Origin of the sequence: Rhodococcus sp. Chr-9 (assembly GCF_000801125.1) — a bacterium.
Taxonomy (GTDB): domain Bacteria; phylum Actinomycetota; class Actinomycetes; order Mycobacteriales; family Mycobacteriaceae; genus Rhodococcus; species Rhodococcus pyridinivorans.
On the sequence record NZ_JTIZ01000043.1, the window covers coordinates 224781 to 282311 of the forward strand.

Below are 57531 nucleotides of genomic sequence, written 5' to 3' on the forward strand. Positions count from 1 at the left end.
TGACCCGCGCACGGCAGAGCCCCGCAGCCGTGATCTGCGTCGCGACCCTCCGATGCCCCGGGATGTCGCCGGCGCGCGGGACGGGGCTGTGGCCAGGGACGGCGTCGGGCCGATGGACGGGGGATTCACCCGGGACGGCATGCTTCCCGGTGAGGGTGCGGCCTATCGGCGACGCCTGATCTCCGCGCGCGAGCACGACATGCTCGAGGCCGACCACGGCGAACTCGAGGAGGTCGACGACGACCGGGAGGCGATGACCGCCGTCCGCGAGTCGTGGCCGTCCTATTTCACCCAGCCCCCGCCGCCCGAGACGCCGCCCATCGGCAGCAGCAGCCTCAACGCGAAGTACACCTTCGACACCTTCGTGATCGGTGCGTCGAACCGGTTCGCGCACGCCGCGGCGGTGGCCATCGCCGAGGCACCGGCGCGCGCCTACAACCCCCTGTTCATCTGGGGCGCCTCGGGCCTGGGGAAGACCCATCTGCTGCACGCCGCCGGCCACTATGCACAGCGCCTCTTCCCGGGCATGCGGGTGAAGTACGTCTCCACCGAGGAGTTCACCAACGACTTCATCAACAGCCTCCGCGACGACCGCAAGGTCGCGTTCAAGCGGCGCTACCGCGAGACCGACATCCTCCTCGTCGACGACATCCAGTTCATCGAGGGCAAGGAAGGCATCCAGGAGGAGTTCTTCCACACTTTCAACACCCTCCACAACGCCAACAAGCAGATCGTCGTCTCGTCCGACCGGCCGCCCAAGCAGCTCGCGACGCTCGAGGAACGACTGCGGACCCGGTTCGAGTGGGGACTGATCACCGACGTCCAGCCTCCCGAACTCGAGACGCGCATCGCGATCCTGTCGAAGAAAGCACGCATGGACGGTCTGAACGTGCCGCACGACGTGCTCGAGCTGATCGCGAGCCGGATCGAACGCAATATCCGCGAACTCGAGGGTGCCCTGATCCGTGTGACGGCCTTCGCGTCGCTCAACAGGCAGCCGCTCGATCTCACCCTCGCCGAGGTCGTGCTGCGTGATCTGATGCCGGATTCCTCGGCTCTCGAGATCAATGCCGCCACGATCATGGCTGTGACCGCGGAGTACTTCGGGACGTCGATAGACGACCTGTGCGGGCCCGGAAAGGCACGGCCGCTGGCGCAGGCCCGCCAGATCGCGATGTATCTGTGCCGCGAGCTCACCGACCTGTCGCTGCCGAAGATCGGGCAGACCTTCGGTCGCGACCACACCACAGTCATGTACGCGGACAAGAAGATTCGCAAGGAGATGACCGAGCGTCGCAAGGTCTACGACCAGGTTCAGGAGCTCACCGCGCGTATCAAACAGCGGTCCAAGCGCTGATTCCTCGAGCCTCGAGTTTCCATCCACAGGGAGCGTCCACAGGGCGCTCCCTGTCCCGTATCTCGAGAAATTTCCGGTCCCCACACCTGTGGACAAGGGTGTGCAGAACGTGGGATCTTTGTGGACGAACGGTGGACAAAGAATGAACAGTCTCGAGGAATCCACATTCATCCTCGAGAACTCCTCGAGTTCATCCTCGAGTTCGACGCCCTCGAGAACGTTGCCCCACCAGCCTAGACGGTCGTTCGTCCACAGATTCCACAGGCCCTATTACTACTTCTGTGAGTTCTCTTCAGAAATCTTCTTTCAAAACAGGTGTGTGGAGAGCGTCGGTCCACAGGCCCTCGAATGAGGCTCACGCCTCGAGCCTCCCGGCTTTCCAAGCAGCGAGGGAAGGCATAACGTGGACCCGCATCCCCCGGCTCCGCTCTCATCGGTGTCGGGGTTCTGTGACAGACTTCGTAGACTTGTCGAGACCACGATCGAAGGGATCCACCGGGCGATGGAGCTGGGAAGTATGAAGTTTCGTGTGCCTCGCGAGGACTTCGCTGATTCCGTTGCATGGGTTGCCCGAAGCCTTCCGTCGCGACCCCCCGTTCCCGTCCTGGGCGGTGTCCTACTCGGAGCGGACGAACGCGGGCTGACGGTCTCGGGCTTCGATTACGAGGTATCCGCGCAGGTCCACGTCTCGGCCGAGGTCATCACCCCCGGTCAGGTGCTGGTGTCCGGCAAGCTGCTCGCCGACATCACCCGCGCGTTGCCCCACAAGCCTGTGGATGTCGTGCTCGACGGCACCCGTGTGCTCATCACGTGCGGTAGCGCCAAGTTCTCGCTCCCCACCATGCCTGTGGAGGACTACCCGCAGCTGCCCGCGCTCCCGCAGCAGACCGGTGCACTCTCCGGCGATCTGTTCGCCGAGGCCATCAGCCAGGTCGCCGTCGCCGCCGGCAAGGACGACACGCTTCCCATGCTCACGGGCATCCGAGTCGAGATCGAGGGCACCGACATGGTGCTCGCTGCCACCGACCGTTTCCGTCTCGCAGTGCGCAAGCTCGAGTGGATGCCCACCGCGGAGTCCACCAGCTCGGCCGTGCTCGTGCCCGCAAAGACCCTCTCCGAGGCCGCGAAAACTGTTGGCGGGTCGTCCAACTCCCCGGTCCAGCTCGCGCTCGGCAGCGGGTCGTCGGTGGGCGCCGAGGGCCTGCTCGGCATCGTCGCCGAAGGTCGCCGCACCACCACGCGCCTGCTCGACGCCGAATTCCCCAAGTTCCGCCAGTTGCTCCCCAACGAGCACACCGCGATGGCGACCGTCGAAATCGCACCGTTGGTCGACGCGATCAAGCGTGTCGCGCTGGTCGCCGAGCGCGGTGCGCAGGTCCGACTCGAGTTCACCGAGGGCAGCGTGATGCTGTCCGCCGGTGGCGACGACGCCGGCCGCGCCGAGGAATCGCATCCCGCGGAGTTCTTCGGTGAGCCGCTGATCATCGCGTTCAACCCCGGCTACCTGCTCGACGGTCTGACGTCGCTGCACACCGACAAGGTCTCGTTCGGGTTCACCACTTCGAGTCGTCCGGCCGTGCTGCGGCCGGCGCTCGACGAGGAGCCCGTGCCGGATTCCTCGGGTACGTTCGCCGCTCCGGACAGCGATTACACCTATCTTCTGATGCCGGTGCGCCTGCCGGGCTGACCGGCCCCGAGACTGGACCCCCGTGTACGTTCGCACCTTCTCGCTGCGCGACTTCCGTTCGTGGAGAACGGTTTCCGTCGACCTCACTCCGGGGGCGACGGTCTTCGTCGGGCGCAACGGACACGGGAAGACCAATCTGCTCGAGGCCCTCGGATATCTGTCGACGCTGTCGTCGCACCGGGTGTCCTCCGACGGCCCGCTGCTGCGGGCCGGCACGTCGCGGGCGTTCGCCGGGGCGCTGGTCGTCAACAACGGTCGTGAGCTCGGTATCGACATCGAGATCAACGAGGCCAAGCAGAACCGGGCGCGGATCAATCAGTCGCCCGCCCGGCGTCCTCGAGAGATCCTCGGCATCCTCCGCACGGTGCTCTTCGCCCCGGAGGATCTGTCGCTCGTGCGCGGCGACCCGGGTGATCGCCGGCGGTTCCTCGATGAACTGCTCAGCACGCGTTTCCCGCGGATGAGCGGGGTTCGGGCCGACTACGACAAGGTGCTGCGCCAGCGATCCGCCCTGCTCAAGACCGCGGGGGGAGCACTGCGGCGAGGGAGTCGCTCGAGCGACGGGGCGGGCGCTCTGGCGACCCTCGACGTGTGGGACGGTCATCTCGCGGCCCACGGAGCCGAGCTGCTCGCCGCGCGCATCGCGTTGCTGCACGAACTGGCCCCGCACGTGTCCGAGGCGTACCGGTCGATCGCACCCGAGTCGCGTCCGGCGAGCCTGCGTTATCGCAGCAGCCTGGCCGACGCGCTGCCGCCGGAGTTCTCCGACCCGGCCCGCACGCCCGCGCCCGACGACCGGGAGTTTCTCGAGACCGTCTTCCTCCACCGCCTCGCGGAGGTGCGGTCGAAGGAGATCGAACGCGGCGTCTGCCTCGTCGGACCCCACCGCGACGATCTCGACCTGACGCTCGGTGCCGAACCCGCGAAAGGCTATGCGAGCCACGGCGAATCGTGGTCGTTCGCGCTCGCACTGCGGCTCGGGGCATTCGCCCTGCTCCGCACCGACGGCACCGATCCCGTTCTCATGCTCGACGACGTCTTCGCCGAACTCGACCGACGGCGCCGCTCCGCCCTCGCCGAGGTCGCCGCGACGGCCGAACAGGTGCTGATCACGGCGGCCGTGCCGGAGGACGTGCCGGCCGAACTGAACGGCGCCCGATACCCCGTGCATGCCGAGGACACCGAAGAAGGTCGTATCTCTGTGCTGGGATCGGTGCAACGGGAGACGGACCCGCTCACCGGGGAGGTCGGATGAACGACGAACAAGCAGGTCCCGAACGCGGTGCCGGGCCGGAGCGCAGCGCGGACGAGCCGGAGCCGAAGGGCATCGATCTGGCCCGCCGCGCGCTCGAGGAGGCTCGAGCTGCCGCCAAGGCGAGCGGTAAGGCCGTCGGCCAGGGACGCGCGTCGCGCGGGCCGCTGCGCCCGAAACGCCGACGTCGTGGCTGGTCGGGACCCGGGCCGGACGACCGCGATCCCCAGACCCTCGGTTCGCTCGCGCAGTCGCTGTCCAAACAGCGGGGCTGGTCGGCGCACGTGTCCGAGGGCACCGTCATGGGAAGCTGGGCGCGGGTCGTCGGCGACGACATCGCGAGCCATGCCCAGCCGACCACACTGCGCGACGGGATCCTGCACGTCTCGGCCGAGTCGACCGCCTGGGCGACCCAGCTGCGGATGATGCAATCGCAGATTCTCGCCAAGATCGCCGCGGCCGTGGGGCACGGGGTGGTCAAGGAACTGCGGATCACCGGCCCGACGGCTCCGAGCTGGCGGAAAGGCGAACGCCACATCCGCGGCCGCGGACCGCGCGACACCTACGGGTGATCCCGGGCTCGCTCCCGGCCCGTACGAGGGGCGAAAATCGGAGCGCGTAGGAAATCACGTTGTCCGGGTCGCGAAGAGGCCGCTACGGGGACGTCAGCGGTACGGAACGCCCGCTTTCGTGTCCGCCCCGGCGCAAGGCTCACGGGCACGTAGGATGGACAGGAATGCGTCGCGCGCGTGCGCGGGGCCGATCGGAGAAGGAGAGCTACCCACCCGTGGCTGCCCAGAAGTCGAACAACAACAAGAGTGAGTACGGTGCGTCGTCCATCACCGTCCTCGAGGGTCTCGAGGCGGTGCGCAAGCGCCCCGGTATGTACATCGGTTCCACCGGAGAGCGTGGCCTGCACCACCTGATCTGGGAGGTCGTCGACAACTCCGTCGACGAGGCCATGGCCGGTTACGCGTCGAAGGTGGAGGTCACCCTCCTCGCCGACGGCGGTGTCCAGGTCGTCGACGACGGTCGCGGTATCCCCGTCGGTATGCACGCCTCCGGTGTGCCCACCGTCGAGGTCGTCCTCACCCAGCTCCACGCGGGTGGCAAGTTCGACTCCGATGCCTACGCCGTCTCCGGCGGTCTGCACGGTGTCGGTATCTCCGTGGTGAACGCCCTGTCCACAACCCTCGAGGTCGAGATCGACAACGACGGCTACCACTGGGAGCAGACGTACACCGCCTCGAAGCCGGGCGAGCTCGTCCGCGGTGAGGCCACCAAGCAGACCGGTACCACCGTCCGCTTCTGGCCGGACCCGGAGATCTTCGAGACCACGACGTTCAACTTCGAGACCGTCGCGCGTCGCCTGCAGGAGATGGCGTTCCTCAACAAGGGACTGACCATCACTCTCACCGACGAGCGGGTCGCTCCCGAAGAGGTCACCGACGAGGACGTCCCGGAGACCGCCGAGGCGCCGAAGACCGCCGAGGACCAGGCCGTCGAGGCAACCGAGCTCGAGGTGCACAAGGTCAAGGTCCGCACCTACCACTACCCGGGTGGTCTCGAGGACTACGTGCGCCACATCAACCGCACGAAGTCGCCGATCCATAACTCCGTCGTCGGGTTCACCGCCAAGGGCACCGGCCACGAACTCGAGGTCGCGATGCAGTGGAACTCGGGTTACTCCGAGTCCGTCCACACCTTCGCCAACACCATCAACACCCACGAGGGCGGTACGCACGAGGAAGGCTTCCGTGCGGCGCTGACCACGGTCGTCAACCGCTACGCGAAGGACAAGAAACTCCTCAAGGACAAGGACCCGAACCTCACGGGTGACGACATCCGTGAGGGTCTCGCGGCGATCATCTCCGTCAAGGTCGCTGAGCCGCAGTTCGAGGGCCAGACGAAGACCAAGCTCGGCAACACCGAGGTGAAGTCCTTCGTGCAGAAGGCGTGCAACGAGCACATCTCGCACTGGTTCGAGGCCAACCCGGCCGACGCGAAGACGATCGTCACCAAGGCCGTGTCGTCGGCGCACGCGCGTGTCGCCGCTCGTAAGGCGCGCGAGCTCGTCCGCCGCAAGAGCGCGACCGACATCGGTGGTCTGCCCGGCAAGCTCGCCGACTGCCGGTCGAAGGACCCGAGCAAGTGTGAGATCTACATCGTGGAGGGCGACTCCGCGGGTGGCTCCGCCAAGTCGGGTCGCGACTCGATGTACCAGGCGATCCTTCCGCTGCGCGGCAAGATCATCAACGTCGAGAAGGCCCGGATCGACAAGGTCCTCAAGAACGCCGAGGTCCAGTCGATCATCACGGCGTTCGGTACCGGCATCCACGAGGAATTCGACATCTCGAAGCTGCGGTACCACAAGATCGTCCTGATGGCCGACGCCGACGTCGACGGTCAGCACATCGCGACGCTGCTGCTCACGCTGCTCTTCCGCTTCATGCGGCCGCTGGTCGAGGAAGGCCACGTCTTCCTGGCACAGCCGCCGCTGTACAAGCTCAAGTGGCAGCGCAGCGAGCCGGAGTTCGCGTACTCCGACCGCGAGCGCGACGCCCTGCTCGAGGCGGGTCTGAAGGCCGGCAAGAGGATCAACAAGGACGACGGCATCCAGCGCTACAAGGGCCTCGGTGAAATGAACGCCAAAGAGCTGTGGGAGACCACCATGGATCCGAGCGTCCGCGTCCTGCGTCAGGTGACCCTTGACGACGCCGCTGCCGCCGACGAGCTGTTCAGCGTTCTGATGGGTGAGGACGTCGCGGCACGACGGAGCTTCATCACCCGTAACGCGAAGGATGTCCGCTTCCTCGACGTCTGATCACGGCCGGCAGCGCCGGAGAACTGCATGCGAATCCCCGCTGTGTCGTACATCACGGCGGGGATTCGTATGTCGTGCGCCCGGAAGTGGGCAGGGCCGTTAGCCTTCTTCGTTACTCGTGAGTACACTTCTATCGGCCATCTGTACGTGTGGCTGCCGACGAGGGGGCTGGGGCAGCGCGGGGTACGGGAAGAACTCACTCTTCCGTATCCGCTGTATGTCCCGATATGGTGCCCTCACCCGAAACGTCTCGTTCGACTGCACTCGATCGAAAACGCGCTCAACGGAGTGCAGTGCCGACTGGTGTTCGTCGCCCGGCGCGGACGGGGTGGAAGGAGAGCTGTGATCCATGAGTGACAAGTCGCCGCCCCAGCAGCGGTGGTGGAACATCGAGGGGTGGGGTCTTCGCAGGAAGGTCACCGCCGTTCTCGCTGTCCCCGTGACTGTGGCAATGGTCCTCGGTGGTCTTCGGGTCGAGAACGAGCTCAGCAACGCCGTCCACTTCTCGTCCGCGGCCGATCAGGTCGCAGCCGTGCCGGACATCGTGGATTTCTCGACGGCGTTCGCCACCGCCACCGCGGATGCCGCGGTCGGAACGGCGACCCCCGAGGAAATGGCGGCTCTCGGTGACGCTTTCGGCACGATCGCCGCGATCACGGAGAACCCCGAGCTCGATCCCGCCGTGGCCGCCGACCTCAGCCGCACCGCCGCCACGGCCCAGTCGCTCTACACGAAGATTCAGGCGGGTCCGGTGCCGATCGAGGAGATCGGTGCCGTCACCAACGAGGTGCGCGACAGCCTCAACCGTGTCGTCGAGGCCATCCTCGGCGAGGTCGACGATCGCGAGATCATCGGCTACGGCGACCAGCTGATCAACGCGTGGTACTCGCAGCGCTACCTCTTCGGTCAGGTTCTCGGTCTGCTCCAGCTGGTCGACGACCCGACCCAGCCGGGCACCGCGCTGGTGTCCGCCTCCGGCGCCGAGCTCGCGATGCTCGACCTGCTCGCCCGCTCCTACCTGATGGCCGATCAGCAAATCGCCGAACTGCGGGCCGGCGTCCAGGAACGTGCCGACATGGTCGACGCGGCCGGTTCCGGTCCGCTCCCGATCCTCGACATCCGCGCGTCGCTGCTCAACAGTGTCGACATCTACGGCACCATCATCGACGAAGCGTCGTCGCAGGTCAGCACCACGATTCGGGACCGCGCCGCGGAAACCCGCTCGGCCGCTCTCCGCGACACCGCGATCGTGCTCGCAGCCCTGCTCGCAGCCCTCGTGCTCGCATTGCTCGTGTCCCGCTCACTGGTCGGCCCGATCCGCCGCCTGCGTTACGGCACGCTGAAGGTCGCGCGGCAGGAGCTGCCCGAGGCCATCGACCGCATCAAGGTCGGCGACAACATCGAGGATATCGAGTTCACCCGAGTCCCGGTGCACACCACCGAGGAGATCGGTCAGCTCGCCCGCGCCGTCGACGACATGCACGGGCAGGCACTGCGTCTCGCCGGCGAGCAGGCACACCTCCGCCTGCAGATCAGCGACATGTTCGAGACACTCGCACGTCGCTCCAAGTCGCTCGTCGAGCAGCAGCTCGGCCTCATCGAACGACTCGAGTACGAGGAGAAGGATCCGGCCCGACTCGAGAGCCTGTTCCGCCTCGACCACCTCGCCGCGCGTATGCGCCGGAACGGCGACAACCTGCTGATTCTCTCCGGTACCCGCACGCGCCGCGGTCACTCCGCGCCCGTGCAGCTCGGCGACATCCTGCGCGCCGCGATGTCGGAGGTCGAAGACTACCAGCGCGTGCAGATCGGTTCGACTCCCGACGGTGCCCTCAGCGGCGCGGTCGCGACCGACATCGTGCATCTGCTCGCCGAGCTGGTCGACAACTCGCTGCGCGCGTCGCCGCCCGACAGCAACGTCACCTTCAGCTTCGCGCGAGCCGTCGACGGTGGCCTGCTCGTCGAGATCGCCGACCGCGGTATCGGTATCCCGGCCGACGAACTCGAGTCCATCAACCAGCGTCTCGCCAAGGGCGGCGAGGTCGGTCCCGACACCGCACGCCACATGGGTCTGTTCGTGGTCTCGCGACTGGCCGAGCGGCACGGTCTCACCGTGCGCCTGCGCCCGACCTTCGACACCGCGCGCAACCCGGGTATCACCGCGAGCGTCCACATCCCGGACGTCCTGCTGGTCTCCCCGTTGGCGTTGTCGCACACCGGTCCCCAGCCGCGCATCGAGATCGAAGCGGAGGAGTACTCGGCACCGCAGGCGCTCTCGGCGCCCGTCGCCCCGCAGGGTCTGCCCGCGGCCGACGACCGGCACGAGTACGCGTCCTCGCAGCCGCTCGACTCCGCCGACGATGTCCGTGCGGACGAGTCCGACGATGCCTACGACAACGGCTACGCGAACAACGGTTACGCCGTCGATGTCGACGAGAGCGCTTCCGCCGCATGGGATGCGGAGCCGTCCTACGACGACGAGCGACGCGACGAGCCGCAGCGCGACAATCAGGCACCGCCGGCATCCCGCGAGTTCGGCCCGTCGGGTCTTCCGCAGCGTCGCCCGGGTGGAACTCCGGGTCTGCCCACGCGTCAGCCGGGCGAGACGCCTGGTCTCCCGACTCCACCCCGGTCGCCGCAGCCGCGCCGGATCGAGCCGGACGCCGCAGCAGCCTTCGCGTCGTCGCTGCCTCCGCGCGGTCCTCGTCGCGGGCCGGACGAGACCAACGGTCACCCGCTCGACGGCCGCAACGGCGACGGCCGCAACGGTGCCGGGCCACGACCCGACGCCGATCGGTCTCGCCGGGAAGGGCTTTCGGGTCTTCCGCAGCGTCGTCCCGGTGCCACACCGGGCCTGTCGCCAACGGACTCCCAGCAGTCGCAGTCCTTGCCGGTCCGTGAGCCCCAGCAGGGTTCGGCGCATCGTGCACCCGCCCCGCAGCAGCGACCCGCGTCCCCCGGTCTTCCGCAGCGTCGGCCGGGCGCGACTCCCGGCCTGCCGGGACGGGCTTCCGGATCGTCCCCGTCCGTTCCGCAGAACCGGCCGCAGCAACAGCCGTCGGCGGGACCGCTCGCAGGTGGCGACGCCGCAGGTCGCCCGGACACACCGAACCGTCCCGACCTGCCCCAGCGCGCCCCCGCGCCGGACGCACAGCGCGCCCCCGAGCAGGATGCGGACCGTCGGCAGCAGGAACCCTCGACGGGTTTCCCGCAGCGTCGTCCGGGAAGCACGCCCGGTCTGCCGCGTCGTCAGCCGGGCAGCACGCCGGGGCTTCCGCAGCAACCCGCTGCGTCGACCAACGCTTCCGAACCCGATTCGGCCGCAGCGGTCTCCGGCCCGAGCATCGCCGACGGTGGCTCCGTCTCGCCGCACAGCGACGCGCAGCAGGCGGCCCGCCATCGCTACCGGACCAACTCGGCGAAGACCGCATCGTTCTTCCAGCCGCGGTCCGACCTCGCGTTGGCCCGTCCGCAGCCGGCGAACACCCCGATCTTCACCACGATGATGTCGGACTGGCTCGTCGACCCGACGAGCCTTCCGGAGGACCGCAGGAAGCGGGAGTGGCACTCCGCGGCGGACGCGGGTTGGGAAGCCGCACAGCGTGCTACCGAGTCCCCCGTGGAGGAGCACACCACCGCGGGTCTTCCGCGGCGCGCTCCCGGCGAGCGTCTGGTGCCGGGTGCTGTTCGGGCACCGGCAACGGGTGAGCTGCCGAGGACCATTCGACGTCGAGACCCGGAAGCCATCCGGGCCAACTTGAGCCGCCATCAGCAGGGTGTCCGCAACGGACGCGCCTCGGCGAATTCCAGCAATCGCGAGAACGACGAACAGGGAGTTCGATGAATATTGATCATGGATCCGACGCAGCTCGTCCATTGGACTGGTTGGTTTCCAACTTCGCGCGCGAAGTCCCGGGTGTCTCGCATGCCGTGCTCGTGTCCGCCGACGGTCTGCTCATGGCCGCCAGCGCCCACCTCCCGGTGGATCGTGCCGAGCAGCTCGCTGCGGTGACCTCGGGTCTGGCCAGCCTGTCCAACGGTGTGTCGCAGCTGTTCGACGGTGGGGGTGTGCTGCAGTCCGTCGTGGAGATGCAGCACGGCTACTTGCTGCTGATGAGCGTCGGCGACGGCTCGCACCTGGCGGCTCTGACCGCCTCCGAGTGCGACATCGGACAGGTCGGTTACGAGATGGCGCTCTTGGTCGATCGAGTGGGTGCTTCGGTCGAAGCCACCCCGCGGGTCGGTCTAGGGTCCTGACGTCGAGGTGGCCATGGAATCGCGGAAGCCGGAGTCCGTGCCGGATCAGCCCAGTCTGGTCCGGCCCTACTCCCTGACTTCGGGACGTACGAGTCCTGCGGTCGAACTGGCGTTGGAGGCGCTCATCCAGGCCATTCCGGGAACCGACGATCGGTCCCGGGATCTGGACAACATCAATGCCACGATCCTGGAGCTGTGCAAGGAATCACCCTCCGTCGCGGAGATCGCCGCGCGCGTGGGGGTGCCGATCGGCGTGGCACGCGTGCTCGTCGCCGATCTCGTCGAAGCCGGACACGTACAGATCCTGGCCACGCTGAAAGACGATTCGAGCGACGCGGAGCGTCGTGAGCTGATTGAAAGGGTCCTCAGTGGACTTCGCGAACTCTAACGCCACGAAGCGCGTGACCTCGACCAAGATCGTGATCGCCGGAGGCTTCGGCGTCGGTAAGACGACTCTGGTCGGGACGGTGTCGGAAATCGTGCCGCTTCGTACCGAGGCGCTCGTGACGAACGCCAGCGACGGCGTCGACAACCTCTCTGCGACACCGCAGAAGGCGACCACCACGGTCGCCATGGACTTCGGTCGTATCAGTCTGGCCGACGACCTCGTCCTCTACCTGTTCGGCACGCCCGGACAGCACCGCTTCTGGTTCATGTGGGACGACCTGATCCGCGGCGCCATCGGGGCGATTGTGCTGATCGATACGCGTCGCCTGGATGAGAGCTTCGCCGCCGTCGACTTCTTCGAGGCGCGCAATCTCCCGTTCATCGTCGCCATCAACGAATTCGACGATGCTCCCCGGTACCCGCTCGAGGACATCCGTCAGGCGATGGCGATCTCGGCGGATGTGCCGATCGTGTCGATCGATGCGCGAGCACGTGAGTCGGCGAAGCAGGCCCTGGTCACCGTCACCGAATACGCTCTGCGGAAGCTGCACCAGCCGGTGACCCAGTAATGGGGGAGGGCCTCGAACTCTTCACGATGGGCTCGTGGGTCACGGTCCTTGCCTATCTGACCTCGGCGATCGGGGTGTTCATCGGGGTCACCGGTGCTCGACGGGTCCGTACCACCTCCAGCGACCGATTGCGTTCGTACTGGATGATTCTCGCTGCCCTGGTGAGCGGTGGCGTCGGTGTCTGGCTCGCTATGTTCCTTCCGATGGCGGGCTTCAACGTCGAGGACAGTGTGGTGCGGTTCGACACCGTCACCATCGTGTTCTCGATGCTCGTCGCGCTGGTGTCGGTGTACGTGGCGCTGCTCGTCGCGATCCCGGACAACGCTCCCGCCACCCTCGCCCGGACGGTCACGGGTGCTCTCGTGCTGGGCGCCGGCCTTGCGGGCGCGCCGTTCTCGGTCCTCGCAGCGGTGCGGATCCAGGGATCGCTGACCTTCGATCCGCTCTGGGTCGCCGCAGCGGTGGGGCTGGCGATCGCGACGGCCGTGGGCTTCCTGGCCCAGGTGAAGACGGCGGACACGTGGCCCAAGCGCCTGCTGAGCAGCGCGTTGGCCGGCGTCGCCGTGATCGCGGTGCACTTCCTCGCCGCCGCGTCGGTCCGTGTGGAGATCGACCCCGCCGTGGTGGTTTCCGGTGGGATCGAGGTCTTCTCCATTCTCTTCCCGCTCTTCGTCGTAGGCCTGTTGCTGCTGGCCGTTCCGATCGTCCTGGTGCTCCAGGCCCCGGATCGTCTTGCGGCGGAACTGGAAGAGGAATCCGAGCGGTGGGCGGCCGACGGCCCGGTAGATCCCGTCGACGGTCGGACCTTCTGAATATCGTCCGAACATGTTGTAAGTCAATATATCTGGTTGAAATCCCGGAAGTGGAGTAGTCTTCTGTGCAGCGTCGGGGGTCGCTGTCGGTCTACTCGGCACGACACGGATCGATGTGCCGTGCGTGCCGCTTCCTGGGGGGCAACATGTCGCACGAGGTTCACCATTTTTCCATGGGCGGTTGGCTTTTCGCACTCGCCTACATCACGTCCGCAGTGGGGTGCTATGCCGGTCTGTCCTGCGCGCGCAAGGCTGCGAACGCATGGACGTCGGTCGCCCGGACCCGATGGACACTCATGGCAGCCCTGTCCATCGGGGGCGTCGGAATCTGGTTGATGCACTTCATCGGGATGATGGGCTTCGACGTACCCGGTTCCGCGATCCGCTACGACCTCGGACTGACGCTGCTGTCGGTCGCGCTCGCCGTGACGGCCACGCTGGTCGGATTGCGGATCCTCGACACCGACGTGCAGTGGATCCGTGGGTTGCCGTCGGATGTCCGGCTTCTCGTCGGCGGCGTGATCATGGGCTTCGCGGTCGCCGGCATGCACTACAGCGGCATGGCCGCGGTGCGGATCCAGGGCGAACTCGAGCAGGGACGGTCGTACGTCGCGGCGTCCGTCGCGATCGGTGTCGTCGCGTCGATCGTCGCGTTGTGGCTGTCGCGGGTCGCGGAACGGCCGGCCGTGCGGATCCCGGCCGCCGCCGTCATGGGATGCGCCGTGGTGGCACTGCACTACACGGGCATGGCCGGGATCGCGGTGACCGTCGATCCGTCCGCTCCGAATCCGGAGGGGATGACCATCATGACCCTGCTGTTCCCTGGATTCATCATCGGTGTCGCGCTGCTCGCGGTGCCGGTCGTAGCTCTGATGGCATCGGCGAGCACACAGGACCTCGAGCAGGAGCGGGAGATGGCGATCTGGCTCGGTGGGGACGGCCCCGAGACGGTCTCCCGTCCTTACGGGCGACATGTGAAACGGTGATGTGATGTGAACACCCACAGCGCGATAAGCTCGCTTACGCTGCTGGAAAGTCGGGGTGCAGCCCGCATCGGGTAGGTCGTGGCGCGTGCCCTCCGAGCGCGGTGGTGACAGCGCGCCGCTGTGAGGACCTCACGTGTCGCACGACGTACACCACTTCTCCATGGGGATGTGGGTTTTCCTCCTCTCCTACGCCACCGCTGTGATGGGCTCCTTCGTCGGATTGTCCTGTGTCCGGCGGTCGCTCGAAGAGCCGCGGCGCAGCGGCAACTGGTGGCTCCTCATGGCATCGTTGTCCATCGGCGGCGTGGGCATCTGGCTCATGCATTTCATCGGCATGATGGGCTTCTCCGTGCCGGGTACGACCATCCGATACGAACTGGCACCGACCGTCTTCTCTGTCGTGCTCGCCGTCGTCGCGACCCTCGTGGGTCTGCGGATCGCCGACGTGCACGACGTCAGCAAGCACCGCATTCCCGAATCGGTGCGGTTGCTCATCGGCGGTCTGCTCATGGGCGCCGCCGTCAGCATGATGCACTACAGCGGCATGTACGCCATCCGCATCCGGGGCGCGATCGAACACGAGACGGGGTACGTGATCGCCTCGGTGATCATCGGTGTCGTCGCCTCCACGGCCGCGCTCGCACTGGCCCGCCGCACGCGTCGTCTCGAGATCCGCGTCGTCGCGGCCTTCGTCATGGGATGCGCGGTCGTGGCGCTGCACTACACCGGCATGGCCGGCGTGCGGGTCACCCTCGATCCGAGCATGCCCGCGCCCGAAGGCATGACCGTGATGTCGCTGCTGTTCCCTGCGTTCGTCCTCGGCATCATCGTCCTGGCCGTGCCGATCACCGCGCTGCTGCTCGCCTCCGACCCGGAGGACGCCGTGCGCGACGCCCGGCTCGGGCAGTGGGCGTCGGAGGCGGAACGGCAGGTGGACCGCGACCCGGTCACCGGATCCCACATGTGAGAACTCGGTTCCGGACAGATCTCGGGCTGTGAAGTGCCTGTCCTTCTCGGCATCGGCTGACCTGCACCTATAGACTCGTGTGGTTGCGAGACGTCCGTCGGGCCGAAGGCCGGAGCCGGGCGTGCGAGCCGAGTAGAAGAAGGAGCTCATGACCGACACCACGTTGCCTCCGGAGGGGCCGGGGCACGACCGCATCGAGCCCGTCGACATCCAGCAGGAGATGCAGAGCAGTTACATCGATTATGCGATGAGCGTGATCGTGGGCCGTGCTCTGCCCGACGTGCGTGACGGTCTCAAACCGGTGCACCGTCGCGTGCTCTATGCGATGTTCGACAACGGCTTCCGTCCCGACCGCGGGTACGTGAAGTCGGCGCGCGCGGTCGCCGAGACCATGGGCAACTACCACCCGCACGGCGACGCGTCGATCTACGACACGCTCGTGCGTCTGGCGCAGCCGTGGTCGATGCGCTATCCACTCGTCGACGGCCAGGGCAACTTCGGTTCCCGCGGCAACGACGGCGCCGCCGCCATGCGGTACACCGAGTGCCGGCTCACGCCGCTCGCGATGGAGATGCTGCGGGAGATCGACCACGAGACGGTCGATTTCCAGCCGAACTACGACGGCCGCACGCAGGAACCGACGGTTCTCCCCAGCCGTATCCCCAACCTGTTGATCAACGGTTCGGGCGGTATCGCGGTCGGTATGGCCACCAACATCCCGCCGCACAATCTCGGGGAGGTTGCGGAGGCCATCTACTGGGCGCTCGACAACTTCGAGGCCGACGAGGAGACCACCCTCGCCGCGGTCATGGAGCGGATCAAGGGACCGGACTTCCCGACCGCCGGCCTGATCACGGGCACGCAGGGCATCCACGATGCCTACACGACCGGTCGCGGATCGGTGAAGATGCGCGGCGTCGTGGAGATCGAAGAGGACTCCAAGGGCCGCACCAGCATCGTCATCACCGAGCTGCCGTACATGGTCAACCCGGACAACCTCATCACGTCGATCGCCGAACAGGTCCGCGACGGCAAGATCGCGGGCATCTCCGACATCCACGACGAGTCGTCCGACCGCGTGGGCATGCGCATCGTCGTCACTGTCCGCCGCGACGCGGTGGCCAAGGTGGTTCTCAACAACCTCTACAAGCACACGCAGCTGCAGACGAGTTTCGGCTGCAACATGCTGTCGATCGTCGACGGGGTGCCGCGCACGCTGCGCCTCGACCAGATGATCCGGTTGTACGTCGACCACCAGATCGAGGTCATCGTCCGGCGTACGCGGTACCTGCTGCGCAAGGCCGAGGAACGCGCCCACATTTTGCGCGGCCTGGTCAAGGCCCTCGACGCGCTCGACGAGGTCATCGCGCTCATCCGCGCGTCGCAGACCGTCGACATCGCGCGCGCCGGCCTGATCGATCTGCTCACGGTCGACGAGATCCAGGCCGACGCCATCCTGGCGATGCAGCTGCGTCGCCTGGCTGCTCTCGAGCGTCAGAAGATCGTCGACGACCTCGCCGAGATCGAGCGCGAGATCGAGGACTACAAGGACATCCTGGCCCGTCCGGAGCGGCAGCGCGCCATCGTCCGCGACGAGCTGAAGGAGATCGTCGACAAGTACGGCGACGAGCGCCGCACGCGGCTTGTCGCGGCCGACGGCGATGTCAACGACGAGGACCTCATCGCACGTGAGGACGTCGTCGTCACCATCACCGAGACCGGTTACGCCAAGCGCACGCGCACCGACCTGTACCGCTCGCAGAAGCGCGGCGGCAAGGGCGTCAAGGGCGCCGAGCTCAAGCAGGACGACATCGTCAAGCACTTCTTCGTGACGTCCACGCACGACTGGCTGCTGTTCTTCACGACGAAGGGCCGCGTCTACCGCGCGAAGGCGTACGAGCTGCCCGAGGCGAATCGCACGGCGCGTGGTCAGCACGTCGCGAACCTCCTGGCCTTCCAGCCCGACGAGCGCATCCAGGGCGTCATCCGCCTCAAAACCTACGAGGATGCGCCGTACCTGGTGCTCGCGACCCGCAACGGCCTGGTCAAGAAGTCGCGCCTGTCGGACTTCGACTCCAACCGTTCGGGCGGCATCGTCGCGATCAACCTGCGCGGCGACGACGAGCTCGTCGGCGCGGTGTTGTGCTCCGCCGAGGACGATCTGCTGCTCGTCTCGCAGCAGGGCCAGTCGATCCGTTTCTCGGCCACCGACGAGGCGCTGCGTCCGATGGGCCGCGCGACCTCCGGTGTGCAGGGCATGCGGTTCAACGGCGAGGACAAGCTGCTCTCGCTCAACGTCGTCAAGGAGGGCACGTACCTGCTGGTCGCGACCTCGGGTGGTTACGCCAAGCGCACCCCGATGGAGGACTACCCGGTCCAAGGTCGCGGCGGTAAGGGTGTTCTGACCATCCAGTACGACCGCAAGCGTGGCAACCTGGTCGGGGCGCGCATCGTCGAGGACGACGACGAGTTGTACGCCATCACCTCGAGCGGCGGTGTCATCCGCACTGCGGCGAAGCAGGTGCGCAAGGCAGGCCGTCAGACCAAGGGCGTGCGGCTCATGAACCTGGCCGAGGGCGATACATTGCTCGCGATCGCGCGCAACGCCGACGAGCCGGACGAAGCCGACGCAGCCGGAGCTAAGGAGTCGTAAGTGAGCACTCCCCAGGGACCGAACGGGGCCGATCGCGGGCAAACCGGTCGGAAGCCGGAGGACCGTACAGAGAACGAGGTGAAGCCCGAGAACAAGGGCACGCAGCAGGGCCCGGCCTCGGAGCAGAAACCGGCGCCGGAGAACCGGCCGTCGCAGTCGTCACCGGCCCAGCCTTCGCAGGCTCCTGGGGCACCGGCGGAGGGTTCGTCCGCTCCCGCAGCGGGAGCAGCGGACCCGGCACCCGTGCAGGGTCCGGCCGACCAGCAGCCGGCAGCAGGCCGGAAGGCCGCCGAGCCGACGGCGAAGGCGGCGCAGGACACGCCTGCTCAGGGCGGCTCCCAGAAGTCCGGTGGTGCCTCATCGGACGGTAAGAACGGATCGGCTGCGGCCGATCAGCCGGCCACAGGTCAGCAACGCACCGCCCAGATGCCCCGCTCCGGCGGCCCGACCCCTCCCTGGCAGCGGGGAGCGGCGTCGGCGCAGTCGGGCTCCCCGCAGAACGCTCCGCAGACGAACGTTCCGGGTGTGGGTCAGGGTCTGTCCAAGCAGGGTGGAGCGCCTCAGCGCCCCGCTGGGGCCTCGGCCAAGGGCTCTGCGGCCGGAGGCCCGGAGCCGTCGACGCGTCCCGTCGTGACCGGCACAGCGGCTCCCAATGCCGCCGGAGGAGCTAGCCCGGCCGGGGGCGGAGACGCCGCGCGCGGGACGCGCGACCGGGCGGCTGCAGCGAAGGCGAAGTCCGCGGTAATCGACGGCCCGACACGGCACATCGAACGCAAGGATCTCGCCAAGGACCTGCCGGATCTGTCCGCAGTGAAGCATCCGTCGACCGGTTCGCCGAGCACGGGGGAGACCCCGCAGGTGAGCGCCCCCGCCACCACCGCGGTGCCCACGGCGATCCCCGCCGCCGGACCGCTGCGGGCCACCGTGCAGATCCGCCGTATCGACCCCTGGTCGATGCTGAAGATCTCGTCGGTGATCTCGGTGTCGTTGTTCTTCGTGTGGATGATCGCGGTCGGCCTACTCTACGGCGTGCTGGCCGGCATGGGGGTATGGGAACGCCTCAACAGTGCGTTCACCGACATCGTCTCCGACGCCGGTAGCGGTGCGCTCGTCTCGGCCGGCCAGGTGTTCGGCTACGCGACGATCATCGGCATCGCCAACACGGTGTTGCTGACGGCTCTCGCGACCCTCGGTGCGTTCATCTACAACCTCTGCACCGATCTCGTAGGCGGCGTTCAGGCCACCCTCGCGGACCCGGATTGACCCGCCGGAACGCTGCCCCGCCGAGGCGATTTGTTTCCGGCGACCCCGGTGGGGNCCATCTCGGTTCGAGGGCCTATAGCTCAGGCGGTTAGAGCGCTTCGCTGATAACGAAGAGGTCGGAGGTTCAAGTCCTCCTAGGCCCACTCCCGTGCCGAAAGGATGATCGGAATGAGGGTTCTCGCGCTCGTGGGAACCGGGATTCTGATCGTTCTCGGAATCGCTCGCATGCTTCGGAGCGAAGACGAATGGCACGCGGTTCCCAGTCGCTGACGCGGCGGACGGGGCCTTAGCTCAGTTGGTAGAGCGCTGCCTTTGCAAGGCAGATGTCAGGAGTTCGAATCTCCTAGGCTCCACAATCACATGAATGCAGGTAAAGGGCGCTTCCGATCTTTCGGAAGCGCCCTTTCTCTGTTGCTGCCTCGGCCCGTCTGCCCACATTCCACACTCGAAGGGTGACGCCTCGCCTCTCTCCGCGACTCGCCGAGATCGTCGCGGCGCTGCCGCTGGAGCCGCACCTACGTGTGCTGGATCAGGGTCGGTGCACTCGACGGTCGGCACCCGAAGCCGGCAGGGTTGCTCTGGAGCGGATCGCGGCGGCGACACGGCCGGATGCGCGCCTGTTCGTCGACGGTGGTGACCCGCTCCGGGAGCTTGTCACCCCGAGGTGATCGTGAACGGTCCCGGATCGACGGTCCGTTTCACGTGAAACATCAGGAGAGCGCGGTGGTGAGAACCCTGCGGATCGAGGAGCGCACCTCGTCGAGTTTGCGGCCGGATTCGATCAATTCCGTTCCCTTGTGCACAAGCGCGGTGACGAGCTCGGCATCGAGTTCGGGATCCGCGACTCCGAGGACCCGCAGCGACTCGACGAGGGGGAGGACGAGGTCCTGATGCATGGCGTGCATGCTCTCGTCACTGAACGCCTGAGGGGTGAAAGCGGCGAGAGCACCGACGATCGCGTGCTCTCCCTCGGCGACCAGCTGCAGATTGACGTCGATGTACGTCAGCACCCGCTCCGTCGGATCGGACACCTTCTCCATCGCCTCGACCACGCGCGTGTTCCAGCGCGGGAACATGTCGACGACGACCGCGTGCAGCAGGTCGTCGCGCGAATCGAAGTAGTTGTAGACGCTCGACCGGGCCAGACCCGCACGACGCGCCACGTCGCCGAGCGAGGGTGCCTGTTCCGGTTTCTCGGCGAGGAGTTCGAGCGCCGCGTCGAGGAGGGCACGGCGCTGCGCTGCGCGGTGCTCCGCGACCGTCGCTGCGGAAATTTTCGGCACCGCCGGCCCTCCTCGTTCGGCTGTCGACCGTTCAGTCGTGTGGTCGAAGTCTTCCGTCGACCATTTCGAGCACGCGGTCGCAGTGCCGCAGGATTTCGTGGTCGTGGGTGACCATGATCGTAGCCACTCCACTGGTGTGGGTTTCCCGTGCCAGCAGTTCGACGACCTCGTGGCTGCGTTTCCGATCGAGGGCGGCGGTGGGTTCGTCGACGAGCAACAACGACGGTTCGGCCATCAGGGCCCGCGCGATGCCGACACGTTGACGCTCACCGCCCGAGAGCTGCCCGGGTCGCCGCTGGGCGCGGTGCTCCATACCCACCGAGGCGAGCAGCTCGTCAGGGTTCCGTCCGGGGCGTCCGGCGATCTTCTCGACGAGGAGCAGTTGATCGCGTGCGGTCAGGGCGGGGAGGAGATTGCCGGACTGGAATACGAACCCGACCCGCTCTCGGCGCAGCTTCGCGGTCGCCCGCGGGTCGAGTGCGGTCACCTCGATACCGTCGACACTCACGGTGCCGGAAGTGGGTCGGCCGAGGCCACCGGCGACCGCCAGCAGACTCGATTTGCCGGCACCGGACGGCCCGACGACGGCGACCAGTTCACCCGGCTCGACGCCCAGGTCGACGTGATCGAGGGCGTGGACCGTGCTGTCGCCGTCGCCGAAGGACAGGCAGACGTCGGACAGTGCGAGGCCGGTGGAGGTGGTGACGGTCATCTGTTCTCTCCCAGGGCAGCGAGCGGATCGACACGGACGATGCGGACCACGGCGAGGGCGGCGCCGAGCAGGCCGAGGACGACGAGCAGAACGGCACCTCGAGCGACGGGGCCGGATTCGAGGACGAAAGGCATGCCGCTGCCCTCGAGGCCCGACCCGAGTCCGAGACCGACGAGCACACCGAAGGCGACCGAGCCGACGAGCACGATCACGGCCTGCAGGAGGGCGTCGCGCAGGAGGAATCCGGTGGAGGCGCCCATGGCGCGGAGGACGGCGATCTCACGGCTGCGCTGCACGGTCCAGATCGTGAAGAACGCTCCTACGACGAGGGCTGAGATCGCGTAGAGGAAGGCGGTGATCATCGACATCGTCATCATCTCGGCGCTGTAGCCGGGGGAGGAATCGAACGATTCCTCCAGGGTCTTCGCTGTCGTACCGGCTGCTGCGTCACCCGCGGTGAGATCGGGCAGTGCTCCGTCCACACCCTCGATCGCGACCACACTGGCTTCGGTGTACGCGCTCGGAGGGACCTGTTCACCGAGCCGGACACCGGCGTGGATCTCCTGCCAGGTGCTCAGGGGAAGGTAGGCGACGTCGACGTGACCGAAGGTGCGCTTGTCGGAGGTGAACCCGACGACGTCCAACCGGGTACCGAGACGATCGACGACGATCGTGTCGCCGAGTTCGACGCCGGTGGCGCGGGCGCTGTCGCTGAGGACGACATCGGTGTCACCACCGAGCGGTGCCCCCTCGGAGACCGAGGGTTCGAGGAACGAGCCCGGCCGGATGCCGAAGAGTGTGAGGTCCACGGGGACCCCGCTCTCGGTTTTCGCGTTGACGATGGTGTTGCCGAACAGTTCGGCGCGAGCGACGTCCGGGCGGGCACGCCAGGTGTCGGCCTGGTCTTCCGTGACCACGGATCGGGAGAATGCGGAGTCGGCCTTGGTTCCTTCGGCGAAGGCGAATGCCTGCACCGGTGTGCGCTGCAGTGCGGAGACGCCGTCGACGACGAGACCGGACGACAGACCGGACAGGATCACCATGAGGATCGAGATGAGCGCGACGACGGCGCCCATCAACAGGAAGCGGGTGCGCGCGAACCATAGTTCGCGCATGGCAAGAAACATGTGGAGTCCTTCGTGGGCTGGACCGGGTATGTGCCCAATCTTCTCGACGGCACGTCGATATCTTACCGACGCTCTGTCGTTATATTCGGTGATAGTTACTACATGGGGTAGTAATCGCAGGTGAGGGAAGTATTCTGACTTCATGGCCGAGGTGAACACCGTGATGCGCATGCGCGCGGTCTTCGTGAGCGGAATCTCGGCCGCACTGAGCATCGCCGCGCACGCCTTCGCCGGCGGAGCGATTCCCCACCAGGACGCCCTGGTGTTCCTCCTCGGGCTTGCCTTCGCTGTCGGAGTCCTCACCGGCGAAACCAGGCTTCCGGTGCCGCTCGTCCTCGTCCTCGGGCAGGTCGCCGGCCACCTCGTGCTGGGACTCCACGACGGTCACCTGCACACACCGGGATCCGGAATGATGTCCGCCCACGCGGTTGCCGTCCTCCTCGCCGCAGTATTGGTACGGGGTGCCGAGAAGGGCTGCGAAGCAGCACTCGCAGCGCTGCGCCGGATCGTTCCCGAGACGTACCGCACGCTGCCCGTGGCCGTCGCCGAACCTGTCCCGACGATCCACCGCCCCGATATCGGTCCCGGCGTACTACTCGTCGGCGGAACCGGCAGCCGCGCACCTCCCGTTGTTCTCCGCTAGGTCAACCTTCTCGGTCGCCGCCGCCGGCGACCGCTCGTTCCGTGTGCCCGCAGAGGCACCGACACTTACGGAGAATCATGAAGAAGACCATGTTCGGCACTGCGATCGCCGCAACGGCCCTGCTCGCCGCCGCCTGCGGTTCCGACACCGGCACCACCGACTCGGCCGAGGCCGTCGTCGTGTCCGAAGCCTGGGTCAAGGCATCCGACACCGGGATGACCGGTGCCTTCGCCGAGATCGAGAACACCGGCAGCAGTGACGTGCACATCGTCGGCGCGTCCAGTCCTGCATCCGCCACCACGGAACTGCACGAGATGGTGTCGTCCGGCGGCGCCTCGATGGTGATGCAGGAGATGGGGGACGGGCTCGTCATCCCCGCGGACACCGTGCACAGCCTCGCGCCCGGCGGCGACCACCTCATGCTCATGGACCTCGTGGAGCCTCTGCGACCCGGGAGCACGGTGACCTTCACACTCGAGTTCGCGGACGGATCGACCGAGGAGTTCACGGCCCAGGTCCGCGACTTCGCCGGGGCACAGGAGGAGTACGTGCCGTCCCACGACGGGGCAGCCCACGATGGCTAGGTTCACTCGACGCACCCTGCTCGGGGGCGGTGTCGCCGCGCTGGGTGCAGCAGGACTCGGCGCGGTCGGAGGTGGGACGGCGGTCGCGTCCCGCATCTCCGAACCGATCGGCGCGCGGACCGTGGAGATCCACGGCACCCATCAGGCCGGTATCGACACCCCCGCGCAGTCCTTCGCGTCGTTCGTGGCATTGGACCTCGCCGAGGGTGTCGATCGTGACGGGCTCGTCGGGATCATGCGGGTGTGGGCCGAGGATTCGCGGCGACTCACCACCGGGACGCCGGCGCTGGGCGACACCGAACCCGAACTCGCCGTCGACCCGGCCCGGCTGACGGTCACGGTCGGCTACGGTCCCGCGGTCTTCGACGCCGCGGGCCTGACCGACCGACGACCCGCGTGGCTGAAGCCGCTGCCGGCCTTCCCGATCGACCGGCTCGAGGAACGATGGTCCGGCGGCGACCTGCTGTTGCAGGTCTGCGCCGACGACCCGGTGACCGTCTCGCACGCGGTCCGCACACTCACCAGGAGTGTGCGATCGGTGGCGACGGTCCGCTGGATCCAGCGAGGGTTCCGGCGTGCGGCCGGCACGCGACCCGACGGGACGACCATGCGCAACCTCATGGGGCAGGTAGACGGCACCGTCAATCCCGCGCCGCACAGCCCGGACTTCGACCGGCAGGTGTGGAATCCGGGTGACCCGCCGTGGATGGCCGGTGGCACCTCGCTCGTGTTACGCCGGATCCGCATGGAACTCGACACCTGGGACGAGCTGGACCGTCCCGCTCGGGAACTCGCCGTCGGCCGGCGACTGTCGAACGGTGCTCCGCTGACGGGTTCGGAGGAACACGACGACGCCGACTTCGAGGCCACCGACCGGTTCGGTATCCCGGTGATCCCGCCGGAATCGCACGTCGCGCGGGCACGTCCCCGCACCGGCGACGAGCAGTTCCTGCGACGGGGTTACAACTACGACGACCAGGACGGCGCCGGATTGCTGTTCGCCACCTACCAGGTGGACGTGGACCGTCAGTTCGTCCCGGTGCAGCAGCGCCTCGCCGAGCACGACGCGCTGAATCCGTGGATCACGCCGATCGGGTCGGCGGTCTTTCTCGTCCCTCCGGGATTCGGTCCGAAGGGGTATCCCGGCGACACCTTGCTGGGTGACTGAGACAAGACCGCGACGTATGTGGAATCGAGGTCTAGCCTCGAGGGTGTGACCGAGATTACACAGATGCGTCAGGGTTTCGCGTCGCTGCGGGAAGGCGGCCTGAACTGGGACGCCTTCCCGCTCCGGCTCTTCGCGAAGGGCAACGCAGCGCACTGGGATCCGATGGACATCGACTTCTCCCACGACGCCGAGGACTGGGCGTCGCTCAACTCGGAACAACGCCGCAGTTCGACCTATCTGGTCGCGTTGTTCGTCGCCGGCGAGGAGGCCGTCACGCAGGACATCCTTCCGTTCCTCCGCGCCATGGAAGCGGAGGGCCGGTTGGGTGACGAGATGTACCTGACCCAGTTCTGCTACGAGGAGGCCAAGCACGTGCAGGTGTTCCGTCGCTGGATGGACACCGTGGGACTGACATCCGACCTGCACCCGTTCGTTGCCGAGAATCCCTACTACCGGCGGCTGTTCTACGAGGAACTGCCGCACAGCCTGCGCGTGCTCGATCGAGATCCGTCCCCGGCCAATCAGGTCCGCGCGAGTGTCACCTACAACCACGTCATCGAGGGCAGTCTCGCGCTGACGGGCTACTACGCGTGGCAGAAGGTGTGCACCAAGTACGGGATCCTGCCGGGCATGCAGGAGATCATCCGGCGGATCGGCTCCGACGAGCGCCGGCACATGGCCTGGGGCACGTTCACCTGCCGACGGCATGTGGCAGCGGACGACTCGAACTGGAACGTCGTGTTGCAGCGGATGGAGGAGTTGCTTCCCCTCGCGACCGGAATGATCCAGTGGCAGAACGAGCAGTTCGACGAACAGCCCTACGGTCTCGACAACGACGAGTTCATCTCCTATGCGGCCGACCGGGCACAGAGACGGCTCGGCGCAATAGAATCCGCGCGCGGACGCCCGCTGGAGGAGATCGATCTCGATTTCGCTCCCGCCGTGCTCGAGGACCGTTTCGGGGACGAGGACGCCGCCGCGCTCGCTGCGGTTCCGGCTCCCGACCGCACCCCGGCGGACTGAGCAGGGTCGATCGGAGACAGGAGATCGATCAGAGCAGCATGCCGGCGAGGATCGCGATCAGCACGAGAACGGCGACCACCCCGATGACGACCGTTCTCGTGTTGCCGGTGTTCTCGTCTGCGGTGCCCGTGGTGAGCACCGGAACGGGTGTGGCCTCCTTCCTCGCGGCTCCGCGGTTCTCGGCGGTGCTCTCGGCCCCGAGACGTCTCTCCTCGAGTTCGCGCAGCCGAGCGAAACCGCCGGTGAGTACGTCGGTTTCGTCGTAGGAAGGTGGAAGTCCGATCCGGGTCTTGTTGGTCTCGCGTGCCGGCGTGAATCCGGCCGCGAGGATCGCGGCGCCGAGCGCCGCCGTCTGTTCCGGGCCCGGCCCGACGAGGCTGCGCACCGTGAGCTTCGTGGCGAGGCTGTTCGCGATCTCCTGGATGTGGGTGCGATCTCGTGCGACGAGACCGTCGCCCATGACGACGACGGCCTCGAGATTGTCCGGTATCCAGCCGAACGATCCGAGGGCCGTGGCGAGTTGGGCTGCCGGGGACGGTGCGCCCTGGGCGGGGGTGCGGTAGGCCTTGCCGGCGGGCACGCCCGAGCGTACGAGGGTGACGGTCGAGCCGCCGTCGTCGAGATGGAAGACCCCCACGAGTTGGCCAGGGGTCTCGGAGATCTCGGAGGCGTACCAGGCGGCGGCCGCCTGCGCGTCGGACACGAGATCCACGTGCCGCAGATTCGCGTAGTCCAGGGCGGCACGCAAGGTCGCGATGGTGTCCGGATCCCAGTGCGACGGGTAGGTGGCGGCGTAGCCGGGGTCGCTGTCCCGGTCCATGCCGCCGAAGGTCGGCAACGGGTGGCACTCCCGCAACAGGCAGTGGATGGCGGTGGCCATCGCGTCCTCGGCGCGGTACATGCGACCGTCGCTCGCGGTGATGCCCGAGGCGTCGCCGACCCGCGTGAGGAAGCCCGCGATCGTGCGTGCTTCGTCCCCGTGCGCCACGCTGCCGAGCGACGTGTTGCCGTCGTGGTCGACGTGCAGGACGGAGTCGCGGGCGAGGACGACAGGGTCGGGAGTGCCGGGTTCGTTGGATGCGATGACCGCCGTGGACACGACTCGCCCGATCCGGAGGCCGACACCGATTGCCATGTCTTCCCTTCCTCGAGAGGCTGCTCGTCCGTCGTGCTGCCGAGGACCCGACTCGCTCCGGGTGCGCCGGACAAATGCACCGCTTCGGGCGCGAAGAACGATTGTGGCAGACAGGGAGGGAAGTGCCGACCTTACTTTCCGGTAAGTACGTGTTACAGTCCGTACCGCCGTGACGAGGGACACACGGTTCCGGTGGATCCAGGTGGAGGAACAACATGGTGGGGCGCGCTCGGAAGTGGATGGCCGCGGCGGTGACGACGACCGTCCTTGCCGGCGGAATTCTCGGAACCGCGGCGACAGCGGGAGCCGAGACGGACTTCTATCTCCCGCCCGACCCACTGCCGACGGGTGCTCCCGGCGACGTCCTGCGCACGGCACCGTCCGATCTGGCATTGCGCGCACCGGTCGCCGACGGCATCTTCCCGGGTCAGGGCACCAAGCTGCTGTACCGCAGCAACGACGCCAAAGGCGTACCCGACGCGGTGAGCGGCACCTACATCGAGCCGTCGACGCCGTGGAACGGTCCCGGCGACCGGCCGCTCGTCGCGCTGGCCGTCGGTACCCACGGTCAGGGTGACCAGTGCGCGCCGTCCCGCAATCTCGGCGCGCTCGTCAACTATAATCCGCCCCTCGACTTCTTCACCGAGTACGAGGTGCTGTCGATCAACGCGCTGCTGCTGCGCGGCATCGCCGTGGTCGTCACCGACTACGACGGTCTCGGTACGCCGGGGCACCACACCTACGTGAACCGCGCCGCCGAAGCCCACGCGGTGCTCGACTCGGTGCGCGCGGCGCTGAAGCTCGAGAACGCGTCGGTGACCGAGAACAGCCCGGTCGGCCTCTTCGGTTACTCGCAGGGCGGCGGTGCGTCGGGCGCTGCGGCCGAGCTCGCACCCGAGTACGCCCCCGAACTGAACCTCGTCGGCGCCTACGTGGGTGCTCCGCCCGCCGACCTCGTGGCCACGTTGAAGCAGATCGACGGCACGCTGCTCACCGGTGCCATCGGGTACACGATCAACGGTCTGGCCGACGCCTACCCGGAGATCCGCGACGAGATCGACGCCGAGATCAGTGATCGCGGCCGCAAGATGCTCGCGGCCGTGGCGAACCAGTGCGTCCCGGAGACGGTGGCGAATTTCGCATTCCAGCGCACCGGCGACTACACCCGCACGGGTGAGCCCCTCGATGTCGTGCTCGACCGCCTGCCCCAGGTCCAGAAGATCCTCGCGGAGCAGCGCATCGGCAACCGCACGCCTGCCGTGCCCGTCCTCCTCCAGCACGGCACGCAGGACGACACGGTCCCCTACGGTCAGGGCCGTCAGCTGGCGCTGGACTGGTGCGATCAGGGCGCGACGGTGCAGTTCCTGCCCAACACGACGCCGCCGATCCTGCCCGGCTTCATCATCAACCATGCGGTGCCCATGATCGGCGGACTGCCCGACTCCGTCGCGTACATCGAAGCGCGACTGCGCGGTGAGCCCGCACCGTCGAACTGTGGAGCCTTCTGACGCTCCTTCGAATCCGCAATCGATCCGGCCCGCACTCCCTTCCGGGGTGCGGGCCGGATTCGTGTGCAGGGTCTACACCGAGTGACGGGTGTCGATGATCCGGCGCGCGACGTTCGTCTCGGTCGACGGGCCCGGTTCCCAGCGGGAGATCCACGGACCGGTGCCCTCGCTCGGATCGAGCACACCGCGCTCGAGCCACTCGTATCTGCCCTCGAGAACGCCGGCCGCGGTGCGACGATCCTCGGCGTCGGTGTTCGTCCACAGGGCGTCGAACAACTTCTCCACGCGCAGCCGCGACTGCTTGCAGAACGCGTCGGCCAGTTCGAAGGCCGCGTCGGCTCCCGGGTGCCCGTCGACGCGTTGCCGTTCGGCGCGCACGCACACGGCGGTCGCGGCGAACAGCTCGGCTCCGATGTCGACGATCCGTCCGAGGAAGTTCTCCCGCTTCTCGAGTCCGGCCTGCCAGCGGGCCATCCCGTAGAAGGTCGAGCGGGCGAGCTTGCGCGAGCTGCGTTCGATGTACCTCAGATGTGTTGCCAGAAAACCGAATTCGTTGTAGGTCCGCGGTAGCTGTCCCTTGCCGGTGACGAGTTTCGGGAGCCATCGGGCGTAGAACCCGCTCGCCCGTACCGCGGCCTGCGCCTTCTCCTTGCCCGTCGAATCGGGGTCGGCGAGTTCGCCGGCTGCGCGCAGGTGGGCGTCGACCGCCTCGCGGGCGACGAGGAGACGCATGATCTCGCTCGACCCCTCGAAGATGCGGTTGATCCGCAGGTCGCGGACGAGTTGCTCTGCGGGAACGGCCCGTTCGCCGCGCGCCGCCAGCGACTCGGCGGTCTCGTAGCCGCGTCCGCCGCGGATCTGCACGAGTTCGTCGGCGATGAGGCATCCCATCTCGCTCGCCCACAACTTCGCCAGTGCCGCCTCGATGCGGATGTCGTTGCGCTGTTCGTCGTTCATCTGGCCCGACAGTTCGACGACGGACTCGAGTGCGTAGGTGGTCGCGGCGATGAACGAGATCTTCGCGGCGACGGCCTCGTGCTCACCGACCGGCTTGCCCCACTGCACCCGCTCCGACGACCATTCGCGGGCGATCTTCAGCGCCCACTTGCCGGCACCCGAGCACATCGCGGGGATGGCGAGGCGACCGGCGTTGAGCGTCGTCAACGCGATCTTCAGCCCGTCGCCCTCACGTCCGATGAGGTTCTCCTTCGGAACCCGCACCTTGTGCAGCCGGGTCACGCCGTTCTCGATGCCGCGCAGGCCCATGAAGGAGTTGCGGCGTTCGACGGTGATGCCGGGTGAATCCGCTTCCACGACGAAGGCGGAGATCCCGCCGCGATGGCCCTCGCTCTTCGGTACGCGGGCCATGACGACGAGCAGTTCGGCGACCACCCCGTTGGTCGTCCACAGCTTGACGCCCTCGAGTTCGTAGGCGCTGCCGTCCTCGACCGGGATGGCGGTGGACGCGAGTCGGGCGGGGTCGGACCCGACGTCGGGCTCGGTGAGCAGGAAAGCCGAGATGGCGCCGCGCGCGCATCGCGGCAGGAAGCGCTGCTTCTGCTCAGGGGTGCCGGCGAGCTTGAGCGGTTCCGGCACACCGATCGACTGATGGGCCGACAGCAGCGCGCCGATGCTGGGATGCACGCAGGCGACGACCGTCAGGGCCCGGTTGTAGGCGACCTGCGACAGCCCGAGGCCGCCGTACTCCTGCGGGATCTTCATGCCGAAGCAGCCGAGTTCGGCCAGCTCGCGGACGTATTCGTCGGGTATCCGCGCGTCGCGTTCGATGCGGCTGCCGTCCATCGAACTGCACGCGGCGCGCAGGCGTGCGAGGAACTCCTCGGTACGGGAGTCCTCGTCGGGTGTCGGTCGCGGGAAGGGGTGGACGAGGTCGAGGGTGAGCCGTCCGAGGAACAGTTCCTTCGCGAAGGACGGCTTGTTCCACTCGGATTCGCGCGCCTGCTCCGCTACTTCACGAGCCTGCCGCTCGGTGACCTGTGGGGTTCGGGCATCGGCGCTCTCTGCCATGACTGCCTCCGGGTCGCGTGCCTACTGGTGAGTATGCACCCGGATGTGCCTCTTATCACAGGTTCGGCCGAGTCGATCATGAAGCAGTCGGATGTGAACTAGATCACTACCGCGGAAGTCGTCGGGGACGTGCGGGTACTCCCGGACGCGCCTACGCTCGAATAGTCACCGACGACGTGCCCCGCCCGTCACTCGCCGATCCCCATCGCGGATCGGAACGGAGGTGGCCATGGAATTCCTGGCCTTCGTCCCCGTCCTGCTCACTTTCCTCGGCGCGCTCTACTTCGCGGCGTGCCTCATCGTCGACCGCGAGATCCGATCGGCGGAACGAGAATTCGGCACCGCGGACGGCGATCAGGCCTCCGAGGTGTCGGTGGACTCGGGGGAGACCGGCGTCGAGGCGGCCTCGTCGGTCGTCGTCGCCGCGGACTCCGCGGGCCGCACGCGCGGCGGTTCCGGAGCGATCGGAGGGTGATCCGGCCGTCGTCGCCGGTAGAACACGACCCCGCCTGCGGCCACGACGGCAACCGCGCCGGCGACGACGAGACCGAACCGCCTGCCCGTGCGCTCCGGACGAGAGGACGACTTCGCGGCACACCGCTCGGCCGCGGCCCGCCGGGCCACCGAGAGCAGTTCGCCCGCGACGTCCAGACCCTTGCGTGCTGCGAACAGTCCGGCCGCACTCGAGCCCTGCGCGAGAGCTACCGCGCCCTCGCCGGCCACGCGGAGAGCACCCGCGAGATTGCCGGATTCGTCGTGGCGTCGCACGAATGCCGGAAGCCACACGTCGTCGGTCTCGGCATGAATCAGCTTGCTCATGCGTCCACTCTTCCATACCGCCCGGACCTGTGGTCGTGACCGGAGAGCGTGTCCCGCGCCGCCTGTCCTGCCCGGGAAGCGGGCAATGGCACCATGGTGGGGTGACTTCACCGCATCAGACAGCAACGGCCACGCTCCACACGAACCGCGGCGACATCGCGATTGCGCTTTTCGGCAACCACGCGCCGAAGACCGTCGAGAACTTCGTCGGCCTGGCTCAGGGCACCAAGGAGTACAAGACCCAGAACGCCAAGGGCGAGACCAGCGGTCCGTTCTACGACGGCGCGGTCTTCCACCGCGTCATCGACGGCTTCATGATCCAGGGTGGCGACCCCACCGGCACCGGCCGCGGCGGCCCGGGCTACCAGTTCGCCGACGAGTTCCACCCCGAGCTGCAGTTCGACCGCGGCTACCTGCTCGCGATGGCGAACGCCGGCCCGGGCACCAACGGCTCGCAGTTCTTCATCACCGTCGGCCCGACCCCGCACCTCAACCGTCGCCACACCATCTTCGGTGAGGTCGTCGACGCCGAGTCGAAGAAGGTCGTCGACGCGATCGCGACCACCGCCACCGACCGCGCCGATCGCCCGGTCGACGACGTCGTGATCAACAGCATCACCATCTCCTGAGAGAGTTCCCATGACGAACCCCGGCTGGGGCTCCGCGGCCGAGGGTGGTGGCCCGCAACCCCAGCCGCGGTGCGTTCGCCATCCCGACCGCCCGACCCTTCTCGCCTGCTCCCGATGCGGCCGGCCCGCGTGCCCCGAGTGCCTGCGTCCCGCCTCGGTCGGTCAGCACTGCGTCGACTGCGTCGCCGCGGCCGAACGGTCGACACCGCAGGCCCGCACCATCGCCGGCGCACCCGTCCGTTCCGATCGGCCCTCGCCGATCGTGACGTACGTGCTCATCGCGCTGAATGTGCTCGTCTTCGGCATCACCGCCGCGCAGTCGGGCAGCGTGATGACCAACGAGCAGGGCTCGGCGCTGTTCCTCGACTGGGCGTTGTGGCCGCCCATCATCGCCGCGCACGGCGAGTACATCCGGATCCTCGGCAGCGGATTCCTGCACTTCGGCCTGCTCCATCTGGCCGTCAACATGTTCGCCCTGTGGGTGATCGGACGCGACACCGAACTCGTGCTCGGACGCGCCCGGTACCTCTCGGTCTACCTCGTGTCGATCCTCGGCGGGTCCGCCGCAGTGATGTTCATGGAGACCGGAGCGGTCACCGCCGGAGCGTCGGGAGCGGTCTTCGGTCTGCTCGGCGCGCAGGCCGTCATCCTGCTGCGCCTGCGTCGCAGCCCGGCACCCGTGCTGACCATCGTCGGCCTCAACGTGATCATCAGCATCACCGTCCCGGGCATCTCCCTGTGGGGTCACCTGGGCGGTCTCGTCGCCGGTGCCGCCGCGACAGCGGCCCTGCTCTACGCCCCGCAGTATCTCGGTGCCGGCACCGACCGGGACCGCATCGTGCGCACCGGATGGATCGCGCTGGTCGCGGTCGTCGCGGTGACGCTGGTCGCGATCGTGCTCGCCGTCGTGCGGCTACGCGATCAACTGGGTGTCTGATCGGGCGCGAGATCGCGCATCGCCAGCGCGGCGTGCACCTTCCGCGGGTCGGTGCCCAGATCCCACCGGCCGAAGATCATCAGGTTCTCCGTGCCGGTCGCGGGGTCGATCGTGTCGATCTCGAGCATCGGCACGCGCCGCCCGAAGCGCGTGTACTCGACGATCCGCACGCGGTGCAGGGCCGCGCGCGGGAACTCGCGACGACCCGTCAACCGCATCGTCGCGATCCCCGTTCCTCCGGGAAGCACTTCGAGACGCGGACGCTGCCGCAGCGCGAGCGCGACCATCACGAGGACGAGCACCGCCGCGAAACCCACCAGTACGCGACCGGCCGCGTCGGGAACCGCAACCGCGGCGGTCACGGCCAAGGCGATACCGGCGGCCGACAACGCCGCTATCGCGGCGGGCGGCGTCGCCCACCGCAGCGGTGTCTCGTCGGGCATCTGCGTCCTCTTCCGATCCGTTCCCCGGGGACCTCTCACCGGGTTGTGCACAGTGTTATCCCCAGGTGGGGATGAATAACATCGGTGTAACCCGAGCGGGGTGGAGGTCAGCGCCAGTTCATCGTCATGATCAGACCGACCACCATGAACCCGAAACCGATCAGGAAGTTCCAGGCACCGAGATCGTTCATCCATGTGATCTGCTCGGCCGCGAGGTAGTAGACGATCAGCCACAGCAACCCGATGACCATCAGGGCGAGCATCACCGTCACGTACAACGTGCTCGACGGCGTGCCCTTGACCTTCACCGGTGTGCGGCTCACCGTCCGGGTCGCGGAGACGTCCTTCTTGCGAACCTTCGACTTGGGCATGGTGTCCTCGTTCTCACGTCTCCACCCGTCGTACACGGATGGAGTGGTCGGTCAACTACCTGTTGAGATCACGCTAACGTAAGGCCAGGATCGGAGGTACGACGTGTCGGAACGACGACTGCGCGCGCCCGTGTGGGGTGTCGCGACCCTCGCCGTCTGCCTCGTGGCCGGTCTGCTCGTGGGTACCACTCGCGGAGTGTCCGAAGGCGACGAACTGCGCGCCGGCGACTCCCCGCGACTGTCCGATCTGGTCCGGGCCGCGCAGGAGAAGGCCGACGAACTGGCCGCCACCCGAGACGATCTCACTACCCGCATCGACGAACTCCAGGACCGTGCCGCGGTGAACGACGAGGACGTCGCCGCGGTGCTCGACGACCTGTCCGCGATCGAGGACCCGGCCGGACTCGTGGCCCGCCGCGGTCCGGGTGTGACCGTCACTCTCACCGACGCACCCCGCGACGCCAACGGACGCTATCCGTCCGGTGCCTCACCCGACGATCTCGTCGTGCACCAGCAGGACGTGCAGAGCGTGCTCAACGCGATGTGGGCCGGCGGTGCCGAGGCCGTGGCCATGCAGGATCAGCGGATCGTCGCGACGTCGGCACCACGCTGCATCGGCAACACGCTGCTGCTGCACGGACGCACCTACTCACCGCCCTATGTCGTCACCGCGCTCGGCGACCCGGCACGGCTGCAGGCCGCGCTCGACGCCGAGCCCGGTATCCGCATCTACAAGCAGTACGCGGCCCGCTATCAACTCGGCTACACGCAGCAGGCGTCGGAGGATCTGTCGGTCCCCGCCTATACCGGTAGTTCGTCCGCGCGCTGAGCGGTGCCCGGGAGCACTGTCCGAATCGGGCCACCGGGCGGGTCGCCCTCTGCCGGCCACCGGGCGGGTCGCCCTCTGCCGGCCACCGGGCGGGTCGCCCTCTACCGGCCACCGGGCGGGTCGCCCTCTACCGGCCACCGGGCGGGTCGCCCTCTACCGGCCACTGAGTACCCTCGTCTCATGCGCATTCTCGTCGTCGACAACTACGACAGCTTCGTCTTCAACCTGGTCCAGTATCTGGGGCAGCTCGGAACGACGGCCGACGTGTGGCGCAACGATGACGAGCGGCTCACCGCACCGGGTGCTCTCGCGCGGGTCGCGAAGGAGTACGACGGCATCCTCCTCAGCCCAGGGCCGGGCACACCCGAACGCGCCGGGGCGAGCATCGATCTGGTCAAGGCATGTGCCGACAGCAGCACTCCGCTGCTCGGTGTGTGCCTCGGCCACCAGTCCATCGGTGTCGCGTTCGGCGCGACCGTCGATCGCGCCCCCGAGCTGCTGCACGGCAAGACCAGCCTGGTTCGTCACAATGGTGCCGGTGTGCTCGCGGGCCTGCCCGATCCGTTCACCGCGACCCGCTACCACTCGCTGACCGTGCTGCCCGAGACGATGCCCGCCGAACTCGAGCCCACCGGCCACACGGAGACCGGCATCGTCATGGCCCTGCGTCACGCCGAGCTGCCGATCCACGGTGTGCAGTTCCACCCCGAATCGGTGCTCACCCAGGGCGGTCACCGCATGCTCGCGAACTGGCTCGCGGCCTGCGGCGAGGCACCGGACGAGACGCTCGTCGCGCGCCTCGAGGCGCAGATGGCACGCGCGCTCGACGGCGGAGCCGCCTGACGCACCCCATTTCCGACGAGAAAGGCGCCGGTCCTTCGAGGATCGGCGCCTTTCGTCGAAAGCTCGTTCAGCGGATGCCGAGCACACCGACGCCCACGGTGAGGGGCTGGTTTTTCGAGATCTCCGAACCCGGCGGCTGGGCCTGCGTGATCACGGTGCCGACGAGATCGACATCGAGTGTCGCCTCACGCGTCTGCTGGAGCTGAGAGGCGTTGCCCGTCCAGCCGGCGCCGCGCAGAGCGGCGAGTGCATCCGACACCGACCGGTTGGTGACGACGGGCATCTCGATGCGGTCGCCGTTGGACACCCGCACCGTCACCGTCGACCCCTGTTCGGTGGAGGCGCCACCGGCCGGACTCGTCGAGACGACGGTGCCCTCGGTCTCGCTGGAGTCGATGTTCTCGACGACGACCTCGAAACCGGCACCCTCGATGTTGTCGCTCGCCACCTCGACGGTTTGGCCCACGACGTTGGGGACGCGCACCAGTTCGGGGCCGGATCCCAAAGTGATGGTGATGGGGCTGTCGCGGTCGACGCTGGCTCCCGCACCGGGGCTCTGGTCGACGACGAGGTCCTCGTCGTCGGCATTCGACGGAGCACGTCCGACGTTCGGGTCGAGCCGGAGACCGGCGGCGGACAGCTCCTGGGCTGCGCGTTCCTGCGTCATGCCTTCGAGCCGCGGGATCTGCACCTGTTCCGGTCCTGTCGAGACCTCGAGGGTGACGGTCGAACCCTCCTCGGCCTGGCTCCCGGGCACGGGACGGGTGTTGATGACGTTGCCGTTCGCGACGACCGGATCGCTCTTCTGCTGGATCGAGACCCGGAAGCCGGCGTTCTGCAGCTGGCTCTCGGCGAGCTCGGCGGAGACGTTGCGGACGTCGGGCACCGTGACCTGGGCGGCCGTCGAACCGGGTCCGAGCGACCACAGGAAGACGCCGACGATACCGACCACGGCGAGCGCGGCGATGCCGAGCAGCACCTTTTTGAGAACTGAGCCGCCGCCGGAATCCTCGGCGGGTGCCCCGGCGGCACCGGCGGCCGCGACGCGGCCGTGCCGCCCCGTGTTGTTGTCGACGGAGTCGATCAGCGTCGTGCGGTCCTCGTCGGTCATCACCATCGGCGCACTCGGACGCTGCCCGCTCAGCACGCGGATCAGGTCGCTGCGCATCTCCGCAGCCGACTGGTAGCGGTTCGCGGGGTTCTTCGCCATCGCCTTGAGGATCACCGAGTCGAGCTCGGGCGGCACCGACGAATTCACCGATGACGGCAGCGGCGGATCCTCCCGCACGTGCTGGTAGGCCACCGCGACGGGCGAGTCGCCTTTGAAGGGGGGCTCGCCGGTGAGGATCTCGAACAGGACGCAGCCCACCGAGTACACGTCGGACCGGGCGTCGACCTGTTCACCGCGCGCCTGCTCCGGGGAGAGGTACTGTGCGGTGCCGATCACCGCGGCGGTCTGCGTCATCGGGCTCGCGGCGTCGGAGATGGCCCGGGCGATGCCGAAGTCCATGACCTTCACCGCGCCGGCCTTGTTGATCATGACGTTGGCCGGCTTCACGTCGCGGTGCACGATCATGTTGCGGTGGCTGAAGTCCAGGGCCGCGCACACGTCGGCGATGATCTCCATCGCCCGCTTGGGGGTCATCGGCCCGTCGGCGCGCACGATGTCGCGCAGCGTGTCGCCCTCGACGTACTCCATGACGATGTACGGGAGCGGCCCGGCCTCGGTCTCGGCCTCACCGGTGTCGTAGACGGCGACGATCGCCGGATGGTTCAGCGCAGCGGCATTCTGCGCTTCGCGCCGAAAGCGCAGGTAGAACGTGGGGTCGCGTGCGAGGTCGGCGCGCAACACCTTGATGGCCACATCCCGGCCGAGCCGCAGATCCCGCGCGAGGTGCACCTCGGACATACCGCCGAAGCCGAGGATCTCACCCAGCTCGTAGCGGGAGGAGAGCTTGCGGGGTGTGGTCATGACGTTCCTTGGTTGTTCGTACCGTTGCTGGTTTCGGATGAATTGTCGTCCCCTCCACCGGCGGCCTCGGGGTCGGTCTCGTCGTCGCCGTTACCCTCCGCGCCGCCCGTGCCGCCGTCGCCGCCACCCGTGTCCTCCGCTGTGGTGGTGGTCGTCGTCGTGGTCGGGGCGGTCGTGGTGGTGGGCGGTTGCGTCGTGGTCGGCTCGGTCGTCGGCTCCACCGTGGTCGTCGGCGGCTGCGTCGTCGTCGTGGTCTGAGGAGGCGTGAAGGTCTCCGTCTCGACGGGCGGCGGCAGCGGCACGAACGTCGTCGTGGTGGTCAGCGGCGGACGGGTCGTCGTGGTGGTCGCGCGGGTCGTGGTGAGTTGCGTCGTCGGAGACGGAGCGCGCGGGGTCTCCTCGTCGTCGCCACCCAACAGCACGATTCCCAGCGTCACGAGGGCGAGCACCACTGCCGCACCTGCGGCCCAGGCCAGCGCTGTGGGACTCGGGGACCGTCGTCCGTCATCGTCGGCGGGCACTCCCGTAGTCGGCGGACCTGCCACCGGCGGACGGCCGGCGGTCGGCGGCTGAGCCGAGCGGGGAACCGACGAATAGGCCGTCTGGTCGTACTGCGTCGGGTGCAGGGCACGGGTCGAAGAAGTGTGGGCCGTCGTCCCGGGCACGCCGGGCGGAAGCACGCGGTTGGCGCTGGTCACCGGCGGCACGTTGCCGGGCGGGGGCACGGGCCGTCCGGACCGCACCGCAGCGACGGCGTTGGCGAACTCGCCACCGTTCGAATAGCGGTAGGCCGGGTCCTTCGACATCGCGATCTCGATGAGTTCGCGCACCTCGGGCGGAAGATCCGTCGGCAGCGGCGCCGGGGTCTCCTGGACATGCTTCATCGCGACCGTCACGACGCTGTCGCCGAGGAAGGGGCGGCGTCCCGACAGCACCTCGTAGCCGACGACGGCCAGCGAGTACACGTCGCTCGCGGACGTCGCCTCCTGACCCAGTGCCTGCTCGGGAGCGATGTACTGCGCGGTGCCCATCACCATGCCGGTGCGGGTGACCGGGGAGGCGTCGACCGCCTTCGCGATACCGAAGTCGGTGATCTTCACCTGGCCCGTCGGGGTGATGAGGATGTTGCCGGGCTTGACGTCGCGGTGCACCACGCCGGCGTTGTGGGCCGCCTGCAGGGCGCGTCCGGTCTGCTCGAGCATGTCGAGCGCGTGCGGCAGCGACAGGCGTCCGAGCCGCGACAGGACGGCGTTGAGCGGTTCGCCGTGTACGAGTTCCATCACGAGATAGGCGATGGACTGGCCCTCGGCGTCGGTGGTCTCGCCGTAGTCGAACACCCCGGCGATGCCGGGATGGTTGAGCTGGGCGGTGGTGCGGGCCTCGAAACGGAACCGGGCGAGGAAGTCCTCGTCGCCGGACAACTCGGCCTTGAGGACCTTCACCGCGACCCGCCGGTCGAGGCGGGNTCCGCCGGTCGCGATGAGTCGCTGGAGACGGTAACGGTCGGCGATCATGGCGCCGCTGCTCAGAGCCATGTCAGCCTCCCTGTAATCCGGCCGAGATGACGGCCCGTCCGATCGGGGCGGCCACCGAACCGCCGGTCGCGGCGAGAGCTCGGTCGCCGCCGTCCTCCACGATCACCGCGACGGCGATGCGGGGTTGTTGTGCAGGTGCGAATGCGATGTACCAGGTGTGCGGCGGGGTGTTCCGCGGATCGTTGCCGTGTTCCGCGGTGCCCGTCTTCGACGCGATCTGCACACCCTGGATGGCACCGCCACCGCCGGCGTTGTTCTCGGCACCGATCATCAGGTCGGTGAGGGTCGCCGAGACCTCCGGCGAGATCGCCTGGCCCAGCGATTCGGGCTTGGTCTCCTCGAGCACCGTCAGGTCGGGCCCCTGCCGACGGTCGACGAGATACGGCTTCATGCGCACCCCGCCGTTGGCGATGGTCGCGGCGATCGACGCGTTCTGCAACGGAGTAAGGGCCACATCCCGCTGGCCGATGCTCGACTGGCCGAGTGCCGCGCCGTCCGGGATGGGGCCGACGGTGCTCGCCGCGACGGGCAGCGGGACGTCGAGGGTCTCGCCGATGCCGAGCTTCTCCGCCTGCGAGACCAGGGCCTCGCGTCCGTCGTCGATGCCCATCTCGACGAAGGCCGTGTTGCACGACCGCGCGAACGCCTCCCGCAGCGTCACCGTCGATGCGTCGCCGCACGCGGCCCCGCCGTAGTTCTCGAGGGTCGTCGCGGTGTCGGGCAGGGTGATCTGCGGCGCTGCGGTGAACTGCGTGTCGGGGGTGACGCCGTTCTCGAGCGCGGCCGCCGTCACGACGACCTTGAAGGTCGAGCCCGGAGGGTAGGTCTGGGAGATCGCGCGGTTGAGCATCGGCTTCTCGGGATCGGCGTTGAGCTCGTCCCAGGCCTGCGAGGTCGCGGCGCCGTCGTGTCCCGACAACCGGTTGGGGTCGTAACTCGGCGTGCTCACCATCCCGAGGATCCTGCCGGTGCTCGGTTCGATCGCGACCACCGAGCCCGTGTAACCCTTCGAGGTCAGCTCGTCGTAGGCCACCTGCTGAACGACCGGATCGATCGTGGACACGACGTTTCCGCCGCGCGGGTTGCGGCCCGACACCAGGTCGAACAGTCGACGTCCGAACAGCAGGTTGTCGGAACCGTTGAGCAGCGAATCCTCGGACCGTTCGAGTCCGGTGCTGCCGTATTGCATCGAGTAGAAGCCGGTCACCGGCGCGTAGGCCAGCGGGCTCATCGGCTGGGTCGGCGGCGCCGGGTATTCGCGCAGGTACTTGTAGCGGCTGTCGGTGGGCACCGACACCGCGAGAGCCTGACCGGCCGCGACGATCTGTCCGCGCTGACGGGAGTACTCGTCGATCAGCACACGCGAGTTGCGCGGATCGGTACGGAGATCGTCGGCCTTGATGACCTGCACGTAGGTGGCGTTTGCGAGCAGCGCGACGACCATGAACATCACGGCCATCGCGACCTTGCGGAGCGGACCGTTCATTCGCGCCCCATCATTTCCGTCTTGGCCTCGGCGATCGGCGTGGGCGCTTTCTTACGGGGGATCGCGGGTTGGCGGGCAGCGTGCGAGATCTTCATCAACAGAGCCAGGAGCAGATAGTTTGCGAGCAGCGACGAACCACCGTAGGACACGAACGGTGTGGTCAGGCCGGTCAGGGGGATCAACTTCGTGACACCGCCGACCACCACGAACAGTTGGACGGCGAGGGTGAACGACAGGCCGGCGGCGAGCAGCTTGCCGAAGCTGTCGCGCACCGCCAGCGCCGTGCGCATGCCGCGGACGACGAGGATCAGGAACAACAGCAGGATGGCGGCCAGGCCGATCAGGCCGAGTTCCTCACCGATCGCGGCGACGATGAAGTCGGTCTTCGCGAACGGCACCTGCCCCGGCCGTCCGCTGCCCAGGCCGGTGCCGGCGACTCCGCCGGTCGCGAGACCGAACAGCGACTGGGAGATCTGGTAGCCGGTGTTGTTGTAGTCGGCGAGCGGATCGAGCCAGGTCTCCACGCGCACCCGCACGTGACCGAACATCTGGTACGCCGCGTAGAAGCCGACGGCGAGCAACGAGAATCCGATGATCAGCCAGCCGACACGTTCGGTCGCGATGTAGAGCATCACCAGCACGGTGGTGAACAGCAGCAGCGACGTGCCGAGGTCCTTCTCGAAGACCATCACACCGATCGAGATGATCCAGGCCGCCAGGATCGGGCCGAGATCGCGGGCGCGGGGGAAGTCCATCCCCAGGAAGTGCTTGCCTGCGGTGGTGAACAGGTCGCGCTTCGCCACCAGGACCGATGCGAAGAAGATGATCAGCAGGATCTTCGCGAACTCGCCGGGCTGGATGCTGAAACCGGGCAGCCGGATCCAGATCTTGGCGCCGTTGACCTCGGAGAACCTGCTCGGCAGCAGGGCCGGGATCGCGAGTGCGATCAGGCCGATGAGACCGAGCGTGTAGCTGAACCGCGCGAGCAAACGGTAGTCGTGCAGGAACACGAGCACGACGATGAACAGCGCGATGCCGAGCGCCGTCCACAGCACCTGCTGCGTCGCATCGGGCGACGGCGGCGGCAGGCCCATGTAACGGGCGTTCTCCTGATCGGACAGGTCGAGCCGGTGGATGAGCACGAGTCCGAGACCGTTGAGCAGCGCGACGATCGGCAACAGCAGGGGATCGGCGTACTTCGCGAAGCGCCGGACCGCGAGGTGCGCGGCGAGGAACAGCGCAGCGAAGGTCACCCCGTACTTGAGCAGGTCGAGGGTCAGCGCCTGCTCCATCGAGACCTCGACGAGCATGAGCGACACCGTCGTGACACCGATGGCCGCGACGATCAGGGCCAGTTCGGTGTTGCGCCGGGTCGACTGGACGGGCGCCGGGGCGAAACCTCCCGGAGGGCTCGGGAAGTCCCCCACACCATGGGACACCGACATCAGGCGCCCACCCTGCAGTTCTGACCGGGGATCTGGGGCGCGGGCTCGGGAGCCGGCTCCGTGTTCGGAGCGGGTTCGCCGGGAGTCGGCTCGCCGGGAAGCAGTTCGCCGGGCTGGGAGGCCGGTGCCGGTTGGCCCGGCTGCGGCTCACCGGACGCCGGCGGCTGCACCGTGGGTGTCTCGGTGGGCGGGGTGCCGTTCGGTCCGGGCGTCGGCGTCGGCTCTCCCGGGCCGGGGGCCGGTGCGGGAGCGGGCTCGGGTTCCTCCGGGGTGCACACCGGCAGCAGGTCCAGTTCGGCGAGCCGCTGCATCTGCTCGCGGGTGTCGTCCAGCGACCCCGACGGAAGCCCGGCACGGACCTGCTCGCGAGCGGCGGGCCACAGGTCGTCGACGAGCATGACCCGGCACGACGCGCTGTTCGGATCGACGAGCGTGAGGTCGCCCTCGTCGGTGACGCACCCGACGCGCGCGGCCTCCTGCAGCGAGTAACCGAAGACGTCGCCGGGGATACCGCGCAGCACGGTCACGCGACCGTCGTCGGCGCCGACGTAGTAGTTGTTGCGGATCAGCTGGCGGCCGACGAACAGGCCACCGACCAGCACCGCGATGATCACGACGGCGGCGACCGGCCACCACAGGCGGCTGCGCTTCTTCTTCGGCGCCGGTTCCGGGGCCTTGTTGATGACCCGCTTCGGGGTGGCGCGCGGTGGCCGCATTGCGGCGGCGCGACCCGCTGCGGTGTTCGGCGGGGGAGTGTCCTCGTCGTCGTCCGCGGATGCCGCTCCGGCGACGATGGGATGCGACTGGCCGTAGTCGAGATCGATCACGTCGGCGACGACCACGGTGACGTTGTCGGGGCCGCCGCTGCGCAGCGCCAGCTCGATGAGCCGGTCGGCGCACTCGTCGTGCGTGCCCTGTCGCATGGTGTCGGCGATCGTCTCGTCGCTGACGACGTCGGACAGACCGTCGGAGCACACGAGGTAGCGGTCGCCGGCGCGGGCCTCGCGCACGGTGAGGGTCGGTTCGACCTCGCTGCCCGTCAGGGCGCGCATGATCAACGACCGCTGCGGGTGCGTGTGCGCCTGCTCGGGGGTGATGCGGCCCTCGTCCACGAGCGACTGCACGAAGGTGTCGTCGCGGGTGATCTGGGTGAGCTGGTCGTCGCGCAGCAGATAGGCGCGGGAATCGCCGATGTGGGCGAGTCCGAGTTTGCTGCCTGCGAAGAGGATGGCCGTGAGCGTCGTGCCCATGCCGTCGAGTTCGGGCTCTTCCTCGACCTGGTCGGCGATGGAGGCGTTGCCTTCGCGGACGGCCGCGGCGAGCTTACCGAGGAGGTCGCCGCCCGGCTCGTCGTCGTCGAGGTGGGCGAGCGCCGCGATCATCAGCTGTGAGGCGACCTCACCGGCCGCGTGGCCGCCCATGCCGTCGGCGAGGGCGAGCAGGCGGGCACCGGCGTAGACGGAGTCCTCGTTGTTGGAGCGCACGAGGCCGCGATCGCTGCGGGCGGCATATCGGAGTACGAGGGTCACGGGCGGAGCTCGATCACGGTCTTGCCCACCCGGACCGGGGTTCCGAGCGGGACACGGACAGCGGTGGTGACCTTCGCGCGGTCGAGATACGTGCCGTTCGTCGACCCCAGGTCTTCGACGTACCAGTCGGAACCTCGTGGCGACAGGCGTGCGTGGCGCGTGGATGCGTAGTCGTCGGTCAGCACGAGTGTGGAGTCGTCGGCACGGCCGATGAGAACCGGCTGGGTGCCGAGCGTGATCCTCGTGCCGGCCAGCGCGCCCTGCGTGACCACCAGGTACTTGGCGGTCTTGTTACGGCTCAGCGTCGGCAGCACCGACTGCTTGGGCGAGTAACGCGGGAGCGGTCGCGCGGCACCGGCGTAGATGTCGGACCGGAGCGTGCGCAACACCGCCCATACGAACAACCACAGCAGGAGGAGGAATCCCGCTCGGGTCAGCTGCAGAATCAGCCCCTGCACGGTGCATCCTCCTTCGGGGTAGTCGACCGGTCGTGTTCCAGGTCGTGCGGTCACTCACAATACGGACACCGGACGACTCCATGCAGCGTCCGACGCGCTGTCACACGCGTCGGACGGTATGAACGGGTCCGGTGGGTCCTTCGATACCGGCTGATCAGAGGATGCGCACGAGGATTTCGGAGTGCCCGGCGCGAATCACGTCACCATCGGCGAGCTGCCAGTCCTGCACCGAGGCGCCGTTGACCGTCGTGCCGTTCGTCGACCCGAGATCGGAGAGCATCGCGACCTGGCCGTCCCAGCGGATGTCGATGTGGCGACGCGAGACGCCGGTGTCGGGCAAGCGGAACTGTGCGTCCTGGCCGCGGCCGATGATGTTGCTGCCCTCGCGGAGCTGGTAGTAGCGGCCGCTGCCGTCCTCGAGCTGGAGCGTTGCGGTCAGCACCCGGCCGGCGGCGGGGGACTGGTAGCCGGCCTGCTGGTAACCCTGGTCGTAGCCGGGGGCCGCGGCGGCGTAGCCCTGGTCGTAACCGCCCTGCTGCGCGCCGTACTGCTGGTCGTAACCCGGCTGTGCGTAGCTCTGCTGGCCGTAGGCCTGCTGGTCGTAGCCGCCCTGCTGGTAGCCCTGGTCCTGGTAGGCCTGGTCGTAACCGGGCTGTGCGTAACCCTGCTGGCCGTACGCCTGCTGGTCGTACCCGCCCTGCTGCGGGTAGTCCTGGCCGTACGCCTGCGGCTGGGCGCCTCGAGCGCCGTAGGCCTGCTGGTCGTAGCCACCCTGCTGGTCGTAACCGCCCTGCTGGTAGTCCTGCTCGCTGTAGGCCTGGCCGTACGCCTGCTGGTCGTAACCGCCCTGCTGGTCGTAACCGCCCTGCTGGTCGTAACCGCCGGGAGCCTGGTCGTAGCCGGCGTTGCCGTAGCCCTGGTTGTAGCGCTGCTCCTGGCCGACGTGCGCGTGACCGTTGCGTGCGTACTGCGGTTCCGCCTCGGCGGGGTCACGGCTGGGGTCGTAGCCGGGGTTCTGCGTCATTGGGCCAGCTCCTGGTTCAGAGGTCACGGGTGGGCGGTTCTGCGGGTTCCGCGGTGACGGAGCACGCGTCGCTGAGCGCCCCGCATCGGGATCTACCGAGCCGCGAGTCCGGAACTGCCCGGTGTGCAGTGCCGACGACGACTCGAAGACGACTTGGATCTCACCGTATGTCTGCCATCCCTGTTCTCGGATGAAGTCCTCAAGGTGACGGGAGAATGCCTTCACAGTCAAGTCCCGATCCGCTGCGAGGGCGTCGTGATCGGTTTCGCTGATCGTGATGACGTAGTGATTGGGGGCGAGCATGTGGCCCCGATCGAGCTGTCGGACGCCGTCCGTTGCCTCCTGCTGCAGCGCCGCCTCGACTTCCTGGGGCACGACGCCGCCGCCGAACACGCGGGCGAAAGCGTCGCCGATCGCGGCCTGGAGTTTGCGCTCGAAGCGCTGGGCGATGCCCATGGCGACCCCCTTTCCGTACTCAGCGTGTCGCAATGCAGATCTCGTCACTGCATGGTATCCACTTTTCCCCGGATTCGACCCTGCGGTATGCGGCACGTCTCGCCCGGATGTGCTCGGCGATCGAGCCGGAAGTGTTCGCGGCCCTCTGACCAGGCGAATAGTTGTTCGGCTCCGGTGTGTGTTACTGTTTTCGGCGTTGCTCGGGCGAGTGGCGGAATGGCAGACGCGCTGGCTTCAGGTGCCAGTGTCCTTCGGGACGTGGGGGTTCAAGTCCCCCTTCGCCCACAGTGTGCAGTTCCACGAACTGCGACGGACGAGGTCACGAACTCTTCGGAGATCGTGACCTCGTTTTCGTTTGTCCGGCCCCGATCCGATGCCCTTTTCGGCCGTGCTTTACTGGGGCGGTGATGGCCCGGTGACTCCCAACACGGCAGATATCGGCGCGATCCTCATCAGCTCGCGCTCCCTGGACGAGTACCGGTCGATGTTCGACCTCTCCGACGACGATCTGTCGCGGAGGATCCTGGACTGCCCGGCCGGCGCGGCGGGCTTCACCGCCGTGGTGAACCGCCTCGGTGGTGACGTGACGGCCTGCGACACGGCCTACTCCGACTCCGACGCTGAGCACCTCACCGTCGTTGCCGCTGCTGAGGCCGAGCGCGGGAACCGGTACATCCGGGACCACGCCGAGAACTACGACTGGACGTTCTTCGCCGACCCCGACGAACACGCACGGGTGCGGCGGCAGGCGGTCCGGGATTTCGCCGAGGACATCCGTCGGCATCCGCACCGATATGTCGCCGGGTGGTTGCCGTCCCTGCCGTTCCCCGATGCGGCATTCGATCTCGTGCTCAGTTCGCACCTGCTGTTCAGCTACGCCGACCGACTCGACCGCACCTTCCACCTCGACGCGATCCGGGAACTGATGCGTGTCGCCCGGGACGAACTGCGCATCTTCCCGCTCGTGGAGTCCGGAACCTCGGTCCTCTGCCCCTACCTGGACGAACTGCTCACCGATCTCCGGGAACACAGCATCGACGGTGAGGTCGTGGAGGTCGACTACAGATTCCAGAAGGGCGCCCACCACATGCTGGTGTGCCGCCGCACCGGGTTTCCCTGAGCGAAAGGAAGGGCGCAGGGTGGCCGCGCCCTTCCCGATCCGGCTACTCGCTCGACCAACTCCGCGGTACCGGCACTCCGGTGGGTACTCGTGTCCGTCGATTGCCGTGCGCGCCGGCGAGTTGCGGTCCGGTGAGATACAGCGCGAGACCGGCGCACAATGGGAGATGGGGGTAGGAGGTCGTCATGCGTGCTCTGAGTGGCCTACTGAATGTCGTGCTCGGACTTCTCACCGCCCTGCTCGGCACCGTTCTGGGGATCGTCGCCGCCGTGGTGATGCTCCTGGGTGCGGTGTTGTGCGTGACGATCCTGCTGATCCCACTGGGTATCCCTGTCATCCGGCTCTCCCGCCGGCTGTTCACCCTCGCCGGGAAGATGATGCACGTGCCGTGACGTCCCGCGACGAATCGGCTACGAGGCGCTCGATCGCCTCGTGAGGCGCTCGGGCATGTCGTCCACCGGCTACGGAACCTCTTCGGAGCGGCCCCGCATTTTCGAGGGATGCTGGGCACTCTTGCAGCCATCACGATGTCATGCGCCTCTACCTGCGCAAATAGCCTGCGCAGTCTGTTGGTTGCCGTGCATACCCTAGGGGGGTATGGTATCTGGCAGGACGACCGACGCGACAAGGACGATTCCGATGCCGAATACCCCGAGCGAGACCGTGCACACCGATGCCGTCGCACACGACGACGCGCATCAGCACAGCTATATCGCCAACAACACCAAGGCCGACTACCTCAAGCGACTGCGTCGCATCGAGGGGCAGGCCCGCGGCCTGCAGCGGATGGTCGAGGAAGAGAAGTACTGCATCGACATCCTCACGCAGATCGCGGCGATGAAGAAGGCCCTCGAGGCCGTCGCGCTCGGTCTGCTCGACGAGCACATGGCGCACTGCGTGGCCGGTGCCGTGCGCGCCGGCGGCGACGAGGCCGACCTCAAGTTGAAGGAAGCCGGCGACGCCATCGCGCGACTCGTCCGTTCCTGATCGTCCAGACCCGTATCCGAGGAGTTTCCATGAGCCGGACCAGCACCTACACCGTCACTGGCATGACCTGCGAGCACTGCGTCGCGTCGGTCACCGAAGAGGTCCAGGAGATCCCGGGCGTCGAGAACGTCGCGGTCGATCTGGCCACCGGTGCCGTCACCGTCACGAGCGCCGAGTCCCTCGACGATGCCGCCGTCGCGGCCGCCGTCGAGGAGGCCGGCTACAGCCTCGCATGAACACCCCGGCCAAGCTCACCGGCTTCGTCACCGCCGTAGCCGCTGTCTTCGGTATCGCGTTGCTCGTCGGCGCGGCCGTCGGCCCGGTGGAAGAGCAGACCGAGGATCCGACCGCGAGCGCCCACGACGCCGGTCACGGTAATGGCACCGTCACCGGCAGCGCCGCCGAAACACCTGCTGTGGAGGAGATCCCGGGAGGTCTGATGACGTACCGGAACGGTTATGCCCTCGCACTCGCCGAGACCGACCTCGAGTCGGGCGAGGACAGGAACCTGACATTCGCGATCAACGGTCCCGGCGGCGCGCCGGTGACCGACTTCGACGTCACCCACGACAAAGAGCTGCACCTGATCGCCGTGCGCCGCGACTTCACCGGATTCCAGCACGTCCATCCCGTGCTCGACGAGAACACCGGCATCTGGTCCGTCGACGTCGACCTCACGCCCGGCACGTGGCGGGTCTTCACCGACTTCACACCCACCGGGGGAGAGTCGCTCACGTTGGGCACCGACCTCGCGGTGGCAGGCGAATTCGTTCCTGCCGCACCGCAGGCCGACAACCGCACCGCAACCGTCGACGACTACGAGGTCACCCTCGACGGCGACCTGTCGTCGGGCAGCGACGCGATGCTCACCCTCACGGTGAGCAAGGACGGACGGCCGCTCACCGACCTGCAGCCCTATCTCGGTGCCTACGGACACCTGGTGGCGCTGCGCGGCGGCGACCTCGCCTATCTGCACGTCCATCCGGACGGGACACCCGGCGACGGCACCACACGACCCGGTCCCGAGGTCGTCTTCCACACCTCCGTCCCGAGTGCCGGCACCTATCACCTCTATCTCGACTTCCAGCACGACGGAGTGGTTCGCACCGCGGCCTTCACCCTCACCGCCGGAGGCACCGGCGAGGTGCAGCCGGGGTCCGGCGCACACGGTGACCACAGCCATTCCGGCCGCTGACGGCCCATTCTTCCGAGGAGACGCACATGACCACGCAGAGTCAGCCGGTCGCCGCCGAATCGATCGAGCTCGCCATCACCGGCATGACCTGCGCATCCTGCGCCAATCGCATCGAGCGCAAGCTCAACAAGCTCGACGGCGTCACCGCGACCGTCAACTACGCCACGGAGAAGGCGAAGGTCAGCTACCCCGACGACGTGACACCCGAGGATCTCGTCACGGTCGTCGAGCAGGCCGGCTACGGCGCCGCACTGCCGCCGCCGTCCGCGCAGGCGACCGGCCGGACCGGTGACGTGCCCGAATCCGATCCCGTTGCGCCGCTTCGTCACAGGCTCGTCGTTTCGGCGATCCTGACGGTGCCGGTGATCGCGATGGCGATGATCCCGGCCCTGCAGTTCACCAACTGGCAGTGGCTTTCGCTCACCCTCGCCGCGCCGGTCGTGGTGTGGGGTGCCTGGCCCTTCCACCGGGCGGCGTGGATCAACCTGCGTCATGGCACGTCCACCATGGACACGCTCGTGTCGCTGGGAACCCTTGCCGCCCTAGGGTGGTCGGTCTACGCCCTGTTCTGGGGAACGGCGGGTGAACCGGGGATGGTCCACCCGTTCGAGTTCACCATCGCGCGGGGCGACGGCAGCGGCAACATCTATCTCGAGGCCGCGGCCGGTGTCACGACGTTCATCCTCGCCGGGCGCTACTTCGAGCAACGGTCGAAGCGACGTGCCGGCGCCGCCTTGCGTGCCCTGCTCGAACTCGGAGCCAAGGACGTCGCGGTCCTCGGACCGGACGGGACCACCGAGACCCGAATTCCGTTGGAGCAGTTGGCGGTCGGAGATCTGTTCGTCGTGCGCCCGGGCGAGAAGATCGCCACCGACGGTGTGATCGAACGGGGCACGTCGGCGGTCGACGCGTCGATGCTGACCGGTGAATCGGTTCCCGTCGAGGTCGGTGTGGGCGACAGTGTCGTCGGCGGAACGGTCGACGTCGGTGGACGACTTGTGGTGCGCGCGACCCGCGTGGGCTCCGACACCCAGCTCGCGCAGATGGCGAAGCTGGTGGAGGACGCCCAGAACGGCAAGGCCCAGGTGCAGCGTCTGGCCGACCGGATCTCCGGCATCTTCGTGCCGATCGTCCTGCTGATCGCGGCCGGCACCCTCGGTTTCTGGCTCGGCACCGGCAACGGGCCCGCGGCGGCCTTCACCGCGGCGGTCGCCGTGCTGATCATCGCCTGCCCCTGCGCTCTCGGCCTGGCCACCCCGACCGCGCTGATGGTCGGTACCGGTCGCGGCGCTCAGCTCGGCATCCTCATCAAGGGCCCCGAGGTCCTCGAATCGACCCGCTCGGTCGACACCGTGGTCCTCGACAAGACCGGCACGGTCACCACCGGCCGGATGACCCTGCGCGAGGTCGTCGCCGACGACGGTGAGAACGCCGACGAGGTGCTGCGGTACGCCGGGGCACTCGAGTCGGCGTCGGAACACCCGATCGCACGTGCCGTCAGCGATGCTGCTGCGGACAGGTTCGGCGGCCTGCCCAAGGTCGAGGACTTCACGAACGTCGAGGGTCTCGGTGTCCAGGGAGTGCTCGTCGAGGGCGACACCAGCCGCGCGGTGCTGGTGGGACGCCCGAAGCTGCTGGCCGACTGGTCGCAGCACCTCTCCGAGAAGCTGCAGCAGGCGTTCGAGCAGGCCCAGAAGTCCGGTGGCACGGCCATCGCCGTCGGCTGGAACGGAAAGGCCCGCGGCATCGTCGTCGTGGCGGACGCAGTCAAGCCGACCTCCGCGAAGGCCGTCGCCGAACTGCGGGAACTCGGCCTGCGTCCGATCCTGCTCACCGGCGACAACGCCGCCGTCGCGCACACCGTGGCGGCCGAGGTCGGCATCGACGAGGCCGACGTGATCGCCGACGTGCTGCCCACCGACAAGGTCGACGTGGTCGAGCAACTCCAGCGCGAAGGCGCGGTGGTCGCGATGGTCGGCGACGGTGTCAACGACGCCGCGGCGCTCGCCCGCGCCGACCTGGGCCTGGCGATGGGCACGGGCACCGACGTCGCGATCGAGGCGAGCGACCTGACGTTGGTCCGCGGCGACCTCATGGTCGCGGTCGACGCCATCCGGTTGTCGCGCCGGACGCTGACGACGATCAAGGGCAACCTGTTCTGGGCGTTCGCATACAACGTCGCGGCACTGCCGCTGGCGGCCGCGGGCCTGCTGAACCCGATGCTCGCCGGTGCCGCGATGGCGTTCTCGTCGGTCTTCGTGGTCTCCAACAGCCTGCGACTGCGACGGTTCCGCGCACACGCGGCCTGACCGCTTTCGGCTGCAGGGAGGAGGACGGCCTGTCAGGATCGGATCCATGACACAGCAGTCCTCCTTCCGTGCCCTGGTCGTCGACGACACCGACGACGGCCAGGTGGCACAGTTCCGCGAACTGACCGACACCGACCTTCCCGACCACGACGTCCTCGTCGAGGTCGAGTACTCCTCGCTGAACTACAAGGATGGTCTCGTGGTCGCGGGACCGCAGAAGATGGCGCGACGCACCCCGCTGGTCGCCGGAGCCGATCTCGCCGGGACCGTCCTCGAGAGCAGCAATCCCGACTGGAAGCCGGGCGACCGCGTCGTCGTCAACGGCTGGGGTCTGTCCGAGACCCAGTCTGGCGGGTACACCCGGCGCCAGCGTGTGAAGCCCGAATGGCTCGTGCGCATCCCCGACGCCTTCTCCACCCGCGACGCCATGGCCATCGGCACCGCCGGCTACACGTCCGCCCTGTGCCTCGACGCGCTCGAGCGGTACGGGATCGCATCGGACGCGGAACTGCTCGTCACCGGCGCGGCCGGTGGCGTCGGGTCGATCGCCGTCGCCCTCGCCGCTGCCGCGGGACACACGGTCGTCGCCGCGACCGGCCGTCCCGAGACCCACGACTTCCTGAGCGAACTCGGTGCGTCGTCGTTCGTCGACCGCGCCGAACTGCAGGGCAAGGGCCGGCCCCTGGGCAAGGAACGCTGGGATGCCGCGGTGGACGCGGTGGGCGGTTCGACGCTCGTGAACGTGCTGTCGCAGATCCGCTACGGCGGTGCCGTCGCCGCGTGCGGTCTCACGGAGTCGCCGTCGATGCCCGATGCCACGGTGATGCCGCACATCCTGCGCGGCGTCGCCTTGCTGGGCGTCGACTCGGTGATGGCGCCGGCTCCGCTGCGCCGGTCGGCATGGGATCGTCTCGCCCGCGATCTGCCTGCGAGCACCCTGGATTCGCTGTCGCGGGTCGAACCGCTCTCGGACGTCCCACGACTAGCCGAGGAGATCCTCGCGGGCAAGGTGCGCGGCCGGGTGGTCGTCGACGTCACCGCCTGAGAACGGTTCCGGAGAACGACCGGTAGGCAGCCACTTCGACAAGTGACTGCCCACCGGGCCGAGACGGACGGACGCTACGAGGACGCGTGGACCTCGCGCTCGTTGGGCACGCAATGCGTCATCTGTAATCCGGTCACATCACGGGGACCGTTCTTGCCGAGATTCGCTGCGCGTTGCAGTTCGTCCTCGTCGAGGGTCTGGCTCTGCAACGGAGGTAGATCCCGTACGTCGTCGGCACTGATATCGAGTCCGTCGCCGACGCGTTGTCCGAGCTCGTCGTCGCACATGAAGAAGTGCCACACCATCCGCTCCTGCACGTCGCGGACGGCCTGACCGATACCGTCGACGAGGTTCTTCACCAGGTCGTCCTTCTCCCACTGCTCCATGAGCTGGTAGCGCTGACCGGCCTGCTCGTAGTCGTTGGTACGCGGAATACGTTTGCGCGTGAGACGACCCCGGATCTCCGGCCCCTGATCGTCGTGGGTCGGGAACTCGGCCTCGCGCAGACCGCCGGTGATGGACGGTTCGTAGTTCACGTGCGGGTTGTCGCCGACATCGTCGACGCCGTATGCCATCGGTCCGCCCTGCTGATTGGTGGCCACGTGGGCGTTCTTCGCCGAGTTGACCGGAAGTTGCAGGTAATTGGGACCCACCCGGTAACGCTGCGTGTCGGAATAGGAGAACGTGCGTCCTACGAGCATCTTGTCGTCGGAAAAGTCGAGTCCGTCGACGAGGACGCCGGTGCCGAAGGAGATCTGTTCGTTCTCGAGGAAGTGGTTCTCGACGTTGCGGTCGATCACCATCCTGCCGACCGGCATGGCGGGGAATTCGTTCTCCGGCCAGACCTTCGTGTCGTCCAGGGGGTCGAAGTTCAACTCCGGATGGTCGTCGTCGCTCATCATCTGTACGCGCAGTTCCCATTCGGGATGGTCACCGCGCTCGATGGCCTCGTACATGTCCTTGCTGGCATGCCCGAGATCGTGCGCCTGAATGGCCGCCGCGTCGTCCTCGGTCAGGCTCTTGACACCGATCTTCGGAATCCAATGGTATTTCACGAGGTGTGTCACGCCCTCGGCGTTGACCCACTTGTAGGTGTTGACCCCGAAGCCCTGCTGAGTCCGGTAGTTGGCCGGAATGCCCCGGGGACTGAACAGATTCACCAGCATGTGCATTGCTTCGGGGGTCTGCGACATGAAGTCGAAGATGCGTGCGGGTTCCTGCCGGAAAGTGACGGGGTCGGGCTTCAGCGAATGGATGACGTCGGGGAACTTGATCGCGTCGCGAATGAAGAAGACCGCGAGGTTGTTTCCGACAAGATCCCAGTTACCGTCCTCGGTGTAGAACTTGACCGCGAAACCTCGTGGATCGCGGGCGGTTTCCGACGAGTCGCGTCCACCGATGACCGTGGAGAGCCGGATGGCGACGTCGGTCCGCTTCCCCGGCTCGGCGAAGAGTTTCGCGCGCGTGTAGTTCGTGATGGGTTCATCGCCCCATTTCCCGGTGGCTTCGAAATATCCGTAGGCGACGAAACCGCGCGCGTGCACCACTCTTTCCGGAATGCGTTCTCGATCGAAATGGCTGATCTTTTCGAGGAACTGATAGTTCTCCAGCGTCGCGGGTCCGCGTGGGCCCACCGTCCTCTGATTCTGGTTGTCGTATACGGGATGGCCCTGGCGGTTCGTCAACACACGTCGGTCGTCTCTCCGGGCCGGGCCCTGCGACGAAACATCGGTCACGGTGTTCTCCCCTCGGATGCAGTTGATGGGCTTTCTCGTAATCGAGTTGTCGACCGTCCTGTGCGGGGGCGACATCCTCTCACTATTACGTTCTTTCCGGGTTCTCGTCGGCCTTTCGCGAACAACAACCCGGATGCCCGACAACCGGCGCACCGTCTACACGATCAACTCGCGGTCTCCGCGTTCGGCAGTTGTTTCGGTGAGGCGGAGTCCGGATCGGTCCGCCGACCGAAGGCGAGCCAGAGCAGGAATCCGAATCCGGCCGTGACGTAGAGCGTGCCGAGCAGGTGCTGCCATGCGGCCCAGCCGAGTTCGAGATCGCCTCCCGTGGGGAACAGGTGGTGCGGGCCGATCAGGAAAACGAGCGTGACGCCGACGGCGATCGCGGTGAGTCTCTGCGCATCGGTTGCGCGCCCCGCCGCTAGTGCGAGGGCCAGCAGTGCCGGCGCGACCCACACCCAGTGGTGCGACCACGACACCGGCGACGCCAGCAGCACGGCCGTCGCGTTCGCGAACAGGGCGAGCACGAGATCGCCCTGCTCGAGGGCACGGCGGATGGCCACCACCGCGACCAGCAGCATCACCGCGACGGCCAGCAGCCACAGCACGGAAGCCATGAGTTCGGGCGGCCCGAAGCGGGAGATCACGGCCTTGAAGGACTGGTTGGTGGCGAAGTACGCCGCGCCGATCCGGCCGGTGTCGGGCAGGGTGTCCAGCCAGTACTTCGCGGAGGTCGCGGGCATCACGGCGAATGCGAGGGCGGTGAACCCGAAGGTCGACGCGATGATGATGGCACTGGTCCGCCGGTCGCGCCGCAGCAGGAACAGCAGCAGGAACGCGATGGGCGTGAGCTTGACGGCGGCGGCCAGTCCGATCAGCATTCCGCGCGGCCACTTCGGGGTCTTCACCAGGACGTCGAGGGCGACGAGCGCCATCAGGACGAGGTTGATCTGCCCGAACGAGATCGTCTCACGCACGGGTTCGAGCAACAGTGCTCCGGCGACCGCGACCGCGGTGACGATCCACGCCGTCCGCGCCTCGAAGTCCGGACGGAGCCGGTCCAGCACGACCCGTAGGGTGACGACGAGCGCGGCGACCGAGACGAGGGTGAAGACGATCTTGCCGAACGTCACGGGGATCAGCGCCAGGGGAGCGAAGAGCATCGCCGACAGCGGCGGGTAGGTGAACGGCAACGCGAAGTCATCGGTCACCGGAGGCATCTGCCCGTAGATGTCGGCGCCGTCGAGCAGGACCCGCGCGCCCATCCGGTAGACCAGGAAGTCGATGAGTTCGCTTCTGACGAGGATCGCGATGAGCACACCCGCGGAGACGAGCGACGCGATCACCGCGACGGCGGTACCGCGAGATCCGGTGAGGAACGGAGGCGTCGTCGAACCGGTCGGAGTCAGCCGTGATTGTCGCACCCGGCAACTTTAGTCAATTCCGATATTCGTTCCGGTCCGACGTGGGGAACGCCATACGGCCGAAATATCACGAATCGACAGGACGCAGCAGGTCGGGGTTGTTGTTCCGCGGCGAATTGACCGCTGTGCTCACCTCGTACGGTTCGAGGGTCGGTTCGGGAATCGAATTCAGCAGGGCGTCGACGTCGTCGCGGTTCTTCAGGTCGGGATCGAGCCACGGATCGACGAAGGTGTCGGGCAGGATCACCGGCGACCGTTCGTGGATGTGCCCGGCGGCGTCGGTCGCCGGACGGGTCAGCACGGTGCACGTCCACAACCAGCGGTCGGGATGGTCCTCCGGCAGCTCCGGGTCCGGCCACAGCTCGTAGAGCCCGGCCATCGAGATCGGCCCGTCCGCGTGCAGGAAGAACGGGATCTTCTTCCCGTCCTCACCCTTCATCCACTCGTAGTATCCGTCGGCCGGCAGCACGCACCGCCGCTTCGCCGCGGCCGCCTTGAAGGCCGGCTTCTGGGTGATGGTCTCGGACCGGGCGTTGATCATCCGCGACCCGATCTTCGGGTCCTTCGCCCAGAACGGCACGAGCCCCCACTTGATCTGCGAGGACACGATGCGGATCGGCTCGGCATCCGGGTCCTCGCGTGGCGCCCGCTCGAGCACGACGTTCACGCGCTGGGTGGGGGCGATGTTGTACGACGGGGGCAGTTCCTCACCCACTGCCTCGACGGCGTCGTAGGCCGCGAGCAGATCCCCACGGGTACTGGTGCTGGCATAGCGTCCACACACGATGCATCTCCCGTCGGCGACTCCGGAGCGACGATTCGATTCTCTCTCATCGATCGCTCCGGAGCGGATCGCTCGGACGGAGACGGAGCGGGGGGTCGCTCCATCGGAGACAGCGTGGATCGCTCAGACGGCGACCTCGACCCCCAGTGCCTCGAGCAGGGTGCGGCGGTACTCCGCGATCTCGACGACGTGATCGGCTCGCGGATGCGGCAGGTCGATGGTCAGTTCGACGGCGAACGAGCCGTGGTCGAGCACGAGCACGCGGTCGGCGAGAGCGATGGTCTCGTCCACGTCGTGGGTGACGAGCAGGACCGCGGGCCGGTGCTTGGCGCACAGTTCCTGCAGCAGTCCGTGCATCCTGATCTTCGTCAGTGCGTCGAGGGCACCGAACGGTTCGTCGGCGAGCAACAGTTCGGGTTCGCGCACGAGCGACCGCGCCAGCGACACCCGCTGCTGTTCACCCCCGGACAGCTCGGTGGGCCAGGCCTTCTCGCGTCCGGCGAGCCCGACCTCCGCCAGGGCCGTGCGGCCGCGCTCGGCGGCGTCGTCGCCGTCGAGGCCGAGGATCACGTTGTCGAGCACCCGCGCCCAGGGCAGCAGTCGCGAGTCCTGGAAGACCACCGCCCGCTTCTGCGGCACCTCGAGGGTGCCAGAACCGGGCACGCCGTGGTCGAGTTCGGCCAGGGCACGCAACAGGGTGCTCTTGCCCGAGCCGCTGCGGCCGAGCAGTGCCACGAACTCGCCGGGGGCGATCTCGAGGTCGATGTTGTTCAGCACCGCGCGTCCGTCGAAGCCGCGGCTCAGTCCCCGGGTGCGTACGGTCAGTTGCCGATCGTCCTGCGCCATGCCAGCGCCTTCCTCTCTGCCGCACGGACCAGCAGGTCGCTGCCGAATCCGAGGATCGCGTAGACCACCAGTCCGACGATGATGATCTCGGTCATGCCGTAATTGCGGGCCTGGTACATCAGGTAGCCGATACCGCTCGAAGCGTTGACCTGCTCGACGACCACCAGGGCCAGCCACGAGATGGTCACCGCCAGGCGCAGGCCGGTGAAGAAACCGGGCAGCGCCCCCGGCAGGGCGATGCGCCGGACGAACTGGGCGCGGGACAGATCCAGCGTCTCGGCCAGTTCGACGTAGCGGGCGTCGATGCCGCGCAGCGACGAGTAGGTGTTGATGTAGACGGGGACGAAGACCGACAGGGCGATGAGCAGGATCTTCATCTCCTCGCCGATACCGAACCACAGGATCGCCAGCGGCATCAACGCCAGGGTGGGGATGGAGCGCTTGATCTGCACCGGTCCGTCGATCAGCGCCTCACCGATGCGCGACAGGCCGGCGGCCAGTGCGAGCACCAGTCCGAGGACGACGCCGATGACCCCGCCGATCAGGGCGCGCTGGACGGAGGTCCACAGGTTCGACTGCAGTCGCCCGTCGCCGATCAGTTCCCATGCGGTGGTGACGACCGTCCACGGCGCCGAGAGGGTCTTCGGATCGAGTACCCCGGTGGCCGAGGTGACGATCCATGCCACCAGCAGCAGCGCCGGGCCGATCGCCAGGCCGAACTTGATCGGCTTGCCGGGAGCGAGGCGGCTGCGGGTCGTGCGCGGCGACAGGTCGGCCGTCGCGCCGGAGTCGTGCTTCTGGTCGGTGTCGGCGTCACCGGCCAGGCCACTGCCGAAACGCCGGGGTTCGACGGAGACGCTCATGGCTCCAGTCCTTTCGTCGGTTCGATCAGACGCCGGACAGTGCGAAGTCGCCGGTGGCGCCGCCCGGTGCGAAATCACCGGTGGCACCGGACAGGGCGAGTTCGTGTGCGTACTGGCTCTCCGGACGCGGCAAGCCGTAGTGGTCGCGCAGGGTGGTGCCGGTGTACTCGGTCCGGAACATGCTGCGCTCCTGCAGGATCGGCACCACCTGGGAAGCGAAC

52 protein-coding genes and 3 tRNA genes (2 of these 55 running past the window's edge) are annotated in these 57531 nt (G+C 67.7%); 34 read left to right on the forward strand and 21 right to left on the reverse strand.

Going from position 1 to position 57531, the window contains the following annotated elements; all coding sequences use genetic code 11:
* The 17 genes from dnaA to QR64_RS27280 all read left to right on the forward strand — a co-directional run.
* On the forward strand, window positions 1-1357 hold the 3' portion of the coding sequence (gene dnaA, locus QR64_RS05595) for a chromosomal replication initiator protein DnaA (protein ID WP_039584434.1). The gene continues 419 nt to the left of window position 1, outside the view; only the last 1357 of its 1776 coding nucleotides appear in the window; its start codon lies beyond the left edge, outside the window; the stop codon is at window positions 1355-1357.
* A gap of 502 nt (window positions 1358-1859) precedes the next feature.
* The gene (dnaN, locus tag QR64_RS05600) at window positions 1860-3044 is read left to right on the forward strand and encodes a DNA polymerase III subunit beta (protein ID WP_024102543.1); all 1185 of its coding nucleotides are present in this window, start codon (window positions 1860-1862) and stop codon (window positions 3042-3044) included.
* A gap of 22 nt (window positions 3045-3066) precedes the next feature.
* On the forward strand, window positions 3067-4299 hold the full coding sequence (gene recF / locus QR64_RS05605; RefSeq protein ID WP_006550913.1) for a DNA replication/repair protein RecF: 1233 nt from the start codon (window positions 3067-3069) through the stop codon (window positions 4297-4299).
* On the forward strand, window positions 4296-4868 hold the full coding sequence (locus QR64_RS05610) for a DUF721 family protein (protein WP_019290471.1): 573 nt from the start codon (window positions 4296-4298) through the stop codon (window positions 4866-4868). Before recF ends, QR64_RS05610 begins: the two co-directional genes overlap by 4 nt.
* 215 nt (window positions 4869-5083) lie before the next feature.
* Window positions 5084-7120, forward strand: a complete 2037-nt coding sequence (gyrB, locus tag QR64_RS05615; RefSeq protein WP_039584436.1) for a DNA topoisomerase (ATP-hydrolyzing) subunit B — start codon at window positions 5084-5086, stop codon at window positions 7118-7120.
* A gap of 349 nt (window positions 7121-7469) precedes the next feature.
* The gene (locus tag QR64_RS05620; RefSeq protein ID WP_052227201.1) at window positions 7470-10964 is read left to right on the forward strand and encodes an ATP-binding protein; all 3495 of its coding nucleotides are present in this window, start codon (window positions 7470-7472) and stop codon (window positions 10962-10964) included.
* Window positions 10961-11377 (forward strand): roadblock/LC7 domain-containing protein, encoded by a 417-nt coding sequence (locus QR64_RS05625; RefSeq protein WP_006550917.1) that lies wholly within the window; start codon window positions 10961-10963, stop codon window positions 11375-11377. Before QR64_RS05620 ends, QR64_RS05625 begins: the two co-directional genes overlap by 4 nt.
* A 13-nt stretch (window positions 11378-11390) precedes the next feature.
* The gene (locus QR64_RS05630; protein ID WP_006550918.1) at window positions 11391-11765 is read left to right on the forward strand and encodes a DUF742 domain-containing protein; all 375 of its coding nucleotides are present in this window, start codon (window positions 11391-11393) and stop codon (window positions 11763-11765) included.
* A gap of 13 nt (window positions 11766-11778) precedes the next feature.
* Window positions 11779-12333, forward strand: coding sequence for a GTP-binding protein (locus QR64_RS05635; RefSeq protein ID WP_024102547.1), 555 nt, complete (start codon window positions 11779-11781; stop codon window positions 12331-12333).
* The gene (locus tag QR64_RS05640) at window positions 12333-13145 is read left to right on the forward strand and encodes an MHYT domain-containing protein (RefSeq protein WP_006550920.1); all 813 of its coding nucleotides are present in this window, start codon (window positions 12333-12335) and stop codon (window positions 13143-13145) included. The genes QR64_RS05635 and QR64_RS05640 overlap by 1 nt, the downstream gene beginning before the upstream one ends.
* 146 nt (window positions 13146-13291) lie before the next feature.
* Entirely contained in the window at window positions 13292-14131 is an 840-nt protein-coding gene (locus QR64_RS05645; protein ID WP_024102548.1) for an MHYT domain-containing protein, read from the forward strand.
* Between the two features lie 133 nt (window positions 14132-14264).
* Window positions 14265-15098 (forward strand): MHYT domain-containing protein, encoded by an 834-nt coding sequence (locus QR64_RS05650; RefSeq protein ID WP_039584437.1) that lies wholly within the window; start codon window positions 14265-14267, stop codon window positions 15096-15098.
* Between the two features lie 148 nt (window positions 15099-15246).
* Window positions 15247-17751 carry a DNA gyrase subunit A gene (gene gyrA, locus QR64_RS05655; RefSeq protein WP_006550923.1) on the forward strand — a complete coding sequence of 835 codons (2505 nt, stop codon included), beginning with the start codon at window positions 15247-15249 and terminating at the stop codon, window positions 17749-17751.
* Entirely contained in the window at window positions 17752-19014 is a 1263-nt protein-coding gene (locus QR64_RS05660) for a DUF3566 domain-containing protein (RefSeq protein WP_039584439.1), read from the forward strand.
* A gap of 69 nt (window positions 19015-19083) precedes the next feature.
* Window positions 19084-19157: transfer RNA gene (locus QR64_RS05665), tRNA-Ile, on the forward strand.
* A 137-nt stretch (window positions 19158-19294) separates the two neighbouring features.
* A tRNA-Ala gene (locus tag QR64_RS05670) sits at window positions 19295-19367 on the forward strand.
* A gap of 99 nt (window positions 19368-19466) precedes the next feature.
* On the forward strand, window positions 19467-19682 hold the full coding sequence (locus QR64_RS27280) for a hypothetical protein (RefSeq protein ID WP_037217364.1): 216 nt from the start codon (window positions 19467-19469) through the stop codon (window positions 19680-19682).
* A gap of 42 nt (window positions 19683-19724) precedes the next feature.
* On the opposite strand, the gene QR64_RS05675 is transcribed toward QR64_RS27280, so the two are convergent.
* Genes QR64_RS05675 through QR64_RS05685 form a run of 3 tightly spaced genes read right to left on the reverse strand, consistent with a single transcriptional unit; the run spans window position 19725 to window position 22136 of the window.
* On the reverse strand, window positions 19725-20297 hold the full coding sequence (locus QR64_RS05675; RefSeq protein ID WP_039584440.1) for a TetR/AcrR family transcriptional regulator: 573 nt from the start codon (window positions 20295-20297) through the stop codon (window positions 19725-19727).
* Window positions 20298-20328: 31 nt separating this feature from the next.
* Window positions 20329-21009, reverse strand: coding sequence for an ABC transporter ATP-binding protein (locus QR64_RS05680; protein WP_006550926.1), 681 nt, complete (start codon window positions 21007-21009; stop codon window positions 20329-20331).
* Complete coding sequence (locus QR64_RS05685; protein WP_033098092.1) at window positions 21006-22136, reverse strand: FtsX-like permease family protein; 1131 nt, start codon at window positions 22134-22136, stop codon at window positions 21006-21008. The genes QR64_RS05680 and QR64_RS05685 overlap by 4 nt, the downstream gene beginning before the upstream one ends.
* A gap of 142 nt (window positions 22137-22278) precedes the next feature.
* On the opposite strand from QR64_RS05685, the gene QR64_RS05690 reads away from it, so the two are divergent.
* The 4 genes from QR64_RS05690 (at window position 22279) to QR64_RS05705 (ending at window position 25554) form a co-directional block, all read left to right on the forward strand.
* On the forward strand, window positions 22279-22779 hold the full coding sequence (locus QR64_RS05690; RefSeq protein WP_019290459.1) for a hypothetical protein: 501 nt from the start codon (window positions 22279-22281) through the stop codon (window positions 22777-22779).
* A gap of 77 nt (window positions 22780-22856) precedes the next feature.
* Window positions 22857-23363, forward strand: coding sequence for a copper chaperone PCu(A)C (locus QR64_RS05695; protein WP_024102556.1), 507 nt, complete (start codon window positions 22857-22859; stop codon window positions 23361-23363).
* On the forward strand, window positions 23356-24531 hold the full coding sequence (locus QR64_RS05700; RefSeq protein WP_039584441.1) for a Dyp-type peroxidase: 1176 nt from the start codon (window positions 23356-23358) through the stop codon (window positions 24529-24531). The genes QR64_RS05695 and QR64_RS05700 overlap by 8 nt, the downstream gene beginning before the upstream one ends.
* A 45-nt stretch (window positions 24532-24576) precedes the next feature.
* Window positions 24577-25554, forward strand: coding sequence for a R2-like ligand-binding oxidase (locus tag QR64_RS05705; protein WP_039584443.1), 978 nt, complete (start codon window positions 24577-24579; stop codon window positions 25552-25554).
* A gap of 28 nt (window positions 25555-25582) precedes the next feature.
* Here QR64_RS05705 and QR64_RS05710 read toward each other — a convergent pair whose 3' ends face one another.
* The gene (locus tag QR64_RS05710; protein ID WP_006550931.1) at window positions 25583-26689 is read right to left on the reverse strand and encodes a hypothetical protein; all 1107 of its coding nucleotides are present in this window, start codon (window positions 26687-26689) and stop codon (window positions 25583-25585) included.
* Window positions 26690-26904: 215 nt separating this feature from the next.
* Here QR64_RS05710 and QR64_RS05715 point away from each other — a divergent pair, with 215 nt between their 5' ends.
* Window positions 26905-28197 carry a lipase family protein gene (locus tag QR64_RS05715; RefSeq protein WP_039584445.1) on the forward strand — a complete coding sequence of 431 codons (1293 nt, stop codon included), beginning with the start codon at window positions 26905-26907 and terminating at the stop codon, window positions 28195-28197.
* A gap of 72 nt (window positions 28198-28269) precedes the next feature.
* Here QR64_RS05715 and QR64_RS05720 read toward each other — a convergent pair whose 3' ends face one another.
* Together QR64_RS05720 and QR64_RS25555 are read right to left on the reverse strand one after the other, a co-directional pair.
* The gene (locus tag QR64_RS05720) at window positions 28270-30225 is read right to left on the reverse strand and encodes an acyl-CoA dehydrogenase family protein (RefSeq protein WP_039584446.1); all 1956 of its coding nucleotides are present in this window, start codon (window positions 30223-30225) and stop codon (window positions 28270-28272) included.
* A gap of 354 nt (window positions 30226-30579) precedes the next feature.
* Window positions 30580-31044, reverse strand: a complete 465-nt coding sequence (locus QR64_RS25555) for a hypothetical protein (RefSeq protein ID WP_006550934.1) — start codon at window positions 31042-31044, stop codon at window positions 30580-30582.
* A gap of 101 nt (window positions 31045-31145) precedes the next feature.
* Here QR64_RS25555 and QR64_RS05735 point away from each other — a divergent pair, with 101 nt between their 5' ends.
* On the forward strand, window positions 31146-31673 hold the full coding sequence (locus QR64_RS05735) for a peptidylprolyl isomerase (RefSeq protein WP_024102562.1): 528 nt from the start codon (window positions 31146-31148) through the stop codon (window positions 31671-31673).
* A gap of 10 nt (window positions 31674-31683) precedes the next feature.
* The gene (locus QR64_RS05740; RefSeq protein ID WP_006550936.1) at window positions 31684-32610 is read left to right on the forward strand and encodes a rhomboid family intramembrane serine protease; all 927 of its coding nucleotides are present in this window, start codon (window positions 31684-31686) and stop codon (window positions 32608-32610) included.
* Here the strand turns inward: QR64_RS05740 and QR64_RS05745 are convergent.
* Together QR64_RS05745 and crgA are read right to left on the reverse strand one after the other, a co-directional pair.
* Window positions 32595-33053 carry a PH domain-containing protein gene (locus tag QR64_RS05745; protein ID WP_039584447.1) on the reverse strand — a complete coding sequence of 153 codons (459 nt, stop codon included), beginning with the start codon at window positions 33051-33053 and terminating at the stop codon, window positions 32595-32597. The two genes, QR64_RS05740 and QR64_RS05745, sit on opposite strands and share 16 nt — an antisense overlap.
* Before the next feature lie 107 nt (window positions 33054-33160).
* Entirely contained in the window at window positions 33161-33424 is a 264-nt protein-coding gene (crgA, locus tag QR64_RS05750) for a cell division protein CrgA (RefSeq protein WP_006550938.1), read from the reverse strand.
* A gap of 103 nt (window positions 33425-33527) precedes the next feature.
* Between crgA and QR64_RS05755 the strand changes: the two genes are divergently transcribed.
* Complete coding sequence (locus QR64_RS05755; protein ID WP_039584449.1) at window positions 33528-34253, forward strand: DUF881 domain-containing protein; 726 nt, start codon at window positions 33528-33530, stop codon at window positions 34251-34253.
* 180 nt (window positions 34254-34433) lie between these two features.
* Window positions 34434-35096 (forward strand): aminodeoxychorismate/anthranilate synthase component II, encoded by a 663-nt coding sequence (locus tag QR64_RS05760; protein ID WP_006550940.1) that lies wholly within the window; start codon window positions 34434-34436, stop codon window positions 35094-35096.
* A 67-nt stretch (window positions 35097-35163) separates the two neighbouring features.
* Here QR64_RS05760 and pknB read toward each other — a convergent pair whose 3' ends face one another.
* From pknB to QR64_RS05795, 7 genes are all read right to left on the reverse strand, one after another.
* The gene (gene pknB / locus QR64_RS05765; protein ID WP_006550941.1) at window positions 35164-37068 is read right to left on the reverse strand and encodes a Stk1 family PASTA domain-containing Ser/Thr kinase; all 1905 of its coding nucleotides are present in this window, start codon (window positions 37066-37068) and stop codon (window positions 35164-35166) included.
* Window positions 37065-38533 (reverse strand): serine/threonine-protein kinase (locus tag QR64_RS05770; RefSeq protein ID WP_235367018.1); only part of this gene is annotated, 1469 nt, incomplete at its 5' end. The genes QR64_RS05770 and pknB, both read right to left, overlap by 4 nt.
* A gap of 71 nt (window positions 38534-38604) precedes the next feature.
* Complete coding sequence (locus QR64_RS05775) at window positions 38605-40089, reverse strand: peptidoglycan D,D-transpeptidase FtsI family protein (protein WP_006550943.1); 1485 nt, start codon at window positions 40087-40089, stop codon at window positions 38605-38607.
* Window positions 40086-41534: an FtsW/RodA/SpoVE family cell cycle protein gene (locus QR64_RS05780; RefSeq protein ID WP_006550944.1), complete on the reverse strand. Its 1449-nt coding sequence runs from the start codon at window positions 41532-41534 to the stop codon at window positions 40086-40088. The genes QR64_RS05775 and QR64_RS05780 overlap by 4 nt, the downstream gene beginning before the upstream one ends.
* Entirely contained in the window at window positions 41534-43063 is a 1530-nt protein-coding gene (locus QR64_RS05785; RefSeq protein WP_006550945.1) for a PP2C family protein-serine/threonine phosphatase, read from the reverse strand. The genes QR64_RS05780 and QR64_RS05785 overlap by 1 nt, the downstream gene beginning before the upstream one ends.
* Window positions 43060-43521: an FHA domain-containing protein FhaB gene (locus QR64_RS05790; RefSeq protein ID WP_006550946.1), complete on the reverse strand. Its 462-nt coding sequence runs from the start codon at window positions 43519-43521 to the stop codon at window positions 43060-43062. Before QR64_RS05790 ends, QR64_RS05785 begins: the two co-directional genes overlap by 4 nt.
* A gap of 154 nt (window positions 43522-43675) precedes the next feature.
* The gene (locus QR64_RS05795; RefSeq protein ID WP_039584452.1) at window positions 43676-45001 is read right to left on the reverse strand and encodes a DUF3662 and FHA domain-containing protein; all 1326 of its coding nucleotides are present in this window, start codon (window positions 44999-45001) and stop codon (window positions 43676-43678) included.
* 202 nt (window positions 45002-45203) lie between these two features.
* Between QR64_RS05795 and QR64_RS05800 the strand changes: the two genes are divergently transcribed.
* The 8 genes from QR64_RS05800 to QR64_RS05835 all read left to right on the forward strand — a co-directional run bounded on the left by QR64_RS05800 (window position 45204) and on the right by QR64_RS05835 (window position 51657).
* A tRNA-Leu gene (locus tag QR64_RS05800) sits at window positions 45204-45286 on the forward strand.
* A 130-nt stretch (window positions 45287-45416) separates the two neighbouring features.
* Window positions 45417-46121: a methyltransferase domain-containing protein gene (locus QR64_RS05805; protein WP_039584453.1), complete on the forward strand. Its 705-nt coding sequence runs from the start codon at window positions 45417-45419 to the stop codon at window positions 46119-46121.
* A 185-nt stretch (window positions 46122-46306) separates the two neighbouring features.
* A complete protein-coding gene (locus QR64_RS05810; RefSeq protein WP_033098101.1) occupies window positions 46307-46513 on the forward strand; it encodes a hypothetical protein in 207 nt (68 codons plus the stop codon).
* 247 nt (window positions 46514-46760) lie between these two features.
* A complete protein-coding gene (locus QR64_RS05815; RefSeq protein WP_033098102.1) occupies window positions 46761-47108 on the forward strand; it encodes a metal-sensitive transcriptional regulator in 348 nt (115 codons plus the stop codon).
* A gap of 29 nt (window positions 47109-47137) precedes the next feature.
* Window positions 47138-47344 carry a heavy-metal-associated domain-containing protein gene (locus QR64_RS05820; protein ID WP_039584454.1) on the forward strand — a complete coding sequence of 69 codons (207 nt, stop codon included), beginning with the start codon at window positions 47138-47140 and terminating at the stop codon, window positions 47342-47344.
* Window positions 47341-48303, forward strand: coding sequence for a hypothetical protein (locus QR64_RS05825; protein ID WP_039584455.1), 963 nt, complete (start codon window positions 47341-47343; stop codon window positions 48301-48303). The genes QR64_RS05820 and QR64_RS05825 overlap by 4 nt, the downstream gene beginning before the upstream one ends.
* 26 nt (window positions 48304-48329) lie before the next feature.
* Window positions 48330-50612, forward strand: coding sequence for a heavy metal translocating P-type ATPase (locus QR64_RS05830; protein ID WP_039584457.1), 2283 nt, complete (start codon window positions 48330-48332; stop codon window positions 50610-50612).
* 46 nt (window positions 50613-50658) lie between these two features.
* Window positions 50659-51657 (forward strand): MDR family oxidoreductase, encoded by a 999-nt coding sequence (locus tag QR64_RS05835; protein ID WP_019290439.1) that lies wholly within the window; start codon window positions 50659-50661, stop codon window positions 51655-51657.
* 74 nt (window positions 51658-51731) lie between these two features.
* Here QR64_RS05835 and QR64_RS05840 read toward each other — a convergent pair whose 3' ends face one another.
* The 6 genes from QR64_RS05840 to QR64_RS05865 all read right to left on the reverse strand — a co-directional run.
* The gene (locus tag QR64_RS05840) at window positions 51732-53393 is read right to left on the reverse strand and encodes a catalase (protein WP_039584459.1); all 1662 of its coding nucleotides are present in this window, start codon (window positions 53391-53393) and stop codon (window positions 51732-51734) included.
* Between the two features lie 164 nt (window positions 53394-53557).
* Window positions 53558-54817 (reverse strand): glycosyltransferase 87 family protein, encoded by a 1260-nt coding sequence (locus QR64_RS05845; RefSeq protein WP_039584461.1) that lies wholly within the window; start codon window positions 54815-54817, stop codon window positions 53558-53560.
* Window positions 54818-54884: 67 nt separating this feature from the next.
* On the reverse strand, window positions 54885-55601 hold the full coding sequence (locus QR64_RS05850; protein WP_019290436.1) for an SOS response-associated peptidase: 717 nt from the start codon (window positions 55599-55601) through the stop codon (window positions 54885-54887).
* A 123-nt stretch (window positions 55602-55724) separates the two neighbouring features.
* A complete protein-coding gene (locus QR64_RS05855) occupies window positions 55725-56447 on the reverse strand; it encodes an ABC transporter ATP-binding protein (protein ID WP_039584462.1) in 723 nt (240 codons plus the stop codon).
* Window positions 56423-57310 (reverse strand): ABC transporter permease, encoded by an 888-nt coding sequence (locus QR64_RS05860; RefSeq protein ID WP_039584463.1) that lies wholly within the window; start codon window positions 57308-57310, stop codon window positions 56423-56425. Before QR64_RS05860 ends, QR64_RS05855 begins: the two co-directional genes overlap by 25 nt.
* A 25-nt stretch (window positions 57311-57335) precedes the next feature.
* Window positions 57336-57531 carry the 3' portion of an LLM class flavin-dependent oxidoreductase gene (locus QR64_RS05865; protein WP_039584464.1) on the reverse strand. It continues 1208 nt past the right edge of the window, so only the last 196 of its 1404 coding nucleotides appear in the window; its start codon lies off the right edge, out of view; it ends in the stop codon at window positions 57336-57338.

What these genes read in the sequence shown, in the direction of transcription:
- dnaN (WP_024102543.1), top strand. Translation starts at nt 1,860, where the DNA reads ATGGAGCTGGGAAGTATGAAGTTTCGTGTGCCTCGCGAGGACTTCGCT.
- QR64_RS05610 (WP_019290471.1), top strand. Translation starts at nt 4,296, where the DNA reads ATGAACGACGAACAAGCAGGTCCCGAACGCGGTGCCGGGCCGGAGCGC.
- QR64_RS05620 (WP_052227201.1), top strand. Translation starts at nt 7,470, where the DNA reads ATGAGTGACAAGTCGCCGCCCCAGCAGCGGTGGTGGAACATCGAGGGG.
- QR64_RS05625 (WP_006550917.1), top strand. Translation starts at nt 10,961, where the DNA reads ATGAATATTGATCATGGATCCGACGCAGCTCGTCCATTGGACTGGTTG.
- QR64_RS05630 (WP_006550918.1), top strand. Translation starts at nt 11,391, where the DNA reads ATGGAATCGCGGAAGCCGGAGTCCGTGCCGGATCAGCCCAGTCTGGTC.
- QR64_RS05640 (WP_006550920.1), top strand. Translation starts at nt 12,333, where the DNA reads ATGGGGGAGGGCCTCGAACTCTTCACGATGGGCTCGTGGGTCACGGTC.
- QR64_RS05645 (WP_024102548.1), top strand. Translation starts at nt 13,292, where the DNA reads ATGTCGCACGAGGTTCACCATTTTTCCATGGGCGGTTGGCTTTTCGCA.
- gyrA (WP_006550923.1), top strand. Translation starts at nt 15,247, where the DNA reads ATGACCGACACCACGTTGCCTCCGGAGGGGCCGGGGCACGACCGCATC.
- QR64_RS05680 (WP_006550926.1), bottom strand. Translation starts at nt 21,009, where the DNA reads ATGACCGTCACCACCTCCACCGGCCTCGCACTGTCCGACGTCTGCCTG.
- QR64_RS05685 (WP_033098092.1), bottom strand. Translation starts at nt 22,136, where the DNA reads ATGTTTCTTGCCATGCGCGAACTATGGTTCGCGCGCACCCGCTTCCTG.
- QR64_RS05690 (WP_019290459.1), top strand. Translation starts at nt 22,279, where the DNA reads ATGGCCGAGGTGAACACCGTGATGCGCATGCGCGCGGTCTTCGTGAGC.
- QR64_RS05695 (WP_024102556.1), top strand. Translation starts at nt 22,857, where the DNA reads ATGAAGAAGACCATGTTCGGCACTGCGATCGCCGCAACGGCCCTGCTC.
- QR64_RS05700 (WP_039584441.1), top strand. Translation starts at nt 23,356, where the DNA reads ATGGCTAGGTTCACTCGACGCACCCTGCTCGGGGGCGGTGTCGCCGCG.
- QR64_RS05710 (WP_006550931.1), bottom strand. Translation starts at nt 26,689, where the DNA reads ATGGCAATCGGTGTCGGCCTCCGGATCGGGCGAGTCGTGTCCACGGCG.
- QR64_RS05715 (WP_039584445.1), top strand. Translation starts at nt 26,905, where the DNA reads ATGGTGGGGCGCGCTCGGAAGTGGATGGCCGCGGCGGTGACGACGACC.
- QR64_RS05720 (WP_039584446.1), bottom strand. Translation starts at nt 30,225, where the DNA reads ATGGCAGAGAGCGCCGATGCCCGAACCCCACAGGTCACCGAGCGGCAG.
- QR64_RS25555 (WP_006550934.1), bottom strand. Translation starts at nt 31,044, where the DNA reads ATGAGCAAGCTGATTCATGCCGAGACCGACGACGTGTGGCTTCCGGCA.
- QR64_RS05740 (WP_006550936.1), top strand. Translation starts at nt 31,684, where the DNA reads ATGACGAACCCCGGCTGGGGCTCCGCGGCCGAGGGTGGTGGCCCGCAA.
- QR64_RS05745 (WP_039584447.1), bottom strand. Translation starts at nt 33,053, where the DNA reads ATGCCCGACGAGACACCGCTGCGGTGGGCGACGCCGCCCGCCGCGATA.
- crgA (WP_006550938.1), bottom strand. Translation starts at nt 33,424, where the DNA reads ATGCCCAAGTCGAAGGTTCGCAAGAAGGACGTCTCCGCGACCCGGACG.
- QR64_RS05760 (WP_006550940.1), top strand. Translation starts at nt 34,434, where the DNA reads ATGCGCATTCTCGTCGTCGACAACTACGACAGCTTCGTCTTCAACCTG.
- pknB (WP_006550941.1), bottom strand. Translation starts at nt 37,068, where the DNA reads ATGACCACACCCCGCAAGCTCTCCTCCCGCTACGAGCTGGGTGAGATC.
- QR64_RS05775 (WP_006550943.1), bottom strand. Translation starts at nt 40,089, where the DNA reads ATGAACGGTCCGCTCCGCAAGGTCGCGATGGCCGTGATGTTCATGGTC.
- QR64_RS05780 (WP_006550944.1), bottom strand. Translation starts at nt 41,534, where the DNA reads ATGTCGGTGTCCCATGGTGTGGGGGACTTCCCGAGCCCTCCGGGAGGT.
- QR64_RS05795 (WP_039584452.1), bottom strand. Translation starts at nt 45,001, where the DNA reads ATGGGCATCGCCCAGCGCTTCGAGCGCAAACTCCAGGCCGCGATCGGC.
- QR64_RS05810 (WP_033098101.1), top strand. Translation starts at nt 46,307, where the DNA reads ATGCGTGCTCTGAGTGGCCTACTGAATGTCGTGCTCGGACTTCTCACC.
- QR64_RS05815 (WP_033098102.1), top strand. Translation starts at nt 46,761, where the DNA reads ATGCCGAATACCCCGAGCGAGACCGTGCACACCGATGCCGTCGCACAC.
- QR64_RS05820 (WP_039584454.1), top strand. Translation starts at nt 47,138, where the DNA reads ATGAGCCGGACCAGCACCTACACCGTCACTGGCATGACCTGCGAGCAC.
- QR64_RS05825 (WP_039584455.1), top strand. Translation starts at nt 47,341, where the DNA reads ATGAACACCCCGGCCAAGCTCACCGGCTTCGTCACCGCCGTAGCCGCT.
- QR64_RS05830 (WP_039584457.1), top strand. Translation starts at nt 48,330, where the DNA reads ATGACCACGCAGAGTCAGCCGGTCGCCGCCGAATCGATCGAGCTCGCC.
- QR64_RS05835 (WP_019290439.1), top strand. Translation starts at nt 50,659, where the DNA reads ATGACACAGCAGTCCTCCTTCCGTGCCCTGGTCGTCGACGACACCGAC.
- QR64_RS05855 (WP_039584462.1), bottom strand. Translation starts at nt 56,447, where the DNA reads ATGGCGCAGGACGATCGGCAACTGACCGTACGCACCCGGGGACTGAGC.
- QR64_RS05860 (WP_039584463.1), bottom strand. Translation starts at nt 57,310, where the DNA reads ATGAGCGTCTCCGTCGAACCCCGGCGTTTCGGCAGTGGCCTGGCCGGT.